The organism is Rhizobium sp. PK7-22, assembly GCF_056530405.1.
The window spans coordinates 1,531,270-1,588,624 of record NZ_CP096514.1 but is presented as its reverse complement, the minus strand read 5'-3'; the positions used below and the strand labels follow the sequence as shown (position 1 = coordinate 1,588,624).

The 57,355-nt window shown below is 63.7% G+C and carries 52 protein-coding genes (2 of these 52 running past the window's edge); 33 read left to right on the top strand and 19 right to left on the bottom strand.

All coding sequences use genetic code 11. The annotated features are described in order from the left end of the window. Both ctaD and coxB read right to left on the bottom strand, forming a co-directional pair. A protein-coding gene (ctaD, locus tag M1E10_RS12325; RefSeq protein ID WP_499176705.1) for a cytochrome c oxidase subunit I crosses the window boundary here: on the bottom strand, positions 1–1,606 show its 5' portion. The gene continues 95 nt to the left of window position 1, outside the view; 1,606 of the gene's 1,701 nt are visible here — the first part of the coding sequence; the start codon lies at positions 1,604–1,606; the stop codon falls past the left edge of the window. A 15-nt stretch (positions 1,607–1,621) separates the two neighbouring features. After that, complete coding sequence (gene coxB / locus M1E10_RS12320) at positions 1,622–2,512, bottom strand: cytochrome c oxidase subunit II (protein WP_499176704.1); 891 nt, start codon at positions 2,510–2,512, stop codon at positions 1,622–1,624. Positions 2,513–2,819: 307 nt separating this feature from the next. On the opposite strand from coxB, the gene M1E10_RS12315 reads away from it, so the two are divergent. The 5 genes from M1E10_RS12315 (at position 2,820) to M1E10_RS12295 (ending at position 7,379) form a co-directional block, all read left to right on the top strand. Then, on the top strand, positions 2,820–3,395 hold the full coding sequence (locus tag M1E10_RS12315) for an invasion associated locus B family protein (RefSeq protein WP_499176703.1): 576 nt from the start codon (positions 2,820–2,822) through the stop codon (positions 3,393–3,395). A gap of 78 nt (positions 3,396–3,473) precedes the next feature. Further along, positions 3,474–4,889 (top strand): metalloprotease PmbA/TldD family protein, encoded by a 1,416-nt coding sequence (tldD, locus tag M1E10_RS12310; RefSeq protein ID WP_499176702.1) that lies wholly within the window; start codon positions 3,474–3,476, stop codon positions 4,887–4,889. Positions 4,890–4,899: 10 nt separating this feature from the next. Then, positions 4,900–5,337 (top strand): bleomycin resistance protein, encoded by a 438-nt coding sequence (locus M1E10_RS12305; protein WP_499176701.1) that lies wholly within the window; start codon positions 4,900–4,902, stop codon positions 5,335–5,337. Between the two features lie 98 nt (positions 5,338–5,435). Next, positions 5,436–6,227, top strand: a complete 792-nt coding sequence (locus M1E10_RS12300; RefSeq protein ID WP_499176700.1) for a TSUP family transporter — start codon at positions 5,436–5,438, stop codon at positions 6,225–6,227. A 108-nt stretch (positions 6,228–6,335) separates the two neighbouring features. Continuing rightward, positions 6,336–7,379: a polysaccharide deacetylase family protein gene (locus tag M1E10_RS12295; RefSeq protein ID WP_499177162.1), complete on the top strand. Its 1,044-nt coding sequence runs from the start codon at positions 6,336–6,338 to the stop codon at positions 7,377–7,379. 56 nt (positions 7,380–7,435) lie between these two features. Here the strand turns inward: M1E10_RS12295 and pdxH are convergent, their stop codons facing one another. Then, a complete protein-coding gene (pdxH, locus tag M1E10_RS12290) occupies positions 7,436–8,056 on the bottom strand; it encodes a pyridoxal 5'-phosphate synthase (protein WP_499176699.1) in 621 nt (206 codons plus the stop codon). Between the two features lie 61 nt (positions 8,057–8,117). Between pdxH and M1E10_RS12285 the strand changes: the two genes are divergently transcribed. From M1E10_RS12285 to M1E10_RS12270, 4 genes are all read left to right on the top strand, one after another. After that, positions 8,118–8,570, top strand: a complete 453-nt coding sequence (locus M1E10_RS12285) for an RT0821/Lpp0805 family surface protein (protein ID WP_499176698.1) — start codon at positions 8,118–8,120, stop codon at positions 8,568–8,570. 176 nt (positions 8,571–8,746) lie between these two features. Further along, the gene (locus M1E10_RS12280) at positions 8,747–9,898 is read left to right on the top strand and encodes a DnaJ C-terminal domain-containing protein (RefSeq protein ID WP_499176697.1); all 1,152 of its coding nucleotides are present in this window, start codon (positions 8,747–8,749) and stop codon (positions 9,896–9,898) included. Between the two features lie 134 nt (positions 9,899–10,032). Continuing rightward, a complete protein-coding gene (gene fabI / locus M1E10_RS12275) occupies positions 10,033–10,851 on the top strand; it encodes an enoyl-[acyl-carrier-protein] reductase FabI (protein ID WP_499176696.1) in 819 nt (272 codons plus the stop codon). Positions 10,852–10,868: 17 nt separating this feature from the next. Further along, the gene (locus tag M1E10_RS12270; RefSeq protein WP_499176695.1) at positions 10,869–11,459 is read left to right on the top strand and encodes a histidine phosphatase family protein; all 591 of its coding nucleotides are present in this window, start codon (positions 10,869–10,871) and stop codon (positions 11,457–11,459) included. 20 nt (positions 11,460–11,479) lie between these two features. Here the strand turns inward: M1E10_RS12270 and M1E10_RS12265 are convergent, their stop codons facing one another. After that, entirely contained in the window at positions 11,480–11,740 is a 261-nt protein-coding gene (locus tag M1E10_RS12265) for a DUF1344 domain-containing protein (RefSeq protein ID WP_499177161.1), read from the bottom strand. Positions 11,741–12,036: 296 nt separating this feature from the next. Here M1E10_RS12265 and M1E10_RS12260 point away from each other — a divergent pair, with 296 nt between their 5' ends. From M1E10_RS12260 to ribB, 3 genes are all read left to right on the top strand, one after another. Continuing rightward, positions 12,037–15,165, top strand: coding sequence for a bifunctional diguanylate cyclase/phosphodiesterase (locus M1E10_RS12260; protein WP_499176694.1), 3,129 nt, complete (start codon positions 12,037–12,039; stop codon positions 15,163–15,165). A gap of 93 nt (positions 15,166–15,258) precedes the next feature. After that, positions 15,259–16,356: a chorismate synthase gene (gene aroC, locus M1E10_RS12255; RefSeq protein ID WP_499176693.1), complete on the top strand. Its 1,098-nt coding sequence runs from the start codon at positions 15,259–15,261 to the stop codon at positions 16,354–16,356. Positions 16,357–16,367: 11 nt separating this feature from the next. Beyond that, positions 16,368–17,468, top strand: coding sequence for a bifunctional 3,4-dihydroxy-2-butanone-4-phosphate synthase/GTP cyclohydrolase II (gene ribB / locus M1E10_RS12250; RefSeq protein WP_499176692.1), 1,101 nt, complete (start codon positions 16,368–16,370; stop codon positions 17,466–17,468). A 7-nt stretch (positions 17,469–17,475) separates the two neighbouring features. Here the strand turns inward: ribB and M1E10_RS12245 are convergent, their stop codons facing one another. From M1E10_RS12245 to M1E10_RS12235, 3 genes are all read right to left on the bottom strand, one after another. Continuing rightward, complete coding sequence (locus tag M1E10_RS12245; protein WP_499176691.1) at positions 17,476–18,174, bottom strand: RES family NAD+ phosphorylase; 699 nt, start codon at positions 18,172–18,174, stop codon at positions 17,476–17,478. Continuing rightward, on the bottom strand, positions 18,175–18,606 hold the full coding sequence (locus tag M1E10_RS12240) for an antitoxin Xre-like helix-turn-helix domain-containing protein (RefSeq protein ID WP_499176689.1): 432 nt from the start codon (positions 18,604–18,606) through the stop codon (positions 18,175–18,177). Between the two features lie 76 nt (positions 18,607–18,682). Next, a complete protein-coding gene (locus M1E10_RS12235) occupies positions 18,683–19,873 on the bottom strand; it encodes a winged helix-turn-helix domain-containing protein (RefSeq protein WP_499176687.1) in 1,191 nt (396 codons plus the stop codon). 110 nt (positions 19,874–19,983) lie between these two features. On the opposite strand from M1E10_RS12235, the gene M1E10_RS12230 reads away from it, so the two are divergent. From M1E10_RS12230 to M1E10_RS12220, 3 genes are read left to right on the top strand one after another with little or no spacing between them, the layout of a single operon-like run. Beyond that, positions 19,984–20,664, top strand: a complete 681-nt coding sequence (locus M1E10_RS12230) for an energy-coupling factor ABC transporter ATP-binding protein (RefSeq protein WP_499176686.1) — start codon at positions 19,984–19,986, stop codon at positions 20,662–20,664. Next, entirely contained in the window at positions 20,661–21,281 is a 621-nt protein-coding gene (locus M1E10_RS12225; protein ID WP_499176685.1) for an energy-coupling factor transporter transmembrane component T family protein, read from the top strand. Before M1E10_RS12230 ends, M1E10_RS12225 begins: the two co-directional genes overlap by 4 nt. A 10-nt stretch (positions 21,282–21,291) precedes the next feature. Then, a complete protein-coding gene (locus tag M1E10_RS12220; RefSeq protein ID WP_499176684.1) occupies positions 21,292–21,855 on the top strand; it encodes a biotin transporter BioY in 564 nt (187 codons plus the stop codon). Here the strand turns inward: M1E10_RS12220 and M1E10_RS12215 are convergent, their stop codons facing one another. The 3 genes from M1E10_RS12215 to M1E10_RS12205 all read right to left on the bottom strand — a co-directional run bounded on the left by M1E10_RS12215 (position 21,856) and on the right by M1E10_RS12205 (position 24,371). After that, positions 21,856–22,455 (bottom strand): c-type cytochrome, encoded by a 600-nt coding sequence (locus tag M1E10_RS12215; protein ID WP_499176682.1) that lies wholly within the window; start codon positions 22,453–22,455, stop codon positions 21,856–21,858. It lies immediately after the preceding gene. Next, positions 22,455–23,711 carry a PQQ-dependent sugar dehydrogenase gene (locus M1E10_RS12210; protein WP_499176680.1) on the bottom strand — a complete coding sequence of 419 codons (1,257 nt, stop codon included), beginning with the start codon at positions 23,709–23,711 and terminating at the stop codon, positions 22,455–22,457. The genes M1E10_RS12215 and M1E10_RS12210 overlap by 1 nt, the downstream gene beginning before the upstream one ends. A gap of 261 nt (positions 23,712–23,972) precedes the next feature. Then, positions 23,973–24,371, bottom strand: coding sequence for an acyl-CoA thioesterase (locus tag M1E10_RS12205; protein ID WP_499176679.1), 399 nt, complete (start codon positions 24,369–24,371; stop codon positions 23,973–23,975). Between the two features lie 125 nt (positions 24,372–24,496). Here M1E10_RS12205 and M1E10_RS12200 point away from each other — a divergent pair, with 125 nt between their 5' ends. The 8 genes from M1E10_RS12200 to dxs all read left to right on the top strand — a co-directional run bounded on the left by M1E10_RS12200 (position 24,497) and on the right by dxs (position 33,375). Continuing rightward, positions 24,497–25,429, top strand: coding sequence for a histone deacetylase family protein (locus M1E10_RS12200; protein WP_499176677.1), 933 nt, complete (start codon positions 24,497–24,499; stop codon positions 25,427–25,429). Positions 25,430–25,431: 2 nt separating this feature from the next. Next, a complete protein-coding gene (locus tag M1E10_RS12195; RefSeq protein WP_499176676.1) occupies positions 25,432–25,698 on the top strand; it encodes an exodeoxyribonuclease VII small subunit in 267 nt (88 codons plus the stop codon). 132 nt (positions 25,699–25,830) lie between these two features. Continuing rightward, on the top strand, positions 25,831–26,766 hold the full coding sequence (locus tag M1E10_RS12190) for a TAXI family TRAP transporter solute-binding subunit (protein WP_499177160.1): 936 nt from the start codon (positions 25,831–25,833) through the stop codon (positions 26,764–26,766). A gap of 79 nt (positions 26,767–26,845) precedes the next feature. Next, positions 26,846–28,957 carry a TRAP transporter permease gene (locus tag M1E10_RS12185; RefSeq protein ID WP_499176674.1) on the top strand — a complete coding sequence of 704 codons (2,112 nt, stop codon included), beginning with the start codon at positions 26,846–26,848 and terminating at the stop codon, positions 28,955–28,957. Next, positions 28,954–29,328, top strand: a complete 375-nt coding sequence (locus M1E10_RS12180; protein ID WP_499176673.1) for a DUF1850 domain-containing protein — start codon at positions 28,954–28,956, stop codon at positions 29,326–29,328. Before M1E10_RS12185 ends, M1E10_RS12180 begins: the two co-directional genes overlap by 4 nt. 71 nt (positions 29,329–29,399) lie before the next feature. Beyond that, the gene (locus M1E10_RS12175; RefSeq protein ID WP_499176672.1) at positions 29,400–30,344 is read left to right on the top strand and encodes an acetamidase/formamidase family protein; all 945 of its coding nucleotides are present in this window, start codon (positions 29,400–29,402) and stop codon (positions 30,342–30,344) included. A 96-nt stretch (positions 30,345–30,440) separates the two neighbouring features. After that, positions 30,441–31,364: a pirin family protein gene (locus M1E10_RS12170; RefSeq protein ID WP_499176670.1), complete on the top strand. Its 924-nt coding sequence runs from the start codon at positions 30,441–30,443 to the stop codon at positions 31,362–31,364. 91 nt (positions 31,365–31,455) lie between these two features. Then, positions 31,456–33,375, top strand: coding sequence for a 1-deoxy-D-xylulose-5-phosphate synthase (dxs, locus tag M1E10_RS12165; protein ID WP_499176668.1), 1,920 nt, complete (start codon positions 31,456–31,458; stop codon positions 33,373–33,375). A 70-nt stretch (positions 33,376–33,445) separates the two neighbouring features. Here the strand turns inward: dxs and M1E10_RS12160 are convergent, their stop codons facing one another. Beyond that, on the bottom strand, positions 33,446–35,512 hold the full coding sequence (locus M1E10_RS12160; protein ID WP_499176665.1) for a methyl-accepting chemotaxis protein: 2,067 nt from the start codon (positions 35,510–35,512) through the stop codon (positions 33,446–33,448). 222 nt (positions 35,513–35,734) lie between these two features. Between M1E10_RS12160 and M1E10_RS12155 the strand changes: the two genes are divergently transcribed. The 3 genes from M1E10_RS12155 (at position 35,735) to M1E10_RS12145 (ending at position 39,452) form a co-directional block, all read left to right on the top strand. Continuing rightward, positions 35,735–36,487, top strand: coding sequence for a TlyA family RNA methyltransferase (locus M1E10_RS12155; protein WP_499176664.1), 753 nt, complete (start codon positions 35,735–35,737; stop codon positions 36,485–36,487). After that, positions 36,484–37,728 carry a class I SAM-dependent RNA methyltransferase gene (locus M1E10_RS12150; RefSeq protein ID WP_499176662.1) on the top strand — a complete coding sequence of 415 codons (1,245 nt, stop codon included), beginning with the start codon at positions 36,484–36,486 and terminating at the stop codon, positions 37,726–37,728. Before M1E10_RS12155 ends, M1E10_RS12150 begins: the two co-directional genes overlap by 4 nt. Positions 37,729–37,877: 149 nt before the next feature. Then, positions 37,878–39,452, top strand: coding sequence for a peroxidase family protein (locus tag M1E10_RS12145; protein WP_499176660.1), 1,575 nt, complete (start codon positions 37,878–37,880; stop codon positions 39,450–39,452). 37 nt (positions 39,453–39,489) lie between these two features. On the opposite strand, the gene M1E10_RS12140 is transcribed toward M1E10_RS12145, so the two are convergent. From M1E10_RS12140 to M1E10_RS12125, 4 genes are all read right to left on the bottom strand, one after another. After that, the gene (locus M1E10_RS12140; protein ID WP_499176658.1) at positions 39,490–40,251 is read right to left on the bottom strand and encodes a Clp protease/crotonase-like domain-containing protein; all 762 of its coding nucleotides are present in this window, start codon (positions 40,249–40,251) and stop codon (positions 39,490–39,492) included. 11 nt (positions 40,252–40,262) lie between these two features. After that, positions 40,263–42,044, bottom strand: a complete 1,782-nt coding sequence (locus tag M1E10_RS12135) for an acyl-CoA dehydrogenase family protein (RefSeq protein WP_499176656.1) — start codon at positions 42,042–42,044, stop codon at positions 40,263–40,265. 181 nt (positions 42,045–42,225) lie between these two features. Then, complete coding sequence (locus M1E10_RS12130; protein ID WP_499176654.1) at positions 42,226–42,672, bottom strand: BA14K family protein; 447 nt, start codon at positions 42,670–42,672, stop codon at positions 42,226–42,228. A 199-nt stretch (positions 42,673–42,871) separates the two neighbouring features. Further along, a complete protein-coding gene (locus M1E10_RS12125) occupies positions 42,872–43,351 on the bottom strand; it encodes a BA14K family protein (RefSeq protein WP_499176652.1) in 480 nt (159 codons plus the stop codon). A gap of 168 nt (positions 43,352–43,519) precedes the next feature. Here M1E10_RS12125 and M1E10_RS12120 point away from each other — a divergent pair, with 168 nt between their 5' ends. Genes M1E10_RS12120 through M1E10_RS12110 form a run of 3 tightly spaced genes read left to right on the top strand, consistent with a single transcriptional unit; the run spans position 43,520 to position 46,617 of the window. Continuing rightward, positions 43,520–44,128 (top strand): DUF6656 family protein, encoded by a 609-nt coding sequence (locus tag M1E10_RS12120; protein ID WP_499176650.1) that lies wholly within the window; start codon positions 43,520–43,522, stop codon positions 44,126–44,128. Positions 44,129–44,179: 51 nt separating this feature from the next. Beyond that, positions 44,180–45,157 carry an L-threonylcarbamoyladenylate synthase gene (locus M1E10_RS12115; RefSeq protein WP_499176648.1) on the top strand — a complete coding sequence of 326 codons (978 nt, stop codon included), beginning with the start codon at positions 44,180–44,182 and terminating at the stop codon, positions 45,155–45,157. A gap of 14 nt (positions 45,158–45,171) precedes the next feature. Further along, a complete protein-coding gene (locus M1E10_RS12110; RefSeq protein ID WP_499176646.1) occupies positions 45,172–46,617 on the top strand; it encodes an FAD-binding oxidoreductase in 1,446 nt (481 codons plus the stop codon). A 17-nt stretch (positions 46,618–46,634) separates the two neighbouring features. Here the strand turns inward: M1E10_RS12110 and M1E10_RS12105 are convergent, their stop codons facing one another. Then, positions 46,635–48,956: a DUF1217 domain-containing protein gene (locus M1E10_RS12105; protein WP_499176644.1), complete on the bottom strand. Its 2,322-nt coding sequence runs from the start codon at positions 48,954–48,956 to the stop codon at positions 46,635–46,637. 273 nt (positions 48,957–49,229) lie between these two features. Between M1E10_RS12105 and M1E10_RS12100 the strand changes: the two genes are divergently transcribed. Next, positions 49,230–49,796: a DUF6101 family protein gene (locus M1E10_RS12100; protein WP_499176642.1), complete on the top strand. Its 567-nt coding sequence runs from the start codon at positions 49,230–49,232 to the stop codon at positions 49,794–49,796. Between the two features lie 60 nt (positions 49,797–49,856). On the opposite strand, the gene ubiA is transcribed toward M1E10_RS12100, so the two are convergent. The 3 genes from ubiA to M1E10_RS12085 all read right to left on the bottom strand — a co-directional run bounded on the left by ubiA (position 49,857) and on the right by M1E10_RS12085 (position 54,587). Further along, the gene (gene ubiA, locus M1E10_RS12095; protein ID WP_499176640.1) at positions 49,857–50,810 is read right to left on the bottom strand and encodes a 4-hydroxybenzoate octaprenyltransferase; all 954 of its coding nucleotides are present in this window, start codon (positions 50,808–50,810) and stop codon (positions 49,857–49,859) included. Between the two features lie 53 nt (positions 50,811–50,863). Next, positions 50,864–52,117, bottom strand: coding sequence for a cyclopropane fatty acid synthase (locus M1E10_RS12090; RefSeq protein ID WP_499176638.1), 1,254 nt, complete (start codon positions 52,115–52,117; stop codon positions 50,864–50,866). 151 nt (positions 52,118–52,268) lie between these two features. After that, the gene (locus tag M1E10_RS12085; protein WP_499176636.1) at positions 52,269–54,587 is read right to left on the bottom strand and encodes a Tex family protein; all 2,319 of its coding nucleotides are present in this window, start codon (positions 54,585–54,587) and stop codon (positions 52,269–52,271) included. A 149-nt stretch (positions 54,588–54,736) separates the two neighbouring features. Here M1E10_RS12085 and purD point away from each other — a divergent pair, with 149 nt between their 5' ends. The 3 genes from purD to M1E10_RS12070 all read left to right on the top strand — a co-directional run. Further along, positions 54,737–56,008 carry a phosphoribosylamine--glycine ligase gene (gene purD, locus M1E10_RS12080; protein WP_499176634.1) on the top strand — a complete coding sequence of 424 codons (1,272 nt, stop codon included), beginning with the start codon at positions 54,737–54,739 and terminating at the stop codon, positions 56,006–56,008. Positions 56,009–56,126: 118 nt separating this feature from the next. Beyond that, a complete protein-coding gene (locus M1E10_RS12075; RefSeq protein WP_499176632.1) occupies positions 56,127–56,570 on the top strand; it encodes a plant virulence effector HPE1-like domain-containing protein in 444 nt (147 codons plus the stop codon). A gap of 521 nt (positions 56,571–57,091) precedes the next feature. Then, on the top strand, positions 57,092–57,355 hold the start of the coding sequence (locus M1E10_RS12070) for a methyl-accepting chemotaxis protein (RefSeq protein ID WP_499176630.1). The gene runs 1,569 nt beyond the window's last position; 264 of the gene's 1,833 nt are visible here — the first part of the coding sequence; its start codon is at positions 57,092–57,094; the stop codon falls past the right edge of the window.

The window sequence follows — 57,355 nt, the reverse complement described above, 5'->3', positions numbered from 1 at the left end:
CACCGGCGACGCGCTTCTTCGCGAAGGCATCCCAGATCGAATACAGGAAGATCAGGACGCCAACGAAGGACAGGTAGGAGCCGATAGAGGAGACGTAGTTCCAGCCGGCATAGGCATCCGGATAGTCGATGTAGCGGCGCGGCATGCCGGCCAGACCCAGGAAGTGCTGCGGGAAGAACACGAGGTTCACGCCCACGAACATTACCCAGAAGTGCAGGTTGCCGAGCGTCTCGCTGTACATGTAGCCGCTCATCTTCGGGAACCAGTAGTACCAGCCGGCGAAGATCGCGAAGACTGCACCGAGCGACAGAACGTAGTGGAAGTGGGCCACGACGTAATAGGTGTCATGCAGCGAGCGGTCCAGGCCGGCGTTGGCGAGCTGGACGCCCGTGACGCCGCCGACGGTGAACAGGAAGATGAACCCGATCGCCCAGATCATCGGCGTGCGGAAGCTCAAGGAACCACCCCACATCGTTGCGATCCAGGAGAAGATCTTGATGCCGGTCGGAACCGCGATCACCATGGTGGCGAACACGAAGTAGCGCTGCGCGTCGAGCGACAGGCCGACCGTGTACATGTGGTGGGCCCAGACGATGAAACCGACCGCACCGATCGCGACCATGGCATAGGCCATGCCCAGGTAACCGAAGACCGGCTTCTTGGAGAAGGTCGAGATGATATGGCTGATGATGCCGAAACCGGGCAGGATCAGGATGTAGACTTCCGGGTGGCCGAAGAACCAGAACAGGTGCTGGTAGAGGATCGGGTCACCGCCGCCTTCGGGCGAGAAGAAGGTCGTGCCGAAGTTGCGGTCGGTCAGCAGCATGGTGATCGCACCGGCCAGAACCGGCAGCGACAGCAGCAGCAGGAAGGCGGTGACGAGCACGGACCAGCCAAAGAGCGGCATCTTGTGCAGCGTCATGCCGGGGGCGCGCATGTTGAGGATGGTGGTGATGAAGTTGATGGCGCCGAGGATCGACGATGCACCGGAGACGTGCAGCGCAAAGATCGCCAGATCGACCGCGGGCCCCGGATGACCGGCCGACGACAGCGGCGGATACATCGTCCAGCCGCCGCCTGCGCCATAGGCACCGGCCGGGCCTTCCACGAAGAGCGAGAGCAGGAGCAGCAGGAAGGCGGGCGGCAGCAGCCAGAACGAGATGTTGTTCAGGCGCGGGAAGGCCATGTCCGGAGCACCGATCATGATCGGGATCATCCAGTTGGCGAAACCACCGATGAGCGCCGGCATGACCATGAAGAAGATCATCACCAGGGCGTGCGCCGTGGTGAAGACGTTGTACATGTGCTTGCCGCCATCGATGGCAGCATCGCCCTCGAAGCCGTAGACCATCGCAGCAAGGCCGTGGAAGATCTGGATGCCTGGCTCCTGCAGCTCCATGCGCATGACGACGGACATCAGTCCGCCGATGATGCCTGCCATGATCGCGAAGATCAGGTAGAGGGTGCCGATATCCTTGTGGTTGGTCGAGAACAGCCAGCGGTTGACGAAACTGGGCTTGTGGTCGTGGTGTCCATGCGCGTGTGCATCGCCGTGCGAGGCATCGCGAGGATGAGCATGATCGTCGTGAGCGGTTGGTCCAGCCATTGTCCTCACTCCTCGTTAGTTGTTTTCGGTCGCCGCGACGCGGACGCCAGCTTCAGCCGGCTGACCGGCCGACGCCATGAGCGCACGGTTGGCACCGGTGAGGTCCTCCTGCGCAGCCGCCGCCCAGACAGCATACTGCTCGTCGGAGACAACGCGGATGGCGATCGGCATGAAGGCATGGTCCTTGCCGCAAAGCTCGGAGCACTGCCCGTAGTAGAGGCCTTCTCTTTCGGCCCTGAACCAGGTCTCGTTCAAGCGGCCAGGCACGGCGTCGATCTTCAGACCGAAGGCGGGCATGGCGAAGGCGTGGATGACGTCGGTCGGCGCAGCGGTCACGAGAAGCCGGACGGTCTTGTTGACCGGAACGACCATTTCGTTGTCGACGGCCAGCAGGCGCGGATAGGCCGCCACGTCTTCCTTGCCGATCTCGGCACGGTCGGCGTCCTGCAACAGGTAGGAGTCAAACGCCAGCGGCTGCTCTCCACCCTCGTACTCGTAGTTCCAGAGCCACTGGGTCGCAGTCGCCTTGACGGTCAGGTCCGGGTTGGTCGGCATCGTCAGCTGGGCGTTCAACAGGTTGAACGACGGAATCGCGATGAAGAAGAGCACGAGCACCGGGCCGATGGTCCAGAAGATCTCGATGAGGGTGTTGTGGCTTGTCCGCGACGGCACCGGATTGGCGCTGGCGCGGAACTTCATCGCCACCACGACCAGCAGGATGAGCACCAGGAAGGTGATCGGGACAATGAACCACAGGGTGTAGTTATTGAACCACTTGATTTCGGCCATCATCGATGTCGCCGGCACCTGCAGGTCGACCTGCCACGGTGTCGGCTGATCGGCAAAACCGGCAGAAGCAAAGAGCAGACAGATGAGCGCCGTCATCACCGCAAGAGCTCTGTTCATCACAACTATTCTCCTCAGGCGTTTGATCTCAGTCAAATCGAAACGCAGAATCCAGGCTATGTGGTCTGCTTCAATCACAGTTTGCCGGTTGCCGCAATATCTTGCGGGAAAACCCCATGCGGCATTTTTGCGCTCCGTCAAATGCCGGTGCTGAAACGTGTTTTAGCGCCTTTTGACCTCCCGCGGCAACGGCGCAGATGCAGCCGGGTCCCATTTTCGCCTCACTCCATTGGAATGAGGGCGGGGCTTTTCATTTCGGGCCGCGAACGCCATGAATAGCGCACCGATTCGCCATCTAGGGGGTTCCATGGGTCGTTCTTCGATCATCGCCGCTTGTCTCGCGGCTGCCGTTGCCGGCTCGTCGCTCCCCGCAAGGGCCCAGCAGCCTGCTGCGCCGGTTCCGCAGGCGCCGAGCCAAGGACGAGTGCCGCAGCCGGCGTCGCCGCAACAGCCGGGAACCGTTCGGGAAAACCACGGCGCCTGGTCGATCATCTGCGACCGCCCCGCCGGTGCCGCCACCGAGCAGTGCGCGCTGATGCAGAACGTCATTGCCGAGGACCGACCGGAAGTCGGACTTTCGGTGGTCATCCTGAAGACCGCCGACCGCAAGGCGAAAATCCTGCGCATCCTCGCGCCTCTCGGCGTGCTGCTCAAGGACGGCATGGAACTCTTCGTCGACAACAACAACATCGGCCGCGCCTATTTCACCCGCTGCTTCTCCGAGGGCTGCTACGTGGAGGTGGAGATCGACGATGAGCTGATGCGCATCCTGCGGGCCGGGAAGAACGCCGTCTTCGCACTGCGCGAATCGGTGGACCAGGACCGCGTCGGCATTCCGATCGAACTCAACGGCTTTGCCGCCGGCTACGACGCTCTGCCCTGACCTTGCTTCGGCCTGCCGCCGGACCTACATCGGTCAAAACGCTTCCGCACATACAAAGGGGAGCGAAGGAGCCCAAGCATGACCAACGATCTTCTCAACCTGTTCGACTGCGACGAGGCGCGCCTGCGACGGATCCTGGCGGAGACGCTGAACGGCGCCGATGACGGCGAGCTGTTCGTCGAGCATGCACAGGCGGAATCGCTGACCTTCGACAACGGCCGGCTGAAGGGCGGAAGCTTCAACACCGATCAAGGCTTTGGCCTGCGTGCGGTGGCCGGAGAAGCGGTCGGTTATGCCCACTCGGGTGAGCTTTCGGCCGCAGCGCTCGATCGTGCGGCTGACGCCGTGCGCGCCGTGACCGCTGGCCATTCCGGCTCCTATGCAGCCGCGCCACAGCGCACCAACAAGAAATACTATGGGGACGAGAACCCAATCGGCCAGCCGAGCTTCGAAGAGAAGGTCAAGCTGCTGACGGAGATCGACGCGTATTTGCGCGGCAAGGACCCGAAGGTCCGGCAGGTGACGGCGACGGCAGCGGCGAGCTGGCAGGTCGTCGACATCCTGCGGGCGGACGGCCACCGCGTCCAAGACATCCGCCCCATGACGCGCGTCAACATCTCGGTCGTGGTCGGTGATGGCGACCGGCAGGAGTCCGGATCCTTCGGCACCGGCGGCCGCATGGGCTTTGGCGATTTCGTCGCCTCCGGCAACTGGCAGACGGGCGCCGACGAGGCGCTGCGCCAGGCGCTCGTCAATCTCGACGCCATCGATGCGCCGGCCGGCACCATGGATGTGGTGCTCGGCAACGGTTGGCCGGGCGTGATGCTGCACGAGGCCGTCGGCCACGGGCTCGAGGGCGACTTCAACCGCAAGAAGACTTCGGCCTTTGCCGGGCTGTTGGGCGAAATGGTCGCGTCGCCGAACGTCACGGTCGTCGATGACGGCACGATGGACAACCGGCGCGGCTCGATCACCGTCGACGACGAGGGGACGCCGTCCGCCTACAACGTGCTGATCGACAAGGGCAAGCTCGTCGGATACATGCAGGACCGCCAGAACGCCCGGCTGATGGGCATGGCGCCGACCGGCAACGGTCGCCGACAGGGCTATTCGCATGTGCCGATGCCACGGATGACAAATACCTACATGCTCTCGGGCGACAATACACCGGAAGAGATCATCGCCTCGGTGAAGAAGGGCATCTATGCGGTTTCCTTCGGCGGCGGCCAGGTGGACATCACCTCCGGCAAGTTCGTCTTCGGCTGCACGGAAGCCTACATGATCGAGGACGGCAAGATCGGTCCGGCGATCAAGGGCGCGATGCTGATCGGCAACGGCCCGGACGCCATGCAACGGGTTTCCATGGTCGGCAACGACACCCAGCTCGATACCGGCATCGGCAATTGCGGCAAGGGCGGCCAGTGGGTTCCGGTCGGCGTCGGCCAGCCGCACCTGCGGATGGACCAGGTGACCGTCGGCGGCACCCGGACCTAGGGACGCCGTCGTGGCAGAAAACGCGCTCGTGCCTGAACTCGCCGTCAGCGATTGGAGGGCGAGCCGCGCCTTTTACACCGGTCTCATCGGCTTTGAGGTTCTCTACGAGCGCCCGGAGGAAGGGTTCAGTTACCTGACGCTCGGCGCGGCACAGCTGATGATCGACCAGATCGGCCTCGGGCGCACCTTCGACATCGCGGATGCTCCCTTGCAAAAACCCTTCGGGCGGGGCCTCAACCTGCAGATCCGCGTGACCGATGCATCCCGAATCCTGGCGCGTCTAGCAACGGAAGGCATCCCGCTCTACCTGCCGCTTGAGGAAAAATGGTACCGCCGCGACGATCACGAGGTGGGCAACCGCCAGTTCGTCGTCGCCGATCCGGACGGCTATCTGCTGAGGCTTTTCGAGGATCTAGGAGCGCGCGCCCTTTCCGGGGCCGGGCAGTGAGGTGCCATCTGTCCGCTGGCACGGCTTCGAAGTTAGCAGATTGACAGCCGGCGGGGGCGCAAGCGAGATGCGTCTCGCCCACCCGCAGAGCCCGCACCATGTCCGTCTTCGACCATCTCGCCGTTCAGATCGCTGACCTGTTGATTGCCCATCCGGTGCAGCAGATCGCGCTTCTCTTTGCGACTGCTCTGATTGCCGGCATGGCGCGCGGCTTCTCCGGCTTCGGTGGCGCCCTGATCTTCGTGCCGATCGCCAGCGCGCTTGCCGGCCCGAGGGTTGCCACGCCGCTGCTGCTGTTGATCGACGGGGTGATGACGCTCGGCATGCTTCCGGATGCCCTGAAGCGGGCCGATCGCCGCGAAGTGGCGACGGTGCTGATCGGCGCCCTGGTCGGCGTGCCTGCGGGGACGGCGCTTCTGGCGCTGGCGCCACCGCTTGCGCTGCGCTGGGCAATCTCGTTGATCGTGCTGGGACTGCTCGTCTTCCTGATCAGCGGCTGGCGCTACACGGGACGACCGAAGCTGCCGCTCAGCATTGCAACGGGAACGGTCGCCGGCCTGTTCGGCGGCATTTCCCAGCTTTCCGGGCCGCCCGTGGTTGCCTACTGGCTAGGGGGAGCAATTCCAAGGGCCACCGTGCGCGCCAATCTCGTGACCTATTTCGCGCTCGCCTCCGTTATCTCGGCAATCTTCTATGTCAGCGCCGGACTGCTGACGTCGGCAAGCCTGCTGCTGGCTTCAGCCGTTGGGCCCGGCTACGGGATCGGCCTTCTGGTGGGTTCCAGCCTCTTCGGTCTCGCGGACGAGGCGACCTTCCGGCGCATCTGCTACACGCTGATCGGCGCAGCCGCCCTGATCAGCCTGCCGCTGGTGGACAATCTGCTGCCTTAGGACCACCGGCGACCCGTCAATTGCGGCGTTTAGCAAACTTTAAGGCTGCACCCATACCTTTGCTCTCAGGAGGTACGGGTCGTGAAGCTCATCGATATGCAGCACAGGGTGAAAGGCGTCTGGCGCAGGGGCGGGAAACGCAACCTGATAGCCGGTGCACTCAATGCCGCCTATTTCGTCAGTCGCGCCGGATTGATGCAGCAGGCCCGGGGCCGCGGCGCGATCTTCACGCTGCACCACGTGCGCCCGCTGCAGCAGCCCTGGTTCGAGCCGAACGCGCATCTGGAAGTGACGCCGGAGTTCCTGGATGCGGCCATCTGCAGGCTGCGCGCGGACGGCTACGACTTCGTGCAGCTCGACGAAGTTCCGGCACGACTGCAATCCTCCAATACGAGGCCCTTTGCCGCCTTCACGCTGGACGACGGCTACTACGACAACGCGCAGCACGCCCTGCCCGTCTTCGAACGGCACTGCGTGCCCTTCACCATCTTCATCACCCGGGGATTTTCCGAGCGCACGCATTCGCTCTGGTGGGAAACGCTGGAAGAGATCCTTCCCCGGCGCGACAGCCTGGAGTTCGACTTCGGCAAGGGGCCGGAGACGATCGACCTTTCGACATCCGTGCGCGTCCAGGACTGTTTCAAGAGGTTCGTCCGATACGTCTGGGAGAACGACGAAGCGGACGCAGTCCGCCACATCGATGCCCTGGCGCGCCGGAACGGCATCGATCCGCTGGCACTGACCGCACGGCTGGTGATGGGGCCGGACGACCTGAAGAAGCTGCTCGACCATCCGCTCGCCTGCCTCGGCGCCCATACGATCAGCCATCGGGCCATCAGCCGCCTGTCTCCGGAAGATGCCCGCGAGGAACTGCGCCAGTCCGCCAACTGGCTGGAGCATCTGTCCGGGAAACGTCCGGCGACCTTCGCCTTTCCCTACGGGACCCGCCAGGCGGTGTCGGCGCGCGACATCGACATCGCCAGGGAGCTCGGCTTTTCCGTCGCCGTCCTGACCCAGCCAGGAACGCTTGGCGCGCAATCCATGGATAACCTGACAGGCCTGCCGCGGATTTCCCTGAACGGATATTTCCAGCGCCCGAAGTATGTATCCGCACTGGCGTCAGGTATCCCGTTCCTGGCTACCCGCCGCTAGACCATTTCGACGCGATTTCGTCTGCGAAAGCGGCTCCCGCCTTCGCTGGCTCAAGATCAGGGGTACATCCTGACCTTTTCCCACGCACCCTCGGGAGAAGGGCGCCGGAACTCCATGCGGTCGTGAAGGCGAAACGCGCCATCCTGCCAGAACTCGATCGACAGCGGCTTGATACGGAAACCCGACCAGTGGGACGGCCGGGGGATCTCGCCGATGGCGTAACGGGCGGTGTATTCCGCCACGGCCTTCTCCAGCGCGAAGCGTCCTTCCAGCGGGCGGGACTGCTTGGAGGCCCAGGCGCCGATCCGGCTGCCGCGCGGACGCGTCGCGTAATAGGCGTCCGCCTCTGCGTCGGTCACCACCTCGACCTCGCCGCGCAGACGCACCTGCCGACGCAGCGATTTCCAGTGAAAGCACATCGCCGCCTTCTTCTGGCCGAGGATTTCGGTACCCTTCTGGCTTTCAAAGTTCGTGTAGAAGACGAAACCGGCCTGATCATAGCCCTTGAGGAGCACCATACGGACGTTCGGAAGGCCGTCTGCATCCACTGTGGCTAGAGCGACGGCGGACGGATCGTTCAGTTCCGACCCCTCGGCGTCCTTGAGCCAACGGCCAAACAGGGCAAAAGGCTCGCTCTCCTCGGTAAAGTCACCGGTTGTTAACCCGCTTTCAGACATATTGACTTAATTACTCCCGACTGATGAATTTGCCCGTGACTCACGCCGGACAGGACGCAAGGTGGTACTGATAGCAAAGTCGAACACCCGTACAAAGGGGGCCGTGCGCAAGGTTGCGTGTATCCTCGTCCTGGGGCTGGCGGCGCTCTCCACCGTCTCCTGCACCAGCAGCATGGATCTGTTCGATAGCGCCCAGAAGCCCGATCGTTCGATCTCCACGGGGTCCGTGGCTGACACACGGTCCGAAACCACGCTTTCCGACGAAGCAACGGTGCGCAACGCCGTATCCTCTGCAGACCTCGCCAAGGTGGGCAATGCGCCGCTGCCGTGGGCGAATGCGGCCACCGGCAGCGCCGGTGTGGTCTCGACGATCACCGAAGCGCGCAAGGCCAACCACGTCTGCCGCGACTTCACCACGACGCGCCATTCCTACGAGGGGATCGCGATGTTTTCCGGCCAGGCCTGCCTGACTGGCAGCGGCGACTGGTTACTGACAGCTTTCGATCGTCAGTAGACCTTTAACCCTGACCGACACCAACTCGATCTCCGTAACCACTGATTCAGGACTCTGCTGGTAGCCTTCGGGCAAATGGGGTTTTCCGGGTTCGAGGAACCGGCAGACTCCATTGGCGTTCTAGACGAATATCGGGGCCGATCAACGGACCCAACCAGTTGAACCGGTGGTCAATCATGCGCGATCCCTATTCTGTCCTTGGTGTCCAGCGCACTGCCGATGCCGACGAAATCAAGTCGGCATGGCGGTCGAAGGCGAAATCGATCCATCCTGATCACAATCAGGACGATCCGACGGCCACGAGCCGGTTCGCGGAAGTCGGTCGCGCCTATGACGTGCTGAAGGATCCGGAACGGCGCCGTCGCTATGACCGGGCGGCCGATGCTCACCAGACGATCCTGCAGCAGCGTCAGGCCGCGCGAGAGGCAGCCGAACGCGCCGCCGCTTCCCGGGCAAATGCGGAAAAGGTCATGGAAGAGCTTGCACGGGCAAATGCCCAGCGTGCGCAGGCAGCGGCCAAGGCCCAGGCAAAAGCAGAAGCGGGCGCTGCTGGCGAGCCCGCGGAGGACATGGTCGAGCGTATCTTCGGCGCCGCCGGTGATCCAAAAGCCAAGACTGCGGGTCCAACGCCGGGACCATCGTCCGGTTCGCAGCAGAATGCATATCAGGCAGCACCTGGCGCGGAGGCCGGCGAGCATCCGTCCGCCGAGGACAATGTTGCGCCGGAACCCGAGGTGGAGCCGCAGCCGCTGGCCGTTCAGGCAGTCGACCTCATCGCTTCTCTGGTGCGCCGGATCCGCGGCGTCCCCTCCGGACTGGAGAAAGCTCCCGACCATTCCGTCGTAGCCGTCGCCACCCTCGACGACCTTTTGAAGCTGAACTGGCTCACGATCACGTTGCCCGAGGATCGGGAAGTGCGTCTTCCGCTGGAAGCCGGGATGACCGACGGCCACACCGCCCGGCTGAAGGGACAAGGCCTGAAAGTTCAGGGCATGCAGCGCGGCGATCTTCTGGTCACCATGCGGATCAAAAAGGACAGCCGCTTCCGCGTCGATGGCTTCGATCTTCACACCGTTCTTCCGATCGCGCTGGAAGATGCCGTGCTCGGTACGGAGCGTGACATCGAGACGCCGGAAGGCGTGCGAAAGGTTACCATCCCCCCTTGGTCCGGTTCCGACCGCACCATCGAGCTGGAGGGGATGGGGCTGCACAATGAGGAGGGCGGCCGCGGCAATTTCATCGTCGAAATCCGCGTGCTGCTTCACGAGAAGCCCGACGAGAAGATCACCGACCTCATGCGCCACATGCGCGAAGGCCTGTACATCTAAAACCCGCGAGCGGCCAAGCACCCATTGTTACGACGCCTTACATGAGATGATCCGCGCCAACTTGAACGGTTCTCCAGCCTATGCGATAGGCAACCTTCATTTCAGCAGGCGAATTCGGTCTCAGAGGGCATAGTATGGTTCAGGCTTCCGGCCTCATGGCAGGCAAACGCGGCGTCATCATGGGCGTTGCCAACAATCGGTCGATCGCTTGGGGCATCGCCAAAGCCATTCATGCCCACGGCGGTGAAATCGCTCTGACCTATCAGGGCGAAGCTCTGAAGCGCCGCGTCGAACCGCTGGCGGCCGAGATCGGTGCCATTGTAGCGGGCGACTGTGACGTCGGTGATGAAGCCAGCATCGATGCGGCCTTCGCCGAGATCGAGAAGATCTGGGGCAAGATCGACTTCCTGGTGCATGCCATCGGCTTTTCCGACAAGGACGAACTGACCGGCCGCTACGTCGACACCTCTGCCGAGAACTTCGACAAGACCATGCGGATCTCTGTCTATTCCTTCACGTCGGTTGCCCGTCGCGCCGAGAAGCTGATGACCGATGGCGGCTCGATGCTGACGCTCACCTATTACGGTGCCGAGAAGGTGATGCCGAACTACAACGTCATGGGCGTCGCCAAGGCGGCACTGGAGGCGAGCGTCAAATATCTTGCCGTCGACCTCGGCCCAAAGAACATTCGCGTCAATGCCATTTCGGCAGGTCCCATCAAGACGCTGGCCGCCTCCGGAATCGGCGATTTCCGCTATATCCTCAAGTGGAACGAATACAACGCGCCGCTGCGCCGCACGGTGAGCATCGAGGACGTGGGCGATGTCGGGCTGTACATGCTTTCCGATCTGTCGCGTTCCGTGACCGGCGAGATCCATCACGCCGACAGCGGCTACCACGTGGTCGGCATGAAGGCCGTCGACGCTCCCGACATCTCCGTCGTCAAGGACTGATCTCAAGGACGGCTGCCGTGCTCATCTACATGATCCGACACGGCCAGACGGACTGGAATGCAGAAGGCCGACTGCAGGGCCAGCAGGACATACCGCTGAACGAGATCGGTCGTGCCCAAGCGACCCGCAACGGTGAAACGCTGATCAGGTCTGCGGGACGCGAAGTTGCCGAATTCGACTTCGTGTCCAGTCCCCTCTCCCGCACGCGCGAAACCATGGAGCGCGTTCGCGATGCCATGGGCCTTGCACCCACCGACTACCGCATCGACGAGCGCCTGGTCGAACTGTCCTTCGGGGACTGGGAGGGGCAGACGCTCTACGAGGTAGGGCGTGTGGCACCCGAACGGCTTCTGGCCCGGATCGAGCAGAAGTGGAGTTTTATCCCGCCTGGGACGAGTGCCGAAAGTTACGAGATCCTGTCATGGCGCGTCGGCGCCTGGCTGCAGTCGGTTTCCCGTCCAACCGTCTGCGTCACTCATGGCGGCATCGTGCGATCGATGTTCCGGCTGGTCGGCAAAAGTTCCGAAGACGAAGCAGCGACGATGGACGTGCCGCAGGACAAGATCCTGAAGGCAGATACCGGCGCAGGGACGCTCGACTGGTTTTGACCGACCAAACGTCGTGGACGCTACTGGATGATCTCCAGATCGTCGACCATGCGGCTGCCATCCACCTCGGTGTAGAAGACGACAACCTTCACCCCTGATTCCAGCCCTTCGAAATTGAATTCCTCAGGCACCTTGTAGGTCTTGCCGTCGTCCAGCGTCAGCGTCAGATCGTTGACGTTCACGCCATCAATGGTTGCCTCGATGTCGGAACTCTGCGCGAAACCGCTAAGCGGCGACAACAGGCTGGCGGTGGCAAGCAGGGCAGCAATCAGGAAGCGCATGAGCGGTACTTTCGAAGGGGTCTTCGGAGTGTTTCGACGGTGCAAGGATAGCCTCCTGATTGTGGCGAAAATCGCCCGCGCTCATGACATTTTCGGTACAAGTATGGACCGCATCATCCACTTCGATCCAGCGCCCGCGGGTACTTCTCCACGAGATTATCCGGCAATGTCGGGTGCGATCCGCCTGCGGGCTTGCTTAAATAGCCAAAGCTTATCGCAATCGGACATTAACCCGCCGGTGCTAGATCTAGCCACATGGGGTTCCAACGGGCCGGGGGCGGATGGATCATAGAGGCTTGCGACCGCTCGCGACGCGTCTCAATAAGGCGTTCAAACACATCCACATCCCTGTCGCGGCGGTGACCGCGACCGCGATGGCGGTGATTGCCGTCGGAATCGTTCTGGATCAGCGGCATCAACAGAGATACCAGCAGGACCTCCGCAACCAGACCGAGCAAGCCGCGGCAGCGATTGCCCGCCGTCTCGCCACGACCATCGAACTGGATATCGCTGGAGCTCAGCGGCTCAGCCACTTGCTCGGCGGACCGGCCGAGGGCTCCGCGGAGATCCTTCACAGTTTTGCGAAACAGGAACTGGCCAAGAACCGCCGCCTGATCGGCTTCGGTCTTGCGCCGGGCTTCAAGCTGGAGCGGGTTCTGAGTCGCGCGCCGGACCCCGGATCGAAGACCGCTGGCCCGGCAGAACAGCTTTCTGACATCATCAAGGCGCCGCTCGCTCTCAAAAAGCTGACGCTGATGAGCAATCCGGGCATGGACTTCCTGACCCTTATCCAGCCGGACGACCCGAAGGCCGGTGCCGACCCTGCGGGTGCGGTGCTGGTCCTGATCGACAAGAAACAACTGATGATGGATGTCGGGTTCGGACCATCCTCGGCGGTTCCTCAACGGCCGGCGTTCGACTGGTTGAAGATATCGATCCGCGACATCCGGGAGATGAAGGATCAATTCTTCTTCGGAGACAGCGGGCTCGATTACCTCGCGCCTGTGACCTGGAGCCTCTCCGTTGCCGATGCCACCTGGCAGATTCACGCTGTTCCAGTAGCCGGCTGGACCATGTCGGCCGCCGACCAGATGCAATATCGCTTTTCACTCGCCCTCGGCGGGCTTGCACTGATCATCCCGATCCTCATGGCAAGCCTGCTGATCGGCGAGCGCAACCGCAATATCGCCGCGCTGAAGGTGCGCGAGGCCAATCTGCTGGAGTTGTCGCAGCGCTTCAGCCTGGCCATGGAAGCGTCCAAGATCGGTGTCTGGGAAGTGATCGGCGACGGGCAGCACCTGTTCTGGGACGACCGGGCGGCTGCCCTGCACGGGTGCACGGGGAACGGCCTCGAAAACCGACTTGAGGAATGGCTGGACGCCATCTATCCGGAAGACCGGGCTTCGGCGGAAGCCCATTTCTTCACCTGCATCTGCGCCGAGCACACCTGCAGCGAAACCTATCGCATTGCCACGGCAGACGGGGCAGTCCGCCATGTTCGCTCGGCCGGCGCAAGCTACCGCAACCCGGATGGAAGCATGCGAACAGCGGGCATCGTCTGGGATGTCACCTCCGATGCGATGATGACGCAGACACTGCGGCAGGCCAAGCAGGTGAGCGACATCAAGAACGCCGAACTGGAACTTGCGCTCGACGAGCTTTCACGGCGCGAGCAGGAGCTGGAGGAGCTTTCCAACAAGCTCGACCTTGCGCTTGCATCGTACAACTGCGGGATCTGGGAGTTCGATCTCACCCGAAATATCGAACGCTGGGACGAACGGATGTGCCAGCTCTACGGCCTCCCCTACACCGACGGCATCATCTCCAAGGAGCAATGGCTGACCTTCATCCATCCCGACGACCGGAAGGCGGCGCTGGACGTATCTTCGCGGCTTCAGAACCGCGACATGAACGATGTCCTGCTGGTCCGCGTCCTGCAGGCTGACGGCAGCCTGCGTTATGTCCGTTCCGTTGGCCAGATGCAGACTGACCGATACGGCAACAACAAGATTGTCGGGATTGCCTTCGACGTTACGGAGGATGCGTTGCTGACGGCCGAGCTGACGTCCGCAAAGGCGGAGTCGGACGCAAAGAACGTGGAACTCGAAATCGCCAAGAGCCATATCGAGCACAATGCCCTGCACGATCCGCTCACTTCGCTAGCCAACCGGCGCAAGCTGGACGTGGAGCTTGACGGGATCTCGCGCGGGAGCCGCGACGAGCGCCAGACCTTTGCTATCCTCCACCTCGACCTCGATCGCTTCAAGCAGATCAACGACACGCTCGGCCACGCTGCCGGCGATGCGATGCTGGTGCACGCCGCCAACGTTCTGTCCCGGACGGTCCGGCAAACGGACATTGTCGCCAGGATCGGAGGCGATGAATTCGTGATCGTCGCCAGAGGCACCAACAGCCAGGGGGAGATGGCGCAGCTCGCCAACCGCATCATTACCGAACTGCGCCAGCCGATCGATTTCGAAGGCTTCGAGTGCCGTTGCGGCGTCTCCATCGGCATTGCCATGGCAAGCGGCCTCAACATCGATGCGCGCCGCATCCTCGTCAATGCGGACATGGCCCTCTACCGCGCCAAGGCGATGGGACGCAACCGCCACGAGTTCTTCACCCAGAACCTGCAGGCCGAGATCATCAGCCACAAGCGTACAGCCGACGAATTGCTGGCAGGCATCGAACGGCAGGAATTCGTGACCTGGTACCAGCCGCAGTTTGACGCCATAACGACCGAACTGACGGGAGTCGAGGCGCTGGTGCGATGGCAGCACCCGCATCACGGGATTCTGGCGCCGGACCGCTTCCTGAAGATCGCCGAAGACCTCAACGTCACCTCGGTTCTCGACCACATCGTGCTGGAGACCGTTCTGCGCGACAAGCATCGGTGGGCCCAGATGGGGCTTCACGTGCCGAAGGTCTCGGTCAACGTCTCCTCTCGCCGCCTGCACGACCAATCCCTTGTGGAGGTCCTGACCAACCTCGACATTCCACCAAACCAGATCTCGTTTGAACTGGTGGAATCGATCTTCCTGGATGAGCACGAGGACATCGCGGCGACGAACCTCAAGCAGATCAAGGCGCTCGGCATCGACATCGAGATCGACGATTTCGGCACCGGCCACACCTCCATCGTCAGCTTGCTGAAGCTGAAGCCGAAGCGGCTGAAGATCGACCGCCAGTTGGTGATGCCGATCCTGCATTCGCCGCAGGAACGTGCCCTCGTCCGCTCGATCATCGACATCGCCCGGTCGCTCGGTGTCGAGACCATCGCCGAAGGCGTCGAGACGATGCAGCATGCAGCCCTGCTGCGGGAACTGGGATGCGATCTGCTGCAGGGCTACGCCTTTGCACGGCCCCTTCCCTTCACCGACTTCACGACGATGGCGCTCGCCAACTGGACGAAGGCGGCGGCCTGACGGCTTGAAGAAGGGCTTGTCGCTTGATGCCGTTGCCCTTAAGAAACCCGCGTCGGGGTTGAGCACCAGCTACCCCTCCACGATTGGTCCGTCATGTCTCACAACACCTTTGGCCATCTCTTCCGCGTCACCACATGGGGCGAAAGCCATGGGCCTTCGCTCGGCTGCGTCGTCGACGGCTGCCCTCCGGGTATCCGGCTGACGCTTTCCGAAATCCAGAGCTGGATGGATAAGCGCAAGCCCGGGCAGTCGCGTTTCGTGACGCAGCGGCGCGAGGACGATGTGGTGAAGATCCTGTCGGGCGTGATGCTCGACGAGGACGGCGAGACGATGATCACGACGGGCACGCCGATCTCCATGCTGATCGAGAACACCGACCAGCGCTCCAAGGACTACGGCGACATTGCCCGCCGCTACCGGCCAGGGCACGCGGACTTCACCTACGACCTGAAATACGGCATCCGCGACTATCGCGGTGGCGGGCGCTCCTCGGCGCGCGAGACGGCAGCGCGCGTCGCCGCCGGCGCAGTCGCCCGCAAGGTGCTGCCGGACCTCGTGGTGCGCGGTGCGCTGGTGCAGATCGGCAAGCACAAGATCAACCGCGCCAACTGGAACTGGGACCAGGTCAACGAAAACCCGTTCTTTGCACCCGATCCGCAGATCGTGCCCGTCTGGGAGGACTATCTCGACAGCATCCGCAAGTCCGGATCGTCGATCGGCGCCGTCATCGAGGTTGTCGCAGAAAATGTGCCTGCGGGTCTCGGCGCGCCGATCTACGGCAAGCTCGACCAGGACATTGCGTCGCTCCTGATGTCAATCAACGCCGTCAAGGGCGTAGAGATCGGCGAGGGCTTTGCGTCGGCCGAACTCTCCGGCGAGGAAAATGCCGACGAGATGCGGATGGGCAACGACGGCGTGCCGCTGTTTCTCTCCAACCATGCCGGCGGCATCCTCGGCGGCATCTCCACCGGCCAGCCGGTCGTCGCGCGCTTTGCCATCAAGCCGACTTCTTCGATCCTGACCGAGCGGCAGTCGATCGATGCCGACGGCAACAATGTCGAGGTGCGCACCAAGGGCCGTCACGACCCCTGCGTCGGCATCCGCGCCGTGCCGATCGGCGAGGCCATGGTGGCCTGCGCCATCGTCGACCATTACCTCCGGGACCGGGGCCAGACCGGCCGGCTGCGATAAGGAATTTCTGCATGGCCTATGATCAGAAGCGCATCGTCGATGCCATCCGCGCCTTCGAAGCCGGCGAGATCGTCGTCGTGACCGATGATGACGACCGCGAGAACGAGGGCGACCTGATCGTCGCCGCCGTTCACTGCACGGCCGAGAAGATGGCCTTCATCGTTCGCCACACCTCGGGTATCGTCTGCGCGCCGATGCCGCGCGAAGAAGCCAAGCGGCTGAACCTCAACGCCATGGTGGCGGAGAACGACAGCGCCCATACGACCGCCTTTACCGTCACCGTCGACTTCAAGCACGGCACGACGACCGGCATCTCCGCCGACGACCGGACACTCACCGTCCGCAACCTCGCCAATCCGAACGCCGGTCCCGCCGACTTCGTGCGTCCGGGCCACATCTTCCCGCTGATCGCCCGCGAGGGCGGCGTCTTGATGCGGTCAGGCCATACGGAAGCGGCCGTCGACCTCTGCAAGCTTGCCGGCCTGCCGCCGGTCGGCGTGATCTGCGAACTGGTCAACGACAATGGCTCGGTCATGCGCGGCGCGCAGGTGGCAACCTTTGCCGAGACCCACGGGCTGAAGCAGGTCTCTGTTGCCGACCTGATCGCCTACCGGCAGCGCAAGGAGACGCTGATCGAGCTGCAGTCGAAGTTCGAGGTCGAGACGCCCTATGGCAAGGCGAAGGGCCATGCCTATTCCCTGCCCTGGGACCCGATGCAGCATGTGGCCGTGATCTTCGGCGATATCCGCGACGGCGTCGACATTCCCGTCCGGCTGCACCTGGAGAACGTCGCCGACGACGTCTTCGGCGTTCGCCGGTCGCTCGACACCTACATGCAGAAGATTTCCGAAGAAGGCCGCGGCCTGATCATCTACCTGCGCGAGGGTTCCGTCGGCGTCGGCCAAAAGGATCACGGACGCCGGCACCGGCATGACGAGGAGGTGCACGAGCAGGCGAAGGAACGCGACAGCGAATGGCTGGAGATCGGCCTTGGCGCACAAATCCTGAAGGATCTCGGCATCAGCTCGATCAAGCTGCTGACCCGCAGCGAACGCCACTACGTCGGCCTCGAGGGTTTCGGGATCCGGATCGCGGAAACGGTGATCTGCTGAGAACCTATCAGCCGTCGACCGGTCCATCGACGGCCGGTACCGGCTCCCCGCTCCAGGTCAGACGGTAGACATCCCCCTGCCGCACCGACTGCACCGCCGCCGGCCGCAGCACGGCAAAGCAGGTGCCGCCGGCGTGGCGGACGGACGGGTAGACAATGCCGTTCAGTCCCTGGGCACGGGCCCGGTCGGCCAGCAGGTTGCCCACCGGATATCCGGTCTGGATGTCCGGGGCCAGCGCTGCGTGATCCGGCCGCGCCTCCAGATCGAGGAACTCCCCCGACAGGCTGCAGAACATCTCGGCGTATTCGACCACAGCTTCGAACTCGCCGGTCCGGGCCAGAAACTCGGTCATGTGGAAGGTGATCTCGGCAAGACAGGTCTCGACCGCCAGCGCCGCGTACCAGGCGCCACGGTTTTCTCCGTTGAAGCGGCCCGGCTCGTGCGGCTTGGCGTAGGCGAAGCTTGCATTGATGAAATGCGCGTGCGGCACGTCGTAGACCAGTTCCTGCGCGGAAAGGCCGGAGATTCCGGTCGTCTGCGCCATCGTCCGGCTGCTTGTCGCGCCTTCGATCTCGGCCAGTTGCGCCAGTTCGTCCTCGTTATCGACGAGAGGCGCCAGAACGGGTGCGCGCAGCCGCGCCGTCGAGACCAGCCGCACCGTCTTCGGATGGGCGACGGTGACTACCGGAATGCCATCGATGTCCAACTACAGTCCTCCGCGAACCGCATCGACGTAGCGGCGAACATCGAGCATCAGCGGTATGCCTCCATCGATCATGGCGGCGACCGGGCTGCGGCCCTGAAAGATCGGGCCGGAATTGGCCAAGAGCAGCCAGCGGTCTGCCATGGCATCGGCAAACAACAGATGCAGGCCCTTGTAGATGCCGGTGAGGATCGAGATGCGGGTCATCTGGTCCTGGGTCAGCGACCGGGCCCGGTCCTGCGACTTCAGGCGCTCCCATGTGCTGACGGAGACGCCGAGAAGGGCTGCGGCCTGACCGGCGGTCAGTCCCCATTGCTCCACGAGACTGCGATAGGCCTTGAGGGCCGTCCCTGCGAGGCGGTCGCGATCATCCTCCGCCGCAAATCCCTGACGCGGTGCGGACACCGTTTGCACAAGTACCAATGGATCGGCCATCAATTGCCTCCGTCATCTGACTGGTATTACATACGTCATTTGACGAGATAATTCCAGTCCGCGCTGGAAATGGGCACTAGCCGCGCCATCCCTCCAGAAAGTTGAGCCGCTCGACACCGGCAAATTTCGCCACCCGCAACAGCTCGGCTTCGAGCTTCTCCAGCCGGCCGCTGGAGGCGCGCACGCCCGGCTCCAGCCAGAGCCGGCGGACATCGAGGCTGCCGGCCTTGCGGTCGGCCTTCATGTCGATGCGGCCGATCATGCGGTCACCCTCGATCAGCGGGAAGACGTAGTAGCCGTATTGCCGCTTCGGCTCGGGCACGAAGATCTCGATCCTGTAGCTGAAATCGAACAGCCGTTCGGCGCGGTTGCGGTCGCGCAGCAGCGGGTCGAAGGGGCTGAGCACCCGCACCCGTGCCGGCGGTTCCGGAATATCGCCGAGATGCGTCGGGAAGCCTTCGAAGGCAAAGGCCGCGCGGGGGCGGCCGCCTTTGGCGTTCTCAACAGTGACCTCCGTCAGCTCCGCACGATGGGTGTCGACCCAGTCCTTTGCCTCCTGCGGGGTGACGAGCGCCCAGAAGGCGGCAATTTCGCCGTGGGTGGCAAAGCCCAGCCGCTGGAGGGCGCCGCGGCAGGCCCAGTCGACGAATTCCTCATGATCGACCTCCGGCGCATAGTGATGGGCCGGCAGCACGCGTTCGGTCAGGTCGTAGATCTTCTGGAAGTTGACCCGGCCGGCGATCGCCAGCTTTCCCGTATGCCAGTAGTATTCCAGTGCCGTCTTGTTGGGATGCCAGTTCCACCAGCCGCCGGACCTGTGCTCCTCGGCCTTCATCTCGCGCGACATGATCGGACCGCCCTCCGCGATTCGCCGGTAGGTCTCTTCGAAAGCACTATCGAAGTCCTCGCCGTGCCATTTGCGCCAGCGCTCGCCGATCACCGCCTCGCGCCTGACGAAGCGGTGCTTCCAGTAGCGGAAGAAGGCGGCCGGAATGATCGACGCGTCGTGCGTCCAGTGCTCGAAGAGTTCGCCGTCCTTTTCCAGGAGCTGCTGCAGATGCTCGCGACGGTAGGTCTGGCTGCGGGAAAACAGGATCATCTGATGAGCGCGGTCGACGGTCGCGATACTGTCGATCTGCACGAAGCCGAGCTTGTCGATCAGTGCCAGCAATCCTGCCTTGTCGAGGCTGCGAGACGGCGGCAAGGAAAGGCCCTGCCGTTCCAGAAAGATTTTTCGCGCCTGCTCGTTGCTCAGAAGAATCGTCATGCGCCAAAGACTAGGCGGAAGATGGGACAACAGCAATGTTCACGATCCGTTTTGCATTCCCCTCCCCGCGCATCCGGTTTATAGCAGCCGTCGACGAATGAGGGGCAGGCGTGGATATCCGTTTTGAACAGGCCGGCGCGCGCTTTGAGGGGCGCCTGGCGGTGGAGCCGCTGACGATATCGCTAACGGAGCGGCGGATCGGCATCATCGGGCTGAACGGCTCCGGCAAGACGACGTTTGCCCGGATGATCAACGGGCTGGTGACGCCGAGCACGGGCCGTGTCACCGTCAACGGCGTCGATACCGTCGATGATCCCGAGACGGTGCGCAGTCAGGTGGGCTTCATCTTCCAGAACCCGCAGAACCAGATCATCCTGCCGATCCTGCGCGAGGACATTGCACTGGGACTGAAGAGCCGGCGACTGCCGGCGGCAGCGGTGGAAGCGGCCGTTCAAGGCATCCTCGGCCGGTTCGACATCGGGCATCTGGCAGGACGGCGGGCCCACGAGCTTTCCGGCGGGGAGTTGCAGCTTGCGGCGCTCGCCTCCGTGCTGGTGACGGAACCGCAGATCGTCATCCTCGACGAACCGACCAACCAGCTCGACCTGAAGAACCGGGCTCTCGTCGAGGCGACGCTTGGCGGCCTCGACGAGAGCGTGATCGTCATCAGCCACGACCTGGCGCTGATTGCCGATTTTGACCGCGTGCTGCTGTTTCACGAGGGGCGGCTTCTGGCGGACGGGCTGCCTTCGGAGGTGATCGCGCGTTATCGGGAGGTCGCGGCGGCATGAATTCTCTCTACGTCGAGGGCGACAGCTTGCTGCACCGGCTGCCGCCGGGCCTGAAGCTGCTGCTGCTGCTGGCGGTGAGCCTTGCCCTCTTCCTCACCCGATCGCCGATTCACCTCGGATGTGCCGCGGCTGCCGGGGTGCTTCTCTACGCGTCGCTCGGCATCGGCTGGCGGCAGAGCTGGCTGCGGCTGCGGCCGATCCTGCTGACGATCGCGATCGTGGCGCTGGCGACACTGCTGCTGGAATCGGTGGAAGACGGGATCGTCGCGCTCTTGCGCCTGACGACGCTGATGCTGGTGGCGGCGGCCGTCACCGCGACGACGCCCGTCGGCGCCTTCATCGATGCCGTGACCCGTGCGGCCCTGCCGCTCGAGAAGCTGGGACTGGTGAGGGCTTCGGACATCGGACTTTCCGTCGGTCTTGTCATCCGCTTCGTTCCGGAGGTCATTTCCCGCTATCAGGCGCTTCGCACGGCGCACCAGGCACGTGGCCTGAAGGTAAGGCCGACGACGATGATCATCCCGCTGATCATCCAGACGCTGAAGTCCGCCGACGAGATCGCCGCGGCGATTGACGCGCGCGGCATACGCGGGCAAGAACGCCCGCACAAACTCTAGGAGCATACCCATGTCGACACGCGACCTCGTCCTTGCCGCCCTCTTTGCCGCCATCATCGTGGCCCTCGGGCTTCTGCCGCCGATCATGCTCGGCTTCATCCCGGTGCCGATCACGGCGCAGTCGATGGGCGTGATGCTGGCAGGCGTCATCCTCGGTGCCCGCCGCGGCACGGTGGCGGTCCTCCTCGTTCTGCTGCTGGCGGCGATCGGCCTGCCCGTGCTGTCAGGCGGTCGTGGTGGTCTGGCCGTCTTTGCAGCGCCAACGACCGGCTATCTGATCGGCTGGGTGTTTGCGGCCTTCGTCACCGGTACGCTGGCCGAGCGCCTGGTCCGCCCGTCGCAGGGCGCACTGGCGCAAGGCCTCGGCTTCTTTGCCGCCGCCGTCGCCGGCGGGGTTGTGGTGCTCTACGCGTTCGGCATCACCTATCTGGCGGTCGTCACCGGCATCGATTTCGGCAAAGCCTTCCTCGGCTCCATGGCCTTCATCCCGGGCGACCTGATCAAGGCCGCCGTCGCAGCGCTTGCGGCGCGTGCCGTGATGGCCGGCTACCCGCTCCTGCCGGCAAGAGCCTGATCACCGGACCGGCTCGATCTCGATCTCGGTTGCGGCATACCAGTCGGCGACGGTGCGGATTTCCGCATCCGTCAGCCCGGCGGCGATCTCCGACATCACCGGGTGCTGCCGCTTGCCGCCGCGAAATGCCTTGAGCTGGGTGGCGATGTAGATCGCGTTCTCGCCGGCGAGATGGGGCGCATCCTCGATGACCGCCAGGCCGTCTGCCCCATGACAGGAGACGCAGGCCTCCGGCGGCGCCGCTCCGGCGGGGCCGGGCGGCGGACGGGCCATCACCGTCTGCGCCGCATACCATGCGGAGAGATCGGCGATCTCCTGGTCGTCAAGCCCCTTGGCCACCACCGTCATCATCTCGTGGGTCCGCGTCCCGTCGCGAAAGGCGGTGAGCTGGTGGCTCAGGTAGGCCGCGCTCTCGCCGCCGATATGCGGGGCGATCGGAATGCGCGCTTTCCCCTCCAGTCCATGACAGGTCCGGCACATGCCGGCCTTGTCGCGACCGGCCGCGGGATCCCCCACCACTGTCTGCGCCAGTGCAGAGGATGGCAGGACGCCCTGGGCGAGGAGAACCCCGCCCAGGGCAAAAAGCCAGCGACCGCGCATCAGCTGCCCTCGTACCAGATGCGGTAGAGGGCGCCGGCCAGGTCGTCGGAGACCAGCAGCGAACCGTCTCGCAGCTGTGCCACGTCTACCGGGCGACCCAGGTATTCGCCGTTCTCGTCGATCCAGCCATGGGCGAAGGGTTCACTGGTGGCTTTGCCCTCCTCGTCGATGTAGGTCACCATGACGCGGGCACCGACCGGCGTGGTGCGGTTCCACGAGCCGTGCTGGGCCGAGAAGATCGCGTTGCGATATTTGGCGGGGAACATGCTGCCGGTGTAGAAGGTCATGCCGAGATCGGCGGCATGGGCATCCATCTCGACCGCCGGCATGACCGCCTCGACCGGCACTTCCTGGCCCTCGTATTCCACGGTTCGCACCGACCCGCCGCCATACCAGGGATGCCCGAAATTCTGGCCTGCCGCGGTCTGGCGGTTGATCTCGCCGGGCGGTATGTCATCGCCCATGCCATCCACCTGGTTGTCGGTGAACCACAGCTCGCCGGTCTCCGGATGAAAATCGTGACCCACGGAGTTGCGGATGCCGCGAGTGAAGACCTCGCGGCCTGTCCCGTCGGTGTTGATGCGAATGATGCCGCCGATGCCCCACTTGTTAAATTCGTCCAGGCTTTCGGCAGGCGCCACGTTGAACGGCTGGCCAAGCGATATGTAGACCTTGCCATCCGGCCCCACCTTGCAGACGCGGGCGGTGTGGTTGAAGCTCTCGTGCTCGGGTGGGATCAGCTCGCCCTGCTTGATCAGGTTGAAGGCTGCCACATCCGGGCTCTCGTAGAAGAACTCGGCGGCCGGGAACAGCAGGACACGGTTCTGCTCGGCGATGTAGAGAAAGCCGTCCTTGGAGAAGCACGGGCCATTGGGGATCGAGAAGGTCAGCGACGGCGCGAAGTCCTTCACCTCGTCGGCGACGCGGTCCTTGTTGCGGTCGGTGACGGCCCAGACCTTGTCCTTGCGGGTGCCGACGAAGGTGACTATCCCCTGCGGCCCGACCGCCATGTGGCGGGCATCGGGTACGACCGCATAGAGCGCGATCTTGAAGCCTGGCGGCAGCTCGATCCGCTCCAGGTTCTTCTTGATCCCGTCGGCGTACTCGCCTTTCTGTTCGATCATTGTGAATTGCGTCGTGCCGGTGGACTGGAAATTCGACAGCTTCTCAAGGTTGTCTGGCACGGCAGGCGTTTGCGCGTGAGCAAGGCTCGTCGCAAGGGCGAGCACTGCCACGGATGACAGCAGGTGTTTCATGATTTCCTCCCAGATTATTTGATTCGTCATGCGCATGCGAACGTCACGCGTTGAGGCGTGCCGGAATGCATTCTTGTCATGTCGTCTTAATCAGGATGCGGTGGCGCAGGTGCCTCCCAACACGCGCCACCTGAGCAGTTTAGGGACCGAATTCTTCGCGTGTCAATTCGAGATTTCGTTGCGGCTATCCGGAAGACGGGCGTGCCGACGCGCCAGGCGGACGGCCTGGTCGCATTTGCCCGCAGCGAGAGCTTCAAGATCTCAATCGAGGAACTGGTAGAGCCAGTCGCGCAGGTCTTCGGGGAGCTTCACCGGCTCCTGCTTTTCCCTGTCGCAGGCGGCCCAGACGATTTCGGCTTCCGCCACCTCGTCGTTGCCGCGCCTCATGCGCACGATGAAGCCGGCAGACTTGACGCCGATCTTGCTGACATGAACGTCCATGCGCACGAGGTCGCCGAGGCGAAGAGCGGCATGGAAGGTGCAAGTGACCTTGCCTACGGTGAAATGTGGATCGTCCTCGGAGGCGGGCCGCCTGGCCCAGAAGGTCGCAAGCGCCTCCTCGGCGCGGTGGACGTAGACGGCCCGGAACATCTCCCCGTGCATGTCCACGTCGCGGAACGGCACTTCGAACTCCAGAAATCCTACAGGCTCTTTATCCACGCTACCTCCAGCACCACCCTCATTCATGTAAGCCCATTCCTTCCGGCTTCACAAGCGCGGGTACAGCCGCAGCTTGAAAAGCCCGGCGATCTGCGCCATGTCGTGGCAAACGGAGACGCCCGCCGATGTCCACCCGCCTCTACGAACACGATATCTTCCTGGAGCACCGCACGCCGGAAGGACATCCGGAACGGGCCGATCGCCTCCGCTCGCTGGCGATCGCCCTGCAGCATCCCAACTTCGACAAGCTCGACCGGAAAAAGGCCCCGCAAGCAAACGAGGATGCGGTGCTGCTGGCCCATCCCGAGGAACACCTGTTTTCCGTCATGCGCGAAATCCCGGAAGACGACGAGATCCGGCAGATCGAGGCCGATACCTATGTGGGGCCGAAGAGTCTGCAGGCGGCACTGACGGGGATCGGCGGGGCGATGGCCGCCGTCGACGACGTCTTCACCGGCCAGGCCGACAATGTCTTCGTGGCCGCACGACCGCCGGGACACCATGCGGAAAAGTCGAAGGCGATGGGTTTTTGCCTGTTCAACAACGCCGCGATCGCCGCCCGCCACGCGCAGCAGACCTATGGCGTCGAGCGGGTCGCGATCGTCGACTGGGACGTGCACCACGGCAATGGCACACAGGACATCTTCTGGGACGACCCTTCCGTGCTGTTCTGCTCGACCCACCAGATGCCGCTCTACCCCTGGACCGGGGCGCGCGACGAGACCGGGATCAAGAACAACATCGTCAATGCGCCGCTGGAGGCCAATTCCGCCAGCGAGCATTTCCGCGAGGCCTTCAAGACCCGCGTCCTGCCGGCCCTGGAGAACTTCCGCCCGGACTTCCTGATCATTTCGGCGGGCTTCGACGCCCACCACCGCGATCCGCTGGCGCAGATCAATCTGGTCGGCGATGATTTCGACTGGGCGACGGGCCGGCTGATGGAGATCGCCGGCAAGTATTCCGGCAACAGGCTTATCAGCCTGCTGGAGGGCGGATATGATCTGGAGGGTCTCGCCGAATCGGCAGGGCTGCACATTTGCCGACTGATGAAGGGCTGAAGATGACCGAAACCACCGAAACCCTCGATGTCAGCAGCTACACGTTCGAGAAGGCCGTCGCGGAGCTCGAGAGCATTGTCGCCCGGCTGGAACGCGGCGACGTGGCGCTCGACGAGTCGATTGCCATCTACGAGCGCGGCGAGGCCCTGAAGAAGCACTGCGAGAAACTGCTGACGGCCGCCGAGAACCGCATCGAGAAGATCCGCCTCGACCGCACCGGCAAGCCGCAGGGCGTCGAGCCGCTCGACGGTGACGAACCCCTACGATAGTTTAAGCTTTCAGCATCTTTGCCCGCCTGTCGCCACAAAGCGATTGACGGGCACAGCCCTCCTCCCCATGATAGCGTATCTGAGTGATTGCTTTTGGGAGGAACAATCGTGAAATCAAACAAATTCAAATTCATGCTCGCCGCCACGCTGGCCGTCTCCGCAACCTTTGCGGCGACCGGCACGCGGGCGCAGGAATTCATCAATGTGCTGACGGGCGGCACGTCCGGCGTCTATTATCCGCTCGGCGTTGCACTCTCGGAAATCTACGGCGAGAAGATCGAGGGCTCGCGCACCCAGGTGCAGGCGACCAAGGCCTCCGTGGAAAACCTCAACCTGCTGCAGGCAGGCCGCGGCGAGATCGGCTTCTCGCTCGGCGATTCCGTGCAGATGGCATGGGAAGGTGATACCGAGGCTGGCTTCCCCGGCAAGCTCGACAAGCTGCGTGGCATTGCCGGCATCTATCCGAACTACATCCAGATCGTCGCCAGCCAGGAGTCCGGCGTCAAGACGCTGGCCGACCTGAAGGGCAAGAGCCTCTCAGTCGGCGCGCCGAAGTCCGGCACCGAGATCAATGCGCGCGCCATCTTCGAAGCCGCCGGCATGTCCTACGATGACCTCGGCAAGACGGAATATCTGCCGTTCGCCGAATCCGTCGAGCTGATCAAGAACCGCCAGCTCGACGCGACCCTGCAGTCGGCCGGCCTCGGCGTCGCCTCGATCCGCGACCTTGCCACATCCCTGCCCATCACCGTCGTCGCCGTTCCGGCCGCGGAAGTGGAAAAGATCGGCGCGCCCTATCTGCCGGTCGTGATCCCCGCCGGCACCTATGACGGACAGACGGAAGACGTGCAGACCGCAGCCGTCGGCAACTTCCTGATCACCCATGAGGGCGTGCCGGAAGAAACCGTCTACCAGATGACCAAGCTGCTCTTCGAAAACCTCGACCGCCTGGCCGCATCGCATGCCGCCGCCAAGTCCATCGATCCGAAGAAGGCGCTGGACGGCATGCCCGTGCCGCTGCATCCGGGCGCCGAGCGCTACTACAAGGAAATGGGCCTGATGCAGTAATCCTGCATCCCCTTTCCATCCCCGCGGACGTGAAACACGCCGCGGGGATTTGTATTTGCAGAGACAGGTCGAGGGACGAATGAGCGATCTCGCAGCAGTGGAAACCAAGCCCATCCCTCAGTCGGCGGAGGAAGCCCTCGAGGGCCTCCCGGCGGGCTTTGGCGATGGCATCGGCGGCAAGATCGCCTTCTGGATCGCCTTCACCTTTTCTCTCTTCCAGCTCTGGACGGCCGCCTACGGCACGCTGCCGAGCCAGGTGGTGCGGGCCATGCACGTCGGCTTCCTGCTGCTGCTCGGCTTTGCGCTGATCGGCAATCTGGTGGCGAAGACCCGACCCGGACAGCTGTGGTTCTGGGCGCTCGGGATCACCGGCTTCCTCACCGGCATCTACAACTGGGTGTTCTACGAACAGCTGATCCTGCGCAGCGGCTTTCATACGGCGCTCGACCTGACGGTCGCGACGGTGATGATCGTGCTGGTGTTCGAGGCAGCCCGGCGGCTGATGGGCCTGCCGCTCACGACGATCGCGGCGATCTTCCTGATCTATTGCTTCTTCGGCCAGTATTTCCCGGCGCCCTTCATCCACCGCGGCTACGACTTCGAGCTGATCATCGAACACTTCGGTTTCGGCACCGAGGGTATCTACGGCACGCCGATCTATGTCTCGGCCGCCTATATCTTCATCTTCGTCGTCTTCGCCGCCTTCCTCGAACGGGCCGGCATGCTGGCCCTGTTCAACGATTTCGCGCTCGGCCTCGTCGGCACCTGGCGCGGCGGCCCCGCGCAGGTCTGCGTCCTTTCCTCGGCGCTGATGGGCACGATTTCGGGCTCGGGCGTCGCCAATGTGGTGGCCAGCGGCCAGTTCACCATTCCGCTGATGAAACGTTTCGGCTTCCGCTCCGCCTTTGCCGGCGGCGTCGAGGCGACCTCCTCCATGGGCGGACAGATCATGCCGCCGGTGATGGGGGCCGTCGCCTTCATCATGGCGGAGACGCTGAACCTGCCCTATGCGGACATCGTCAAGGCGGCGCTCATTCCGGCCATTCTCTACTTCGGCGTCTGCTTCTGGACCGTCTATCTGGAAGCCGGCAAGGCCGGCTTGAGCGGAATGAGCAAGGCTGAGCTTCCCAATCCATGGCATGCCGTCAAGGAACACTGGCCGCTGATCCTGCCGCTTGCAGCGCTCGTCTACCTGCTGTTTGCCGGCTATACGCCGATCTTCGCCGGCACGATGGGACTGGCGCTCGTCGTCGTCCTGATCCTCGGCATGCCAATTGCCGCGCGCATCGGACCCTTTGCCTTCCGCGTGGTCTTCTGGGTGGCGCTCGGTCTTGCGGCGGCGTCCTTCCTGGAGTTCGGGGTGGACCTGCTGCTGTTCGTCATCCTCGGGCTGATCGCCGCCTGCTTCTTCGTCAAGGGCGGCCGCGAGACGCTCGGCATCTGCCGTGACGCCATGGCCGAAGGCGCCAAGAACGCGCTGCCCGTCGGCATCGCCTGCGCCATCGTCGGCATCGTCATCGGCACGCTGACGCTGACCGGCATCGCCTCGACCTTCATCGGCTTCATCATCCGCGTCGGCGAGGACAGCCTGTTCCTGTCGCTCGTGCTGACAATGATCACCTGCCTGATCCTCGGCATGGGCATTCCGACGATCCCCAACTACATCATCACCTCGTCGCTCGCTGGACCCGCGCTCCTGGAGCTCGGGGTGCCGCTCCTCGTCAGCCACATGTTCGTCTTCTACTTCGGCATCATGGCCGACCTGACACCACCGGTGGCGCTCGCCTGTTTTGCGGCGGCGCCGATGGCGAAAACCTCCGGACTGAAGATATCGATACAGGCGACGAAGCTTGCGCTGGCGGGCTTCATCGTGCCGTTCATGGCCGTCTACACGCCGGCGCTCATGCTGCAGGACGCCGGGCCGATCGCCGCCGCCTGGGGGTATCCGGTGGAGGTGGCCTATGTGTTCGCCAAGGCCTGCTTCGGCATCGCGCTCGGGGGCGCGGCCGTCGTCGGCTTCCTGTTCGCGCCGCTGGCGCTCTGGGAGCGGCTGCTCGCCTTTGCCGCCGGCGCCTGCACCATCATCGCACTGCCGCTGACGGACGAGATCGGCTGGGCGCTCGGCATCACCATCGTGGCGCAACACTGGTACCGGTCGCGGCGGAGCAACCGGGTCGCCGCTGCACCATGAGTGCCGGCGTCGCCCTCTGCCTTCTCTCCGCAGGCAAGACGACGATGTTTGCCGCCTCGCTCTTCACCCTCTCCTGGACCCATTCGGTGCAGAAGACGGAATGGCGGGAGGAATGGTCGGTCACGCCGGCCGGCCTGCAACTGACGCAGGCCTCCGTCAAAGGCTCGGGCGCCGGGATGGAACCCGGCCCAGATGCCGTCTTGCAGGACGGCTGGTGGACATGGCAGCCATCTCTCCCGGTGCAGCCTCGCCTCAGTCTGGCCGCGTCCGGCGCCACCGGCGGTGGCTGGACGCTCTGTGCCGGGTCGGACTGTCGTGAGATCGGCGCAGAGGTGGGCGAGACCGCCGTCCTCGGTCCGTGTCCGGGGTAGTCCACAGGGCTCCAGCGTCTTTGCAGCCGGATAACTCTGAGGTATCACCGAGGCAAACAGGAGGTACCGTCATGTGCGTCGCGTGCAACCACACCATCCATTCGGCCCAGCACAATTTCGGCTGGAACAAGGATTTTCCGCCGGCAATCACCGCCAGGCCCGGCGAAACGATCCTGTTCGAGTGCCTCGATTCGTCGGGCGGCCAGCTCGGCGCCGGTGCAACGCTGGAGGATCTGGCCAAGCTCGACTTCGGCAGGGTCAATCCGGTTTCCGGCCCGGTTTATGTGGAGGGCGCCGAGCCCGGCGACGCACTGAAGGTGACGATCAACAAGTTTCATCCCAGCGGCCACGGCTGGACCGCCAATATCCCCGGCTTCGGCCTGCTGGCCGATCAGTTCAAGGATCCGGCGCTGCATGTCTGGAGTTATGACACCCAATCGTTGGCGCCGGCCGCCTTCGGCCCCGGCGGCAAGGTGCCGCTGAAGCCGTTCACCGGCACGATCGGGGTTGCCCCGGCCGAAGCCGGGCTGCATTCGGTCGTTCCGCCGCGACGCGTCGGCGGCAACATGGATATTCGCGACCTGAGTGCCGGCGTCACGCTGTACCTGCCGATCGAATGCGAGGGCGCGCTGTTTTCCGTCGGCGACACCCATGCGGCACAAGGTGACGGCGAGGTCTGCGGCACTGCGATCGAGAGCCAGATGAACGTCGAGCTGACGCTCGATCTCGTCAAGGGCGCCAGCCTGAAGACGCCGCGCTTCACCACCACGGGTCCCGTCACCCGCCATCTCGACGGCGCCGGCTACGAGGTGACGACCGGCATTGGGCCCGACCTGATGACGGGTGCCCGCGAGGCGCTGATGCGGATGATCGACCTCCTGGGTGCCGAGCACGGCATGAACCCGGTCGATGCCTATATGCTCTGCTCGGTCTGCGGCGACCTGCGCATCAGCGAGATCGTCGATCAGCCGAACTGGGTGGTCAGCTTCTATTTTCCGCGGATCGTTCTGACGTGACGGCGCAATCTTCGGGAACCGCCGCTTAGCAGCATACCTTCGCGACTTGGCGGCGCGGTGCGCGAAGACTACGATCCGGCAAAACAGGAGACGACGATGTCCTTCTTTCCCGGCACCGATCCCGAGCCCGGCGACCGTTTCGCCTGCGACGCCATCGAGAACCTGATCATCCCGCGAACGAGCGACATCGGCGGCTTTGCCATGCGCCGGGCGCTGCCAAGCCGTCAGCGGCGGCTGGTCGGGCCGTTTATCTTCTTCGACCGGACGGGACCGGCGCTGATGCGGGCCGGCGAGGCGCTGGACGTCAAGCCGCATCCGCATATCGGGCTGTCGACGGTGACTTACCTCTTCGACGGCGAGATCAAGCACCGCGACAGCCTCGGCACGGAACTCGTCATCAAGCCGGGGGACATCAACCTGATGACCGCCGGGCGCGGCATCGTGCATTCGGAGCGGACGCCGGAAAACCTGCGCGGTAAGCCGCTCTCGGTGTCGGGCCTGCAGACCTGGCTGGCGCTGCCCGACGACAGGGAGGAGATCGATCCCGCCTTCTCCCATACCGGCACCGAAGCCATGCCGCTGATCGACACCGAAGGTGCTGCGGCGCGCGTGGTGATCGGCGATTTCGCGGGCCTGCGCTCGCCCGTCCCGACGCTAACCGATACGCTCTTCGTCGACCTGCGGCTTGAGCCGGGGCGCAGCTTTCCTTTTCCCGCCGCCCATGAAGAGCGCGCCGTCTATGTGCTCGAGGGGGAACTTTCGGTGGCGGGCGATGGTTTCGCTCCCAACCAACTTCTGGTTTTCAGACCGGGAGACGAGATCACACTGAAAGCCGGAGTTCAGGGCTGCCACCTGATGCTGTTCGGCGGCGCCGCGCTCAACTCCCGGCGCTACATCTGGTGGAACTTCGTCTCCTCCTCAAAGGAGCGGATCGAGAAGGCCAAGGAGGAATGGCGTACGGGCCGCTTCGAGATCGTGCCGGGGGACGAGGAAGAGTTTGTCCCTTTGCCGCAGACATGAAATCCGTTAAGGCCATTACTTGAAAAAGCCCCTTTCCTCCTCATGTTGGAGGATACACCGCATCCGGAAAGAGCAGAAAAGGCCAGACTCCGTGACACCTCTCCCCCAGACGCCGCTGCTCGACACCGTCAAGTTTCCTGCAGACCTGCGGATGATCGAGGACCGCGACCTGCCGCGGCTTGCCCGCGAGCTTCGCGACGAGATGATCGACGCCGTTTCCAAGACGGGCGGCCACCTGGGCGCCGGCCTTGGTGTGGTCGAGCTTACCATTGCCATCCACAAGGTGTTCAACACGCCGGATGACCGGCTGATCTTCGACGTCGGCCACCAGTGCTATCCGCACAAGATCTTGACCGGGCGGCGCGACCGCATCCGGACGCTGCGCCAGGAGAACGGGATTTCCGGCTTCACCCGGCGCGCCGAAAGCGAATACGACCCCTTCGGCGCGGCGCATTCCTCCACCTCGATCTCCGCCGGCCTCGGCATGGCGGTCGCCTCGGACCTCTCCGGCTCCAAGCGCAACGTGATCTCGGTGATCGGCGATGGCGCGATGTCGGCCGGCATGGCCTATGAGGCGCTGAACAATGCCGGCGCGCTGGACGCCCGGCTGATCGTCATCCTCAACGACAACGACATGTCGATCGCGCCGCCGACCGGTGCCATGAGCGCCTATCTGGCAAGGCTTGCCTCGGGCCGCACCTATATGGGCGTGCGCGAGATCGGCAAGAAGCTGACCGCCTATCTCGGCAAGGGCGTCGACCGGGCGATCACCCGGGCCGTGGAACATGCGCGCGGCTATGTAACCGGCGGGACGATGTTCGAGGAGATGGGTTTCTACCACATCGGCCCGATCGACGGGCACTCGTTCGAGCATCTGCTGCCGGTGCTGCGCAATGTGCGCGACAATGCCCGTGGCCCGGTGCTGATCCATGTCTGCACCCAGAAGGGCAAGGGCTATCCGCCGGCGGAAGCGGCCGCCGACAAATACCACGGCGTCAACAAGTTCGACGTCATCACCGGCACGCAGGCCAAGGCGAAGCCGAACGCACCGAGCTATACGAGCGTCTTCGGCGATGCCCTGGTGCAGGAGGCGCGGCTCGACGACAAGATCGTCGGCATCACCGCGGCGATGCCGAACGGCACGGGTCTCGACAAGCTGGCCGAACTCTTCCCGTCGCGCACGTTCGACGTCGGCATTGCCGAGCAGCATGCCGTGACGTTCGCGGCCGGTCTCGCCACCGAGGGCTTCAAGCCCTTCTGCGCCCTCTACTCGACCTTCCTGCAGCGCGGCTACGACCAGGTCGTCCACGACGTGGCGATCCAGGGCCTGCCGGTGCGCTTCCCCATCGACCGCGCCGGCTTCGTCGGGGCCGACGGCCCGACCCATGCTGGTTCCTTCGACACCACCTTCCTCGCTGCCCTGCCCGGCATGGTGGTCATGGCGGCCGCCGACGAGGCGGAGCTGAAGCACATGGTGCGCACGGCCGCGGCCTATGACGAAGGCCCGATCTCCTTTCGCTATCCGCGCGGCGAAGGCGTCGGCGTCGAAATGCCGGAACGCGGCCAGATCCTCGAGATCGGCAAGGGCCGCATCGTCAAGGAAGGCACCAAGGTTGCGCTCCTCTGCTTCGGCACACGGCTCAAGGACTGTCTGCTGGCTGCCGAGGATCTCGATGCGGCAGGACTTTCCACCACCGTTGCCGATGCGCGCTTTGCCAAGCCGCTCGACCACGCGATGATCCGCCAGCTCAGCAGCCACCACGAGGTGCTGGTCACCATCGAGGAAGGCGCCGTCGGCGGTTTCGGCGCGCACGTGCTGCATTTCCTCGCCGCCGAGGGCCGGCTCGACCACGGACTGAAGATCCGATCGCTGGTGCTGCCGGATGTGTGGATGGACCAGGCAAGCCCCGACGCCATGTACGCCAGGGCCGGCCTCGACCGCGCCGGCATCGTCACAACCGTCTTCAATGCTCTCGGCCAGAAACAGGTGGGCCTCGGCGCAGCCAGCTGAGGGTACGAACCTCACGCAAGCGCAGAAAAAAGGCCGGTTCGAACCGGCCTTTTCCATTTCCAGAAGAGTCCTAGAACTCCTCCCAGTTTTCCTCGTTCGGCTTGACAGCGGCCGAGCTGTTGGCGAAGGCGGCGGTCAGTTTGCCGTGCAGGGCGTTCGCGGGCGACGGTGCGGGCCGTGACTTGGGGCTGGCAGGTGCCGGAACGCGGCCGGAAACGGGTTGCACGATGGGCTTTGCCAGTGGTCTGGCGGCCTGTGCCGGTGCGGCTGGCGCCGGTGACGAAACTTTTGACGCGGCCGCGGCAAGCGACGGCTTGCTGGCGAGGGCGGCGGCTGGACGGCTTGCGCCCTGCGAGCCGAGATTGAACTGCCGCAGCAGGCTGTTCAGCGATTCCGCCTCGGTGGCGAGCGAATGGCTGGCGGCGGTCTGCTGCTCGACCATGGCGGCGTTCTGCTGGGTGCCCTGGTCCATGGCGTTGACGGCGACGTTGATTTCCTGAAGTCCCGTCGACTGCTCGCGGGTGGAGACGACGATCGCCTTGATGTGCTCGTTGATCTCCTGCACTTCGCCGACGATTGCCTCGAGCGCCCTACCCGTTTCTCCGACGAGAGCAACGCCCGAATCCACCTGATCGGAAGAGGTGGTGATCAGCGCCTTGATCTCCTTGGCGGCGTTGGCGGAGCGCTGGGCGAGTTCGCGCACTTCCTGAGCGACGACGGCAAATCCCTTGCCGGCTTCGCCCGCACGGGCTGCTTCGACACCCGCATTCAGCGCCAGCAGGTTCGTCTGGAAGGCGATGTCGTCGATGACGCTGATGATGTTGATGATCTCGCCGGAGGACTTGGAAATCTGTTCCATGGCGGTGACGGCACGGCGCACGACGACGCCCGACTGCTCGGCGCCGGCGCGGGCGCGCTCGACGCGCTGCCCGACGTCTTCTGCGCGCTTGGCGGCGTCCTTGACCGTGGTGGTGACTTCTTCCAGTGCCGCAGCGGTCTCTTCGACCGAGGCTGCCTGCTGTTCGGTCCGGTGGGCGAGATTGTCGGCTGCGACACGGATCTCCTCGGCGCCGGCATTGATGGCGGCGGCATTGGCGCCGACCGACTGGAGGGCAGCCTGCAGCTTGCCGACCGCTTCATTGAAATCGGTGCGCAGGCGATCGAGGCTGCCTGCAAAAGGCGCGTCGATGCGATGGGCGACATCGCCGTTCGACAGGCTGGACAGTCCTCTCGCCAGCGAATCGATTGCGAACTCGAGTTCGCCTGCTTCGCGGGCCTTCAATTCGTCATTGCTCATGCGCTCGCGCTCGGCGGCGGAACGGGCGGCATCGCTGTCGCGCTCCAGGCGCAGCTTCTCGATGGCGGCATCCTTGAAGACTGCGACGGCCTGCGCCATGCGGCCCAGTTCGTCACCGCGGTCGAGTGCCGGAACCGGAATGTCGTGGTTGCCGCCCGCCAGCTGAGACATGGCATTGGTCATGCCGACGATCGGCGTGACGATGGCGCGCGACAGGGCCCAGACGAGACCGGTGGCGATGATACCCGCCACGCCGCCGCCGATTATGAGTGCCAGCATGACGTTCCACTGGGCGTTTTCCTGTTCGGCCTGCAACGAGAGAGCTTGGGCAGTAATCTCCTGCTTGATCCTGATGGCGGCTTCGCGGAATGCGTCGAGCTGGCCTGTCGACTGCGTGCGACCGATCTCGATGATCTCGGAGATCGGAGCCTCGGTGGTCTTGCGGGCGGCAAGCTGCGGCTGGCTGAGCTGGTTGTGGAAGACATCTGCCGCCGTACGCATTTCGTCGAGAGACGCGATGACTGCCGCGTCACCAGCGGCTTCCCGCTTGGCCTCTTCGAGATCGGCGATCATCTTGTCGCGCTGTGCAAACACCTCGTTGTAGGTGCTGTCGCTGCGGAAGAGGAGGTAGCCGCGCTGGCTGACGGCCTGCTCGAGCAGGCTTTCCAGCGCATTGTCCACATGGCGAAGAATGGTCTGTGCCTTCGTCTGCTCCACGGAGGCCCGTGTCGACTGAACTACCTGCCAGAAGACCCCGGCAGACGCCAGAAGGCAGACTGACATCACGGCAGCAAACGTGCCGATGAGCTTTTTATTCAGGGAGAGGTTTCGAAGGGTCATGTTTTCCGCCGATGAACAGTCTGGGATGAAACTGAAGACCCGAAATGATTTCGGACGGACGTTGAGCCGCGGCGCAGACACAGGGCGCTGGAGTGAAGGAATCCCATTCCTCTTAAAATTCGATTGAGAAATGAGCGGTGAAAATTACTTCCGCCTGCAGGATCGGCAGTTCTTGTACGCAAAGTCCTTGCGTATCGGGGAAAAGCGACCCATTGAGACATCATGTCACTCACATCATCTTCCCAACGCCTCGATCAACTGCTCGTGGCCCTCGGTCTTTTCGCCAGCCGGTCGCGGGCCCGCGATGCGGTCATGCGCGGCACCGTCCGCGTGAACGGCCAGACCGTCACCAAGCCTTCGCAGGCTTTCCCCGACGACGTCTCCGTGGAGATCGAAGACCCGGCGCAGCAATATGTGTCGCGGGCGGCCTTGAAGCTTGCCGCGGCACTGGAGCATTTCCAGATCGCCGTCGCCGACAGGACCTGCCTCGACATCGGCGCCTCGACCGGAGGCTTCACGGAAGTCCTGCTGCAGGGCGATGCCGAGCATGTCATCGCCGTCGATGTCGGACACGGACAGATGCATCCGCGCATCGCGGAGGATCCGCGCGTCACCTGTCTCGAAGGCGTCAACGCCCGTGCCCTTGAACTCGACGATCTGGAGGGGCGGGAGATTTCGCTCGTCGTCTCGGACGTCTCCTTCATTTCCATCAAGCTGGCGCTGCCGCCGGCGCTGGAATTTGCCGAACCGGGCGCCCTCTGCGTGCTTCTCGTGAAGCCGCAGTTCGAGGCGGGCCGCGAGAACATCGCGAAATCCGGCCTTCTCAAGCAGCCCGAGACCGCCCCTGCGGTTGCCGCCGAACTGGAGCGCTGGCTGGTGGAGGACATGGGCTGGACAAGCCTCGGGATGATCCCCGCCCCGATTGCCGGCGGTGACGGCAACCAGGAATTCCTGCTCGCCGGGCAGAAGCCATGAGCACCGAGACCGTCACCATCAGCCGGCTCGGCACCCAGGGCCACGGCATTGCGCATGGACCGGAGGGGCCGATCTATGTGCCCTATGCGCTGCCGGGCGAGACCGTCGCGATTGCCCGCAACGGCAGCCAGGGCACGATCATGTCCATCGCAGCGGTGTCCAGCGATCGCGTCGAGCCGCCCTGCCGCCACTTCGACCCGGACGGCGATGCCTGCGGCGGCTGCTCGCTGCAGCATCTTGCCGACGCACCGTACCATGCCTTCAAGCGCGACCTCGTCATCGAAGCCCTGCGCGCCAAGGGGCTGACGCCGGACGTGGCGCCGCTGGTACCCTGTCGTCCGGGACAGCGTCGCCGGGTGGTGTTTTCCGTGAGGAAGACCGAGACCGGTGCGCTGGTCGGCTTCAACAGGGCCGAGACCAACCACATCTTCGCCGTCGTGGAATGTCCCATCTCCTCGCCGGGGATCGTCGGCAAGCTCGGCGCGATCCGCTCGGTTGCCAGTTCGATCGCCAGTGGTGTCGAGACCTTCCGGCTTGCCGTCACGGAGACGATCTCCGGGCTCGATCTGGCGGCCGAGGGCGTCAAGCCGCTCGGCGACAAGCAGCGCCGGCGCATCATCGAAACGGTGCTGCTCGCCAAGGGCGTCGCCCGCGTCACCGTGAACGGCGAAATTCTGGTGGAGCCGCAGAAACCGCTGGTGGATTTCGGCGGCGCGCTGGTCTCGTTGCCGCCTGGCAGCTTCCTGCAGGCGACCCGGGAGGCCGAGGACGCCATGGCGGCGCTCATCCTGGCTCACTTCGGCAAGACCAAGCGGGCGCTCGATCTGTTTGCGGGTTCCGGAACATTTTCGCTCCGCCTTGGCCGGATTGCCCGGGTGCATGCCGTGGAAGGCGAAGAGAAGCCGCTGAAGGCGCTGGACCATGCGGCGCGCAACACCCAGGGGCTGAAGCCGATCAGCATCGAACGGCGCGACCTCTACCGCCGGCCGCTGACCCCGCAGGAGATCAAGCCCTTCGACGCCGTGATCTTCGACCCGCCGCGTGCCGGTGCGGAAGTGCAGGTTAGGGAACTGGCGCGGTCCGGCGTCAAGAAGATCGCTGCCGTCAGCTGCAATCCGCTGACGCTCGCGCGGGATCTGAGCATCCTCGTGGAGGCCGGATACAGCATCCGCTCGGTGACGCCCGTCGACCAGTTTCTCTGGTCGACACACGTCGAGGCGGTCGCGCTGCTCGAGCGCTAGATAATCGACCTCCGTCCGAAGAGAACAACCGCGCAGTCACCTTGGGTTGAGTCGCCGGTTGGTTGTAAGCCCACGCCCCTAATGCAATCATAGAGATTATTCGCAGCAAGGGATAATCAGAGGCTGCATCAGCAAAGTGGGGGACTGTCATGACTGACATTGCCATGCATGGCCATGGCGTCCGCGGCATGAAACGCGGAACGCTTCATTCTTTCAACGGGATCGGCGATCCCGGAAAATTCGGGATCATGTTTCCCGGCCTCGTTCCGCTTCATGCCGACGACAACGCGCTGTTCGAATTGGCGGAGGCGATGCGGGACGGCGGTAAGCCGCGAGACAATCCGGATTCCGAGGGCGACAACAGGAACATCCCGGCGGGATATACCTATCTCGGCCAGTTCATCGACCACGACATCACGCTGGACACGACACCGCTCGACCAGCAGAAGGCCGATCCAAAGGCCACGGACAATTTTCGCACGCCGGCGCTGGATCTCGATTCTCTCTATGGCGACGGACCGGGCATACACCCCTATCTTTATCAGCGCGACGCGTCGAGCTTCGCCATCATTCCGAAGATGCTGATCGGTCACACGGCGGAATCGCCCGACCAGAAGGGAGTTGTCATTCGATCCCTGCCGAACGACCTGCCGCGCAACCAGGTCGGCCACGCACTGATCTTCGACGAGCGCAACGACGAGAACCTTCTGGTGGCGCAGACGCATCTGCTGATGCTGAAGTTCCACAATGCGGTGGTGGACTGGCTGCAGAGCAATGGCTCGCCCCTCCAGGGTGGTGCCCTTTTTGCCGAGGCCCGTCGTATCGTCACCTGGCACTACCAGTGGATCGTGCTGTTCGACTTCGTGGAGCGGCTGACGGAGCCGGGGCTGATCAACAAGATCAAGGCCCACGGCCGCAGGTTCTACCGGTTCAAGCTGCGCCCCTACATGCCATCGGAGTTTGCCGCTGCCTGCTACCGGCTGGGCCATTCGATGGTGCGGGAAACCTACAGCCACAACAGGGTCTTCGGCCCCGAGCAAGGCACGATCACCAACGGAACCTTGGGCCTTCTCTTCTTCTTTACGGGAAAGTCCGGCAAGATTGTCGGTGAGCTGGCACCGCGACCGCCCGAGTTCCCGCCCTCACCGCAGGCGCAGTTGCCCTCCAACTGGGCCATCGACTGGCGGCGCTTCTTCGATATCGACGGCGAAGGCGGCCCCGACTTCACCTTCAACTTCTCGCGCAAGCTCGACCCGTTCATCGCCCCGTCCCTTCATGAGTTGCCCGGCCTTCGCGACGATCCGACGGAGCAGCAAAGGCGCGAGGCAAACCTGGCGTTCCGCAACCTGCGGCGCGGCGTGCAGATCGGGCTGCCGTCGGGACAAGCGATCTGTCGGGCCATGGGCATCGAGCCGATGACGCCGGATGAAATCGCGACAGGGCCGGACGGTGCGGTTGCCAGGAAGCACGGGCTGCACGAGGCGACGCCGCTCTGGTACTATGTGCTGAAGGAAGCGGAGCACTACCACGAGGGTGCACGGCTGGGGCCAATGGCCTCCACGATCGTGGCGGAGACCTTCCTTGGCATGGTTCATGGCGACCACGAGTCATTCCTGTGGCAGCGCTCCAACTGGAGGCCCGAGCTTCCCGGTGCGACCGACGGCCACTTTACCATGGCCGACCTGATCCGCTTCGTCGGCGACATCAACCCCGTGGGGCTGTAAGCGACGACGGCTGATCGCAACGGGTGCCGAGGTCGCGTCAGCTCTTGCGGGTCATGAAGGCCTCGAAGGCGGCGCGGGCCTCGGCGCTTCGCAGTTGCGCCGTGAAGTGGACGAGTTCCTCATCCATGCGGGCGAGCACGTCGTCGCCATTGCCGCGGATGAGGGTGCGGGCAATCTTCAGTGCATGCGGCGGCTTGGCGGCAAGGTTTGCCGCCAGTGCCAGCGTCTGCGCCTCCACCTCCGCAGGTGCCACGACCTTCCAGACGATGCCGGCCTCGCGGGCCTGCTCGGCGGAAAACCCCTCGCCAGCGACGAGCATGGCAAAGGCGCGCTGGTGGCCCATGATGCGCGGCGCCAAGAGGCTGGAGGCGGCTTCCGGGACGAGCGCCAGATCCACGAAGGGGGTGCGGAACAGGCTGCGGTCGGAGGCGATGGTCATGTCGCAGTGGAGGTTCAGCGTCGTGCCGATGCCGATCGCCAGGCCGTCGACGCCGGAGACCATCGGCTTGTCGCAGGTGGCCAGCGCCTGCAGGAAAACGGCGGCCGCCGGGCGCCCTTCGCCGCTCATGGCAAAGGCGAGGAAATCCTTCATGTCGTTGCCGGCCGAAAAGCAGCCGTCGGTGCCGAGGAAGGCCACGGCGCGGACGGCAGGATGGTTGTTTGCCTCGTGCAGTGCCGCCGTCATACGGTCATACATGGCGGTGGTGATGGCGTTCTTCTTGTCGGGCCGGTTGAGCCGGATCACCATCACGCCCGGTTGGGCTTGCGGATGCTCGACGAGGACATGGGTCTCGGTCATTGCTTGTCTCCTCAGGCCAGGACGATGCGGGCGGCGGCGATGCTTTCGGCGCCTTCGACCACCTGCCGCTTCAGGGCCGCCGTTTCCGGCAGCAGGTTTTCCGCGGCAAAGCGGCAGAGCGCCATGCGCCGACCGGTCTTGCCGTCGTCCACCTTCGCCAATGCGCCCTTGGCGAGATAGGCGCCGGTGAGGACCAATCCAAAGAGGCGCTGATACGGCGTGGCGCCGGCCAGTGCCTCGGCCACCTGCCCTTGGGCCTGCGCCTTCAGCAGCCACTGGGTCGCGGCTTCCAGTTCGTCGATCGAGGCCTTCAGCCGCTCCGCGGTTTCACCGAAGCCGGCGTCCGCGGCGGTGGCGACACGGTCGGCAATCGTCCGCAATTCACCGATAAAGCCGGCGACCTGCGCACCGCCCGACAGCGGCAGCTTGCGGGCGACCAGATCGATCGCCTGAATGCCGTTGGTGCCTTCGTAGATCGGCGCGATGCGGGCATCGCGAAGAAGGCGGGCAGCCCCGGTTTCCTCGATGAAGCCCATGCCGCCATGAACCTGAATGCCGAGCGAGGCCACGTCGACGCCGGCATCGGTGGCGAACGACTTGGCGATCGGCGTCAGGAGTGCGGCCCGTTCTGTCCAAGTCCGCGCCTCGTCGCCCTCGGTGCGGTGGGCCATGTCGATGGCGTGGGCGCAGGCGTAGCAGATGGCGCGCGAGCCTTGCGTCAGCGCCGTCATGGTCAGCAGCATGCGGGCAACATCGGGATGCTCGATGATCGGGCTCATGCCCGTGCCCGTCCAGCCGGGGGCCTTGCCCTGGGTGCGCTCACGGGCAAAGGCGACAGCCTTCTGCGTGGCGGCTTCGGCGATCGCGACGCCCTGCATGCCGACCGCGAGGCGGGCGTTGTTCATCATCGTGAACATGCAGGCGAGGCCCTTGTTCTCCTCGCCGATCAGCCAGCCGATGGCACCCTTTTCGTCGCCGAACTTGCCGTCGCCATAGATCATCGTGCAGGTCGGCGAGCCGTGGATGCCGAGCTTGTGTTCGAGGGAGTGACAGAAGACGTCGTTGCGGGCACCGATGGCGCCATCCTCTTCGACGAGGAACTTCGGGACCAGGAAGAGCGAGATGCCGCGGGTGCCGGCCGGCGCATCGGGAAGCCGGGCCAGCACGAGGTGAATGATGTTGTCGGCGGCGTCGTGCTCGCCCCAGGTGATGTAGATCTTCTGGCCGAAGATGCGGTAGCTGCCGTCTTCGCTGCGCTCGGCGCGGGTCTTCAGGACGCCGAGATCGGAGCCCGCATGCGGCTCGGTCAGGTTCATGGTGCCTGTCCATTCGCCCGAGACCAGCTTCTCGAGGTATCTCGACTTCAGTTCGTCGCTGCCGTGCTTGTCCAGCGCCTCGATGGCGCCCGTGGTCAGCGTCGGGGCGAGCGCGAAGGCCATGGAAGAGGAATTCCACATCTCGAGCGCGGCGACGTTCAGCATGTGCGGCAGGCCCTGGCCGCCATAGGCTTCCGGACCGGTCAGGCCATTCCAGCCGCCTTCGCGCCAGGACCGATACAGATCGGCCCAGCCGTCCGGCGTGGTGACGACGCCGTCCTGCAGGCGGGCACCCTGCCGGTCGCCGATCGCTCCCAGCGGCGCCATCTCGTTGGTGGCAAAGCGGCCGGCCTCGTCCAGGATCGCCTCGACCAGATCCGAGCCCAGATCGCCCAACTTTCCGGCCGCGATGGCATCGGCAAGTCCCGCGACATGGTTCAGCGTAAAGGCGATATCTTCGACGGGGGCTTTGTACATGCTTCGATCCTCCTCATGACCCGCTGAGACACGACAGATCGGATCCAGCGACGTTGCTGCATTTTACGTAAACGTCACTTCGCTTGTCAATTGCTCCTGCCCTGCCCTTGCGCCAGTAGGCACGCAAAAGCCCGACCGGTGCAAGACCGGACGGGCTTTGAAGGCACTCCTTCAGGAGCGATCAGTAGTAGGGCGAGAGGCAGGTCTGCCGCGGGCCGTGGTAAGGCTGGAAGGTGTTGGAGTAGCTGTCGTAAGACCGGTAGCGCGCTTCGCACCACCGGTAGTGCTGCGGATTGATGCCGGTGGTGCGGTAGACGGGAGCCGGCTCGACGTAGCGCGGCTGGGCAGCAATCGCGCCGCCGATCAGCGCGCCGGCACCGAAGGCGGCGAGCGGGAACCAGTAGCCGTCATGATACCGATAACCGTCGCGGTGGCCGCGATAACCGCGATGCCCGTGGTAGTATCCGCGACGATGATCGCGGTGACGCACCTGGGTAACGTCGGATTTGATGTCGATGCTGGCGGTGGGGGCTGCGATGACCGGCATGGCTTGCGCCGGAACGAGGGCACCGGCCATGACCGTTGCGGAGAGTGCGGCAACCGCGACCTTCCTGAACAGGTTTATCATTGTTGTCTCCATTCAAGTTGACTGTCTGCGCTCCTGCCGACCGGGCATATCTCTTGCCGCAGGGTCGTCTCTGGATCGCAACCACCCTAGGATTTCCAAGCTGAACCGGCGATTAACGCGGATGTCGGCAGGAAGCTCCGACGACGAAGAAGAGGCCGCCCGGGAACCGGACGGCCTGCTGAGGATCTTGCTGCACTGATCAGGAGTAGGGCGAGTTGCACTGGCTGCGCGGGCCCTGATAGGGCTGGTAGCTGTTATCGGAAGCCCGGTAAGAGCGGTATCGGCTCTCACACCACTGGTAATGCCGGGGGCTCAGGGCGCGGCTCGGACGTGCCTGGACGGCGCCGCCCCCGATAATCGCACCGGCGGAGAAGGCCGCCAGCGGAAACCAGAAACCATTGTAATAGCGATAGCCGCTCCGGCGCTCGCGGTAGCCTCGATGGCCCCTGTAGTAACCCGCCCGTTCATCGCGGCGGAAGTCTCTGCGATAATCGCGACGGCGGTCGCGGCGATCCCAGCGATGGTCCCTGCGGTCGCGGTACTGGACGTCGGTCACGAGGTTCTGTGCTACCGGCGCGGATACAGTCGGCAGCGGCATGGCGTTGACGGGGACATAGCTGGTGACGGCGACGGCCAGGGCCGCGGCTATTGTCGTGATGCGGGAGCTGAGCAGGCGCATGAGGGCTTCCTCTCGTTTCTTATTTGTCTGTCGGACAAAACGACCGGCGCACCTGATGGTTCCGGCAACGAAGGCCGGCGTGAGGCCTCATGGTGCTGCAGAGATACCACGCATTAATAATGTCGAGCTAAAGTGCCGGCTGGAACCAACCATGGATGAGGGCTTCAGGTGCCGACGAGCGGAAAGCTGCGCTACTACGCGACGACGCCCACGGACAGCCGTTGGACGACAAGCGTAGCGCCACACTCCGAATTCCTGCGGACCGGCAAGATCGCCCGTCCGGCGCCGCCAGCCCGGCCTTCGGAAAGACGTTATCTCACCCCTCAGGAGGTGGCCGAGCGGACCGATCAGATCCTTTCCGCGGCCGGACTGACCACCCATGTTCGCCTCAACTCGTTCCATCAGGCGATCCAGTTTCCGAAGGTGATCTTTTCCCGGGTATTTGAGGACATTCCGCATCTCGGCTACTGTCATGTGACGACCGCAAGCACCTCCTTCGATGCGCGCGCGCGGGTCAACTGGTCCTTCTACATCGCGAACTTCGCGTCCGACATCAGCGAAACCTACCCTTTCTTCGAACATATCCGCAGCAGCACCGGCCGCATGTATTTCGCCGTCGCCTTCGAGAAGGCGCCGGGCGATACCTTCCGCATCGATCGCTCCCTCCGCAAGAACGGGCTGCTGTTTCGCACCGGCGACCCGCAGCAAGCGATGAAGAACGTGCTGATGCTGGGAGCGCCGAACGCCGCCGTACGCGCCGAGGTGAAAAAGCTCTAGAGCCGTTTGACCGGATTGCCGGCCACCGCCATTCCCGCTAGGACGGCAGTCATGACGGCAAAGATCATCCACATCAGCGACGGGTTCGAAGAGGCGATCGAGGCCGCGCGCGCAGTCCTGGCGAAGGGGTTGCCGATTGCGATCCCCACCGAGACGGTCTACGGGCTGGCGGCCGATGCGACCGACCCGCTGGCCATAGCCCGGATATACGAGACGAAGGGCCGGCCGCAGTTCAATCCGCTGATCTGCCACATGTGCGATCTGGCCATGGCCGAACGTTATGCCATCTTCGACCCGGTCTCGCGGCATCTGGCGGAGACGTTCTGGCCAGGGCCCCTCACCCTGATCCTGCCGCTCAAGGCCGACGGCGGCATCCACGCGCTGGCAACGGCGGGCCTCGACAGCGTGGGCCTGCGAGTGCCGCAGGGTTTTGCCGCCTCCCTGATCGAGGCTTTCGGGAAGCCGCTCGCCGCGCCGAGCGCCAATACCTCCGGTAGGATCAGCCCGACGAGCGCGCAGCACGTTGCAGACGATCTGGGCGACAGGATCGAGCTGATCATCGACGCGGGCGCTGCCCCAGTCGGCGTGGAATCGACGATCGTGCGCGTCGAGGGCGAGGCGATCCGCCTGCTGCGCCCGGGGGGCATTTCGGCAGAACAGCTAGAGGCGGCATCGGGACTGGCGATCCTGCGGCCGTCCTCGCCGTCCGCGACGATCGAAGCGCCCGGCATGCTTGCCTCCCACTACGCCCCAGATGCATCCGTACGGCTGAATGCCCAGGAGATGAGGCCGGGAGAAGCATTGGTTTCCTTCGGCGACGGCCACATATCCGGCGAGAATGACGCCGCCGTCGTCTTGAACCTCAGCCATGGCGGCGACCTTCGCGAGGCGGCGGCCAACCTGTTCGATTACCTGAAGAAGGCCGACGCCGCGACCAAGGTCGGCATTGCGGTGGTGCCCATCCCTGAGCAGGGGCTGGGCGAGGCCATCAACGACCGGCTGAGCCGCGCCGCGGCGCCTCGGCCATGACGGAGACAGCAGGAATGACCATTCACGACGTGCCATCGGATCTTCTGCAGCAGTTCGCAGCCATCGTCGGCGAGACGAATGCCTTGCGCGACCAGGCGGATATCGCGCCCCGGCTGGTGGAAAACCGCGGCCTCTACCGCGGCGTCTCGCCCATGGTGCTGAAGCCGGGCAGCACGCAGGAGGTCTCGGCGATCCTGAAGCTTGCCGCCGAAACCCGTACCGCCATCGTGCCGCAGACAGGCAACACCGGCCTCGTCGGCGGACAGGTGCCGAGCACTGCCGGCACGGAGCTGATCGTCTCGCTGGAGCGGATGAACCGCATCCTGGACGTCGATCCCGTCGCCAATGTGCTGGTGGCCGAGGGCGGGGCGATCCTGGCGGACGTCCAGAAGGCGGCGGAAAATGTCGGGCGGCTGTTTCCGCTGTCGCTCGGGTCCGAGGGCTCCTGCCGGATCGGCGGAAACCTCGCCACCAATGCCGGCGGCACGGCGGTGCTCGCTTACGGCAACATGCGACAGCTCTGCCTGGGACTGGAGGTGGTGCTGCCCACCGGCGAGATCTGGGACGGGCTGCGGCGTCTGAAGAAGGACAATACCGGCTACGACCTGCGCGACCTGTTCATCGGCGCGGAGGGAACGCTGGGGATCATCACCGGCGCTGTGCTGAAGCTCTTCCCGCAGCCGGTCGGCCATCAGGTCGCCTTTGCCGGCCTCTCCTCCCCGGAAGATGCTTTGCGTCTTTTCGAGAAGGCCTCGAACCTCTGCGGCACGGCACTGACCGGCTTCGAGCTGATGCCGCGCATCGGCGTCGAATTCACCACGCGCCATATCGATGGCGTGCGCGATCCGCTGTCGGAGCCTTATCCCTGGTATGCGCTGATCGACATCTCGACCTCTGATTCCGCCGAGACCGCGGAGACCATGGTTCAGGCGCTGCTGGAACTGGGCCTGGAAACGGGCCTCGTCCGCGACGCGGTGATCGCCTCCTCGGTCGCGCAACAGAAGGCGCTCTGGCACATGCGCGAGAGCATGTCGGACGCGCAGAAGCCCGAGGGCGGCTCCATCAAGCACGACGTCTCGGTGCCGGTCTCCAGCATTCCCGCCTTCATGGCAGCGGCCGAAAAGGGCGTGTTGGCGGCGATGCCGGGCGCCCGGATTTGCGCCTTCGGCCATCTCGGCGACGGCAACATCCACTACAACATCTCGCAGCCCGTGGGCGCCGACAAGCAGGCCTTCCTGGAGCGCTGGCGCGAGATCAACGACATCGTCCACGGCATCGTCCTGTCGATGAACGGCTCGATTTCGGCCGAACACGGCATCGGCCAGCTGAAGCGCGACGAGCTGGCGCGCATCCGTCCGGCCATCGAGATCGACCTGATGCGCCGCATCAAGCGCACCTTCGACCCCGCCAACATCATGAACCCGGGAAAGGTGATCTCGGTCGACGGGGACCAGGCGTAACGGGAACTGCGCTCTCGTCAGCGGTACCGGGACATCGACAGAAGCATGTCGGCGGTGATGCCGAGCGAGCCTGAGCCGGTCAGGATGTTCACCGCCGAAGATCCTGTGTCGCCATTTTCCAGGTCATAGAGGACGGTGAACCGCTGAATGATCTTCTGCAGCTTTGTCGGGTCCTTCAGATCCTGAAGATCCAAGTTCCGCTCGACCAGCTTCGCCTGCTGATCGACGTCCATGTTGCCCATTTCCGCCGGCAGGCTGAACGTGATCCGGAAGAACTCCAGCAGCGCCTCGTCGCCCACGATTTCATAGGCATCGGTGATCTGAGCCGACATTCTCTCGAAGTAAAGGGCGAGGCGGACGCCAGCGTTTTCTTCCCCCTGCTCTGTCTCCAGCGTCTGGCGCAGATAGAGGTTCTGCGTTTCCAGCGTCTGACCCGCATTCTGTACTGAAGCGGAGGCGTTTCGGTCGAGATTGCCGGCGCTGTCGAAGTTGAACGTCCCGACAAGTTCGGCAAAGCGCCTGTCGGTCAACTGATTGGCGAAGCTTTCGGGATCGCTGAGGTCGGAAGAAAAGACCTGCTTGATAAAGTCATCGGTGACTGTGGTCGCGTCGATCCCCTTGGCCAGAAGGACGAAGTCCACAAGCCGACGGTCTGACAACAATTCGTCGCGAGTTTTGATGCCGGCCATCGTGCTGGTGTAATAGCTCGCTTCACCGTCGGCTTTTTCGCGTGCTGCCTCTTTCTCGGCTCCCTTGAGGAAGCGGGTCTGCTCAACGATGTATTCTTTCGCCGTCCCCTGGATGGTTGCCGTGGACTGGGCCTGTACGGGAGCCGTTATAGACCCGTCCCTGGTGAAATTGAACGCTTGAGCAAGCGTCAGATAGCGATCGTCTTTCAACCGGTAGACGTAGCTCTTCGGATCCGAGAGATCGCTCTTGAGCACGTTCTTAAGCGTCAGCATGGACACTTCCTGGGCATCGAGCCCCACAGCTTTCAGCGCAAAGCCGTATATTGCGTCGTCCGAGAGGAAATCATCGATCGACTTAACTGCCGCCATCTCCGACTTGTAGAGTTTGACGGCCTTCTCGTCCGCCTCCTCCTGCTTGTCGTCGTATCGGCTGAAATAGTTGTTCGAGGTTACCAGGGTCTGCGTTGCCGTCTGCGCGACGCTTCCGTTCAAGGTGCCGTCGGTCTTAAAATTGAACGCCTCCGCAAGCTCGACATACTGCGGCCGCTCCTTGGCATAGACGTTGACGTAGCTATCGGGATCGGAGAGATCACTCGTCAGAATCTGCTCCAATGTCGATTTGACTACAAACAGCTCATCCAGATTGAAAGCCTTGCGGACAAAGTTGTAGAGGCGTTGGTCGCCAAGCAGTTCGCCAACCGTTTTGATCGAGCCGATCTTCTCCTCAAAATACTCATTCTCGCGAAGAGCCGAAGCCTGGGTCTGCCGGGGGCGGCTGAGGAGATACAGGTCAGTCACCGCCGTCAGCTGAGCTCCGGTCTGAGCGCTGCCCTTGGTTGCCGTTCCATCCGCCGCAAATTCGAACGCGCCGGCCAGATCGATATGCCCCTGCGTCGAGGCAATAGCCTTCTCATAGGCCTTGATCTCTGCCCGTAGCGCAGCTTTCTTGTCGACATGCTCCGTAGCCTTGCTGCCCAAAGAAGTTAGCTCGGCCTTTGTGGTGGCGAGCTTCCCCTCCAGCGAGGTCAACTGGTCCTTCAGGATCGTGTTCGAATAGCTGGCAGGGTCGTTGTGATCACTTGTCAGCGCCGCCTTGACGGTCTGGTACGAATAGACAGCTTCGTCGATGCCGAAGCTGTCGAAGACATAGCGGCGCAGCCGGTCGTTCGACAGAATGTCGTTGACGTTGTCGACCTGCGCCAACATGACCTTGTAATACCGCGTCTCCTCGGCGGTGGCGTCCGCCGTGTCCACGATGCTCTGATCGTAGAGATCCAGCATCTCGTCCTGCTGTGCCGCCGATTGAGCGATCGCAGCCGTGCCAGTGCCGGAAAAATTGAACGCAGCGGCGAAGTCGCGGTAGCGGTCGTCCGCGACGCGGCTGGCAAAGCTGCTTTCGTCGTTGAGGTCACTCTCCAGAACCTGCTTCATGAAGGCCTTGGCGTAGGTCATCTCCTCAAGGCCATGGGCCTTCATCGCGTAGGAGAAGAGCCGGTAGTCGTCCATGAACTCATCGATCGTCGTCACCTTGCCGATGTTGTCGGCAAAATACTGCGCCTCTCGCGAAACCTGTCCATCAGAAGCCACGCGCTGCAATGTCTTGAACATGTCGCGGTTGACGAGGTCGTAGCTGAGGTAGGTCGAGACCATGGAACTGAGACTCCGCTCATAGTGATGCCGTGACCATCATCACAGCACATCCTTGCCCGTGGCTTTAGCCGCAATCGTGGGAGTGTCCCGTTCACGGTCTAGAAACCGAGACGGGTTGGGTTTCGATAACCATCGCCCGAGGCAAAGCTTCCTTAACCGCGATTTTTAAGCCGTCGGGTACGGGCGACCCCGTATGGTCCCTGCATCAGAGGACATAAGTCCCGCAGAGAAACCGGAAACGGCTCTCGAGGTAAAACAAGGGTTGCATACACGATGACAAACACGGTTCTGAAGCCTGCCTGGGCAGGTTCCACACTCAGGTTAGACCCATCGCGCTTTCCACAGCAGGTCGCCTACGCACAGCGCGGGACATCGGAAGATGTCGTCGTCACCATTGACGAACGCGGCGCGGTGTTGCGCAAGATCCTGCCCACAAGCGGCCTGCCACTGTCCTTCGCCCTGCCCGCCCGCGCCTTCAAGGGCGTTGCCGCCCGCGCCATCGACCATGGGGACGGGGAAGTGACGGTCACCCTGGAATTGCATCACGACGATCCGGATCTCTGCATCCCGCTGCTCGTCGCCCATGATCTCTGCGATATCGCAGCCGATTGGCGCAGTTGGTCGGAGGCGTTCCGCATCCCGATGCTGATGGTCGAGGCGGACGGCATCGCGCATCCGCTGGAAAACCATCTCGGCGATCTGCGCGCCCAGGCCGCCAAGCCGCGCCGTCGCCACTCCTATTTTGCCAACCGCCGCCCGCGCTTCCTGGTCCGTCGCACGACTGGCCAGCTGGGCGTGACGATGAAGATCGAGGGCAAAGAGATCATCGCGCGAGACTGAGAGATCCACCGCCGCCGCGCGTTGATGCTGGAACCCGGCCACAGGCCGGGTTTCTGCGTTTCAGGCAAAGGGTAGAGACAGAACGAGACCGGCAAAGATTACCGCGCCCACCCAATTGTTGGACTTGAACAGCGACAGGCACTGATCCGCGTCGTCGATGTCGAGCGACACGATCTGCCAGGCAAACATGAGCGCGGCAAGGATCAGTCCTAGATAGGCCACAAGGCCGACACCGGCACCTGCATAGGCAATCAGCAGCAGCAGCAGCGTCACCCCGTAGAGGCCGACCAGCCAGGCCTTGGTGTTCTCGCCAAACAGGCGAGCGGTGGAACGGACCCCGACCAGCGCATCGTCCTCCTTATCCTGGTGGGCGTAGATCGTGTCGTAGCCGATCGTCCAGGCGACAGCGCCAAGATAGAGCCAGACCGGCGCGAAGGACAGGCTGCCGAACATGCCGGCCCAGCCCATCAGACCACCCCAGGAGAAGGCAAGGCCGAGGAAGAACTGCGGCCAATCCGTAAACCGCTTGGCGAACGGGTAAATCGCGACGATGGCCAGTGACAGGATCCCGAGAAGAATCGCAAAACCGTTGAACTGAATCAGCACAAGCAGACCGACCAGCGCCTGCGTGACCAGAAATACCTTCGCTTCAAAGCGGGTCACTCGGCCCGACGGCAACGGCCGCGAGCGGGTGCGCGCAACCTCGTTGTCTATTTTCTGGTCAACGAGGTCATTGTAGGTACAGCCGGCCCCGCGCATGGCAACCGAGCCGGCAAAGAACAGAAACAGGTGAAAGACAAAGAGGCCGACAGAGAGGCTGCCGAGTTCCGCCGCCCGGTTGGCTGCCAGCGCCGAGGACCAGAAGCAGGGCCACATCAGCAGCTGCCAACCAATTGGACGGTCCCAGCGGGCCAGTTGAGCGTAGGGCCAGGCGGACCGAGGCAAGACCCGGTACACCCAGTTGTTCGATGGCGCGTCATGGACGCGGCCGTTCAGATCGTCCGCCTTTGTCATATCATGGTCCTAGCTGGCTTGAAGACCGACGGTCAAGCCGGGCGACCTGGGGGTCAGAACGTCACCGGCTCCAGCGGAGCGCGCGTCGCCTCGAATTGCCTCAGCCTTTCCTCCCGTTGCGCAATATAATCGCGGTTGTCCGGCAAGCTCATGCGCTTCTTGACGATCTGCATCTGGAAGATGAAGAAGTTCTCGTGGGTGAAGGCCATCTCGGAGGCCGCCAGGTAGAATTCCCACATCCGTACGAACCGTTCATCGTAGAGCGCCGCCGCCTCTTGCCTGCGGGCCATGAAGCGCTCGCGCCAGTGCCGCAGCGTGTGGGCATAGTGCATCGGCAGGATCTCGATGTCGCCGATGAGCAGTCCCGCCTTCTCGACAGCCGGCATGACCTCCGCCAGCGAGGGGATGTAACCGCCGGGGAAGATGTATTTTTCGATGAAGGGGCTGTTGAAGCGCATCGGAGAGGGCTGCCCGATCGAGTGAAGAACCATGACGCCGTCGTCGTCGAGCATCTCGTCGACCTTCCGAAAGAAGCGTCCGTAGTTCTGGATGCCGACGTGTTCGAACATGCCGACGGAGACCAGGCGGTCGAACTTTTCCCTGTGCAGGTAGTAGTAGTCCTGAAGCTCGAAGCGGACCCGGTCTGCGAGACCCCGCTTCAACGCCCGATCCCGCGAGACGCGCAACTGCTCCTGGCTCAGCGTGATGCCGGTCACGTCGACACCGGAGGATTCCGCCAGGTACATGGCCATCCCGCCCCAGCCCGAACCGATCTCGAGCACCCGCTGACCAGGTTCGGCCATGAGCTTGGCGGCAATGTGCCGCTTCTTTGCCTGTTGCGCCTCATAGAGGCTGATGCCGGGTGGATTGTAGTAGGCGCAGGAATACTGCCAGTCTTCGTCGAGGAAGAGGTCGAAGAGCTTGGCGCTCAGGTCATAGTGATGAGCGACGTTGCGCTGGTTGCGGTTGACGGGGACCGCGCGACGCACCTTCGCCTCGGCGACCCTGTAGAGGCCGCGCCAGATCATTCCCTGCGTCAGGGCCTCGCTCAGCGTGTTGTCCTTTACGAGAGCGAGCAGGTCGTAGATGTCGCCTTCTTCGAAGACCAGCCGTCCGTCCATGTAGACTTCGGGAAGCTTCAACTGCGGATCGGCTGCGATCTCCTCCTCGGCTTTCGCATCGGTGAAGCGCATGGAGACGTTGCGCCCCCCGCCGTTGCCAAAGGTCTGCGCGCCGACGGGGCCACTGACCGAGAGGCTGCCTTTTTTGATGATCTTGGCGAGAAGTCGACGCAGGGACGAGGTCATATTACCTCCTAACGAAGTCTATCTGGCTGATTTGGAAGAACTGCAGGCTGGAGTGAATTGCAAACTGAGTCTCTGACACAAAAATGGCATAAAAAAAGGCGCCGTCCAACAGGTTGAACGGCGCCCAATTTTGCAGAGCGTAAGAACCGCCTCAGCGACGCTTCATCGCCTCGGCCAGGGCTGCTGCCATGGCGTTCGGCGCGGAGGATCCCTTCGGCTCCGCCTGCATCTGCCTGGGATTGACCCTTGGAGCGCCACGGTCCGCGCCGCGCGGCGCCGGCGCTGCCTCGCCGCCGTCCTTGCGCATGGACAGCGCGATCCGCTTGCGCTTTGCATCCACCTCAACCACCCGCACCTTCACGACGTCGCCGGCCTTGACCACCTCATGCGGGTCCTTGACGAAGCGGTCGGCAAGCTGGGAGACGTGGACCAGCCCGTCCTGGTGGACGCCGATATCGACGAAGGCACCGAAGGCGGCAACATTGGTCACCGTGCCTTCCAGCAGCATGCCGGGCTTCAGGTCGCTGATCTCGTCGATCCCTTCCGCGAAGGTCGCCGTCTTGAAGCTCGGGCGCGGATCGCGGCCGGGCTTTTCCAGTTCGGCGAGAATGTCCTTCACCGTCGGCAGACCGAACTGCTCATCGATGAACTGGCGCGGATCGAGCGCCTTCAGCGCCGTGCTGTCCCCCATGACCGAGCGAAGATCGCGGCCGCAGGCGGCGACGATCTTCTTGGCGACCCCATAGGCTTCCGGGTGAACCGCCGAGGCATCGAGAGGCTCCTTGCCGTTCGGGATGCGCAGGAAGCCGGCGGCTTGTTCGAAGGTGCGGTTGCCGAGGCGGGCGACCTTCAGCAGCTCCTTTCGGCTCTGGAAGGGGCCGTTCTGGTCGCGGTGCAGGACGATCGCATCGGCGATCGAGCGGCTGAGGCCGGACACGCGGGCCAGAAGCGGGCCGGACGCCGTGTTGAGGTCGACGCCGACGGCGTTCACCGCGTCCTCGACCACCGCATCCAGCGAGCGCGACAGCTTTCCCTGGTCGACGTCGTGCTGGTACTGGCCGACGCCGATCGACTTCGGCTCGATCTTCACCAGTTCGGCCAGCGGATCCTGCAGGCGGCGGGCGATGGAAACGGCGCCGCGCAGCGTGACGTCGAGACCGGGGAATTCGGCGGCCGCCGCTTCCGATGCGGAATAGATGGAAGCACCGGCTTCCGAGACGATCACCTTCGTCGGCTTCCTGCCCGAGGAGGAGGCCGGCAGGGTGGCGAGCATGTCGGCGACCAGTTTTTCGGTCTCGCGGCTGCCGGTGCCGTTGCCGATGGCGATCAGGTCGACATTGTGCTTGCGCACGAGACCGGCCAGCTCCGCCTGGGTGCCGCGGATGTCGTTGCGCGGCGGGAAGGGATAGACCGTCGTGGTTTCCAGGAGCTTGCCGGTGCCATCGACGATCGCGACCTTGACGCCGGTGCGGATGCCCGGATCGAGCCCCATGGTCGGGCGCGAGCCGGCGGGGGCGGCCAAGAGCAGGTCTTTCAGATTGCGGGCGAAGACGTGGATCGCCTCCTCCTCGGCGCGCTCGCGCAGTTCGCGCATCAGGTCGAGCGACAGCGAGGTGGAAAGCTTGACGCGCCAGGTCCAGCCGGCGGCCTCCATCAGCCAGAGGTCGGCAGGCCCCTTGGTGCCGATCTGGAAGGTAGCGGCGATGATCCGGTGGGTTGGCTTGATCGGTGACGGATCGTCCTGGTCCACCTCGATCGACAGCGTCAGGAACTCTTCGTTCCAGCCGCGCAGCATGGCCAGCGCCCGGTGGCCGGGGGCGGTCGCCCAGCGTTCGGAGTGATCGAAATAGTCGGAGAACTTGGCGCCCGCCTCCTGCTTGCCGTCGACCACCTTCGCCTTCAGCATGGCGCCGCTGCGCATGTGCTGGCGCAGACGTTTCAGCAGGTCGGCATTTTCGGAGATGGCTTCGGCGACGATATCACGCGCACCTTCGAGCGCCATCTTCACGTCGGTCACCTCGCCTGCCACATAGGCTGCGGCAAGCCTCACGGGATCGGCGGTGCGGTCAGCCCAGATGGCGTCGGCGAGCGGCTGCAGGCCGCGTTCGCGGGCGATCTCGGCGCGCGTGCGGCGCTTGGTCTTGTAGGGGAGATAGAGATCCTCAAGCTCGGCCTTGGTGGCGGCACCGGCAAGCTTGCGGGCCAGCTCGTCCGTCATCTTGCCCTGGGTGTTGATGGAATCGACGATCGAGGACCGCCGTGCTTCCAGTTCGCGCAGGTAGACCAGCCGTTCGGAGAGATTGCGCAGTTGCGTGTCGTCGAGGCCGCCGGTGACTTCCTTGCGGTAGCGGGCGATGAAGGGAACGGTGGCGCCTTCGTCGATCAGCCCGATCGCAGCGGCGGCCTGTTCGGGTCGGGCGTTGATCTCCGCAGCGATTGCGGCGGCAAGGAAACGGATATCGGCGGCCATGGCAGTCTCTCGGTTCTACGGGAGGGGCGACCATAGTCAAACTTCAAGGCAAGGCAACGTGGAAGACAGGCGATTCCACAGGATGCGTGCTTGACCTTTGCGCCCCCTCCCCTTAACCGCCGCTTGAGACCAAGAAGAGAGGGCGAGACATGAAGGTTCTGCTGATCGGCTCCGGTGGGCGCGAGCATGCGCTGGCCTGGAAACTTGCCCAATCTTCGACGCTGACGAAGCTGTTCGCCGCGCCCGGCAATCCCGGCATCGCGGAGCATGCGGAGCTCGTACCCCTCGACATCGACGACCATGCCGCCGTCATCGACTTCTGCGGTCGTGACGAGATCGGACTCGTCGTCATCGGCCCGGAGGCGCCGCTGGTGGCGGGTCTTGCGGATCGTCTGCGCGAAGCAGGCCTTGCCGTCTTTGGCCCATCGGCCGCCGCCGCTCAGCTGGAGGGCTCCAAGGGGTTCACCAAGGACCTCTGCGCCCGCTACAATATTCCGACCGGCGCCTATCAGCGGTTCACCGATGCCGCCGCGGCCAAGGCCTATACGCGCGCGCAGGGTGCTCCCATCGTCATCAAGGCGGACGGACTTGCCGCGGGCAAGGGCGTGACCGTGGCCATGACGCTCGACGACGCACTGGCCGCCATCGACGACTGCTTTTCCGGCGCCTTCGGATCGGCGGGTGCCGAAGTGGTGGTGGAAGCCTTCCTGGACGGCGAGGAGGCGAGCTTCTTCTGCCTCTCCGACGGCAAGACCGCGTTGCCGCTCGCGACCGCGCAGGATCACAAGCGCGTCGGCGAAGGCGACACAGGCCCCAACACCGGCGGCATGGGCGCCTATTCCCCTGCCCCAGTGATGACCGACGAGATGGTCGCGCGGACCATGCGCGAGATCATCGAGCCGACGATCCGCGGCATGGCTGACAGTGGCTATCCCTTCACCGGCGTCTTCTTCGCCGGGCTAATGATCACGGCCAAGGGCCCCGAGCTCATCGAATACAACGTCCGCTTCGGGGATCCGGAATGCCAGGTGCTGATGATGCGGCTGAAGAGCGACCTCCTGCCGCTCCTCTATGCGGCCGCTACGGGAACGCTGGATCAGGTCACGGCCGAATGGAGCGACGACGTGGCGCTGACGGTGGTGATGGCCGCCAAGGGCTACCCTGGCGCCTACGACAAGAACACGCCGATCGGCCGGCTGCCCGAGACGAAGGCCGACGAGACGATCTTCCATGCTGGCACGGCGCTTAAAGACGGCGCGCTGGTGGCAACGGGCGGGCGGGTCCTTAACGTCACGGCGACGGGCAAGTCCGTCGTCGAGGCGCAGGCCAAGGCCTATGCCCTGATCGACCGTCTGGAGTGGCAGAACGGCTTTTGCCGCCGCGACATCGGCTGGCAGGCGATCGTACGGGAAACGGCCTGAGCTCTCGGCCAAGATCTCAAATCCGCAATTGCGACCTTAACTTAAATTTTACCAGTTCTGCTGACGGGATGGAAATGCTCCTGCGCTAAAGCTTCTCGATCATGAGAGGAGTCGTGCCATGCGTTTTCTGCTGACGAGTGTCCTGATCCTGGCGAGCGGGACGGCCTTGGCGTCGTCCATCACGCCCGTGGTGAACCACGGCGGCAATGGCAGCCTCGTGTCCCAGGGCTGCGACGAATGCCCGCCGCTGAAGCCCAAGCAAGAGACCAGCACCTACAAGGTTCCGGTACTCGAATCCGGCCCGCAGAAAACCGAGATCGTCGAGATCAACGGCGAGAAGAAGGCCCTTCGCACGGAAAACTGGCTCGGCGGCTCGCCGGTGGTGCATGTCAGCAAGGTCCACGACTGGACGCCGACCGGCAGCTCGATGCTGGCCGGTACTGCCGGTGACGGCATCGACCACGACGCAACTGTCGGCGCCGTGCATCCCGATGCGACTGCGATGCCCCAGGACGAGCCTCCGGCAATCGATTTCAGCGCCCTGCAGCTGCGGCTGAACTAACCGTTCCCTCGCGGCCTCCCACCGCCCATACAATCCGTGCTGTCGGCGCCATCCGCCAAGATCGGAAAACGCGCACCGGCTTAAACCAGGCGTCGACGCTAGAAGCCGGTTGCGCAGGACCGCGGGCGTTCATCCGTCGAGGAGCATCTCGGAGAAGGGTGCTGTCCGCATCGGTTGACGATCGGGACACCGAGCGAGATCCGGCCCATCTATCGTCGACACCTAGTTGCACCGGTGCGGCCGATCTTTAGGGTTATTCGATAGAACCCAAGCTATGGACGAACATCCTAATATCTTGCATTACTAATATCTAAACTACACATATACTATACTGAGGCAGAGCTTATAGAAATATTTAGAATCTTAAACTTTGATTTTCTATTGATTGCTAGCCTGAAGCTACGCCGGAATTTCCATGGCCATGACCAGCCCAGGCACCGGAGACCTACCGCCGATTTGCGTCCCATGATCGTCCGCATCTCCAGTCCTGTTTGCGCCCATCGTGGCCTAAGGTTTCGAACATGAAGAACTTGAAGATTTCGCGGCAGTTGATCATTTTGGTCGTCTGCCTGCTCACTGCTGCGGCCGGCCTGGTGTATTACCAGATCCAGTCTGCCACCAATGCGATCTATGCCGAACGTTACGGCATGTTGCAGTCGCAGGTCGAATCAGCGCTCTCGACGATGCAGAGCTATTACGACCGGGAAGTTTCGGGCGAGTTGACCCGCGAGGAGGCCCAAGCTCAAGCCTTCCGCCAGATCAGCGCAATCAAGTACAATCCGGAC

Coding starts and splice junctions, on each gene's coding strand:
- coxB (WP_499176704.1), bottom strand. CDS start 2,512: ATGAACAGAGCTCTTGCGGTGATGACGGCGCTCATCTGTCTGCTCTTT.
- M1E10_RS12315 (WP_499176703.1), top strand. CDS start 2,820: ATGGGTCGTTCTTCGATCATCGCCGCTTGTCTCGCGGCTGCCGTTGCC.
- tldD (WP_499176702.1), top strand. CDS start 3,474: ATGACCAACGATCTTCTCAACCTGTTCGACTGCGACGAGGCGCGCCTG.
- M1E10_RS12300 (WP_499176700.1), top strand. CDS start 5,436: ATGTCCGTCTTCGACCATCTCGCCGTTCAGATCGCTGACCTGTTGATT.
- pdxH (WP_499176699.1), bottom strand. CDS start 8,056: ATGTCTGAAAGCGGGTTAACAACCGGTGACTTTACCGAGGAGAGCGAG.
- M1E10_RS12280 (WP_499176697.1), top strand. CDS start 8,747: ATGCGCGATCCCTATTCTGTCCTTGGTGTCCAGCGCACTGCCGATGCC.
- fabI (WP_499176696.1), top strand. CDS start 10,033: ATGGTTCAGGCTTCCGGCCTCATGGCAGGCAAACGCGGCGTCATCATG.
- M1E10_RS12265 (WP_499177161.1), bottom strand. CDS start 11,740: ATGCGCTTCCTGATTGCTGCCCTGCTTGCCACCGCCAGCCTGTTGTCG.
- aroC (WP_499176693.1), top strand. CDS start 15,259: ATGTCTCACAACACCTTTGGCCATCTCTTCCGCGTCACCACATGGGGC.
- ribB (WP_499176692.1), top strand. CDS start 16,368: ATGGCCTATGATCAGAAGCGCATCGTCGATGCCATCCGCGCCTTCGAA.
- M1E10_RS12240 (WP_499176689.1), bottom strand. CDS start 18,606: ATGGCCGATCCATTGGTACTTGTGCAAACGGTGTCCGCACCGCGTCAG.
- M1E10_RS12235 (WP_499176687.1), bottom strand. CDS start 19,873: ATGACGATTCTTCTGAGCAACGAGCAGGCGCGAAAAATCTTTCTGGAA.
- M1E10_RS12225 (WP_499176685.1), top strand. CDS start 20,661: ATGAATTCTCTCTACGTCGAGGGCGACAGCTTGCTGCACCGGCTGCCG.
- M1E10_RS12220 (WP_499176684.1), top strand. CDS start 21,292: ATGTCGACACGCGACCTCGTCCTTGCCGCCCTCTTTGCCGCCATCATC.
- M1E10_RS12215 (WP_499176682.1), bottom strand. CDS start 22,455: ATGCGCGGTCGCTGGCTTTTTGCCCTGGGCGGGGTTCTCCTCGCCCAG.
- M1E10_RS12210 (WP_499176680.1), bottom strand. CDS start 23,711: ATGAAACACCTGCTGTCATCCGTGGCAGTGCTCGCCCTTGCGACGAGC.
- M1E10_RS12200 (WP_499176677.1), top strand. CDS start 24,497: ATGTCCACCCGCCTCTACGAACACGATATCTTCCTGGAGCACCGCACG.
- M1E10_RS12195 (WP_499176676.1), top strand. CDS start 25,432: ATGACCGAAACCACCGAAACCCTCGATGTCAGCAGCTACACGTTCGAG.
- M1E10_RS12190 (WP_499177160.1), top strand. CDS start 25,831: ATGCTCGCCGCCACGCTGGCCGTCTCCGCAACCTTTGCGGCGACCGGC.
- M1E10_RS12185 (WP_499176674.1), top strand. CDS start 26,846: ATGAGCGATCTCGCAGCAGTGGAAACCAAGCCCATCCCTCAGTCGGCG.
- M1E10_RS12180 (WP_499176673.1), top strand. CDS start 28,954: ATGAGTGCCGGCGTCGCCCTCTGCCTTCTCTCCGCAGGCAAGACGACG.
- M1E10_RS12175 (WP_499176672.1), top strand. CDS start 29,400: ATGTGCGTCGCGTGCAACCACACCATCCATTCGGCCCAGCACAATTTC.
- M1E10_RS12170 (WP_499176670.1), top strand. CDS start 30,441: ATGTCCTTCTTTCCCGGCACCGATCCCGAGCCCGGCGACCGTTTCGCC.
- M1E10_RS12160 (WP_499176665.1), bottom strand. CDS start 35,512: ATGACCCTTCGAAACCTCTCCCTGAATAAAAAGCTCATCGGCACGTTT.
- M1E10_RS12155 (WP_499176664.1), top strand. CDS start 35,735: ATGTCACTCACATCATCTTCCCAACGCCTCGATCAACTGCTCGTGGCC.
- M1E10_RS12150 (WP_499176662.1), top strand. CDS start 36,484: ATGAGCACCGAGACCGTCACCATCAGCCGGCTCGGCACCCAGGGCCAC.
- M1E10_RS12145 (WP_499176660.1), top strand. CDS start 37,878: ATGACTGACATTGCCATGCATGGCCATGGCGTCCGCGGCATGAAACGC.
- M1E10_RS12140 (WP_499176658.1), bottom strand. CDS start 40,251: ATGACCGAGACCCATGTCCTCGTCGAGCATCCGCAAGCCCAACCGGGC.
- M1E10_RS12135 (WP_499176656.1), bottom strand. CDS start 42,044: ATGTACAAAGCCCCCGTCGAAGATATCGCCTTTACGCTGAACCATGTC.
- M1E10_RS12130 (WP_499176654.1), bottom strand. CDS start 42,672: ATGATAAACCTGTTCAGGAAGGTCGCGGTTGCCGCACTCTCCGCAACG.
- M1E10_RS12125 (WP_499176652.1), bottom strand. CDS start 43,351: ATGCGCCTGCTCAGCTCCCGCATCACGACAATAGCCGCGGCCCTGGCC.
- M1E10_RS12115 (WP_499176648.1), top strand. CDS start 44,180: ATGACGGCAAAGATCATCCACATCAGCGACGGGTTCGAAGAGGCGATC.
- M1E10_RS12110 (WP_499176646.1), top strand. CDS start 45,172: ATGACCATTCACGACGTGCCATCGGATCTTCTGCAGCAGTTCGCAGCC.
- M1E10_RS12105 (WP_499176644.1), bottom strand. CDS start 48,956: ATGGTCTCGACCTACCTCAGCTACGACCTCGTCAACCGCGACATGTTC.
- M1E10_RS12100 (WP_499176642.1), top strand. CDS start 49,230: ATGACAAACACGGTTCTGAAGCCTGCCTGGGCAGGTTCCACACTCAGG.
- ubiA (WP_499176640.1), bottom strand. CDS start 50,810: ATGACAAAGGCGGACGATCTGAACGGCCGCGTCCATGACGCGCCATCG.
- M1E10_RS12090 (WP_499176638.1), bottom strand. CDS start 52,117: ATGACCTCGTCCCTGCGTCGACTTCTCGCCAAGATCATCAAAAAAGGC.
- M1E10_RS12085 (WP_499176636.1), bottom strand. CDS start 54,587: ATGGCCGCCGATATCCGTTTCCTTGCCGCCGCAATCGCTGCGGAGATC.
- purD (WP_499176634.1), top strand. CDS start 54,737: ATGAAGGTTCTGCTGATCGGCTCCGGTGGGCGCGAGCATGCGCTGGCC.
- M1E10_RS12075 (WP_499176632.1), top strand. CDS start 56,127: ATGCGTTTTCTGCTGACGAGTGTCCTGATCCTGGCGAGCGGGACGGCC.